66 protein-coding genes, 1 pseudogene and 1 riboswitch are annotated in these 49148 nt (G+C 52.5%); of the genes and pseudogenes, 26 read left to right on the top strand and 41 right to left on the bottom strand.

The window, feature by feature from the left end; all coding sequences use genetic code 11:
* Positions 1 to 10 precede the first annotated feature (10 nt).
* A riboswitch (cobalamin riboswitch) is annotated at positions 11 to 153 on the top strand.
* A gap of 106 nt (positions 154 to 259) precedes the next feature.
* The 21 genes from VMX96_08230 to VMX96_08130 all read left to right on the top strand — a co-directional run bounded on the left by VMX96_08230 (position 260) and on the right by VMX96_08130 (position 20280).
* Positions 260 to 1216 carry an ABC transporter substrate-binding protein gene (locus tag VMX96_08230; protein HUU63884.1) on the top strand — a complete coding sequence of 319 codons (957 nt, stop codon included), beginning with the start codon at positions 260 to 262 and terminating at the stop codon, positions 1214 to 1216.
* A gap of 83 nt (positions 1217 to 1299) precedes the next feature.
* Positions 1300 to 2352 carry an iron chelate uptake ABC transporter family permease subunit gene (locus VMX96_08225; GenBank protein HUU63883.1) on the top strand — a complete coding sequence of 351 codons (1053 nt, stop codon included), beginning with the start codon at positions 1300 to 1302 and terminating at the stop codon, positions 2350 to 2352.
* Entirely contained in the window at positions 2352 to 3140 is a 789-nt protein-coding gene (locus tag VMX96_08220; protein ID HUU63882.1) for a heme ABC transporter ATP-binding protein, read from the top strand. The genes VMX96_08225 and VMX96_08220 overlap by 1 nt, the downstream gene beginning before the upstream one ends.
* 452 nt (positions 3141 to 3592) lie before the next feature.
* On the top strand, positions 3593 to 3988 hold the full coding sequence (locus tag VMX96_08215; protein ID HUU63881.1) for a CoA-transferase: 396 nt from the start codon (positions 3593 to 3595) through the stop codon (positions 3986 to 3988).
* Complete coding sequence (hpt, locus tag VMX96_08210; GenBank protein HUU63880.1) at positions 3973 to 4500, top strand: hypoxanthine phosphoribosyltransferase; 528 nt, start codon at positions 3973 to 3975, stop codon at positions 4498 to 4500. The genes VMX96_08215 and hpt overlap by 16 nt, the downstream gene beginning before the upstream one ends.
* Complete coding sequence (gene ade / locus VMX96_08205) at positions 4501 to 6201, top strand: adenine deaminase (protein HUU63879.1); 1701 nt, start codon at positions 4501 to 4503, stop codon at positions 6199 to 6201. It begins immediately after the preceding gene.
* 137 nt (positions 6202 to 6338) lie between these two features.
* Positions 6339 to 6761, top strand: a complete 423-nt coding sequence (locus tag VMX96_08200) for a hypothetical protein (protein ID HUU63878.1) — start codon at positions 6339 to 6341, stop codon at positions 6759 to 6761.
* A 53-nt stretch (positions 6762 to 6814) separates the two neighbouring features.
* Positions 6815 to 7858 (top strand): S-methyl-5-thioribose-1-phosphate isomerase, encoded by a 1044-nt coding sequence (mtnA, locus tag VMX96_08195; GenBank protein ID HUU63877.1) that lies wholly within the window; start codon positions 6815 to 6817, stop codon positions 7856 to 7858.
* Complete coding sequence (locus tag VMX96_08190) at positions 7848 to 8693, top strand: hypothetical protein (GenBank protein ID HUU63876.1); 846 nt, start codon at positions 7848 to 7850, stop codon at positions 8691 to 8693. Before mtnA ends, VMX96_08190 begins: the two co-directional genes overlap by 11 nt.
* A 40-nt stretch (positions 8694 to 8733) precedes the next feature.
* A complete protein-coding gene (gene mtnP, locus VMX96_08185) occupies positions 8734 to 9597 on the top strand; it encodes an S-methyl-5'-thioadenosine phosphorylase (protein HUU63875.1) in 864 nt (287 codons plus the stop codon).
* Positions 9598 to 9719: 122 nt separating this feature from the next.
* Positions 9720 to 10709, top strand: a complete 990-nt coding sequence (locus tag VMX96_08180) for a methionine synthase (GenBank protein HUU63874.1) — start codon at positions 9720 to 9722, stop codon at positions 10707 to 10709.
* A 4-nt stretch (positions 10710 to 10713) separates the two neighbouring features.
* Positions 10714 to 10914 carry a DUF6485 family protein gene (locus tag VMX96_08175; protein HUU63873.1) on the top strand — a complete coding sequence of 67 codons (201 nt, stop codon included), beginning with the start codon at positions 10714 to 10716 and terminating at the stop codon, positions 10912 to 10914.
* Positions 10915 to 11126: 212 nt separating this feature from the next.
* The gene (locus VMX96_08170) at positions 11127 to 11675 is read left to right on the top strand and encodes an NTPase (GenBank protein ID HUU63872.1); all 549 of its coding nucleotides are present in this window, start codon (positions 11127 to 11129) and stop codon (positions 11673 to 11675) included.
* A gap of 62 nt (positions 11676 to 11737) precedes the next feature.
* On the top strand, positions 11738 to 12652 hold the full coding sequence (locus VMX96_08165; protein HUU63871.1) for a PfkB family carbohydrate kinase: 915 nt from the start codon (positions 11738 to 11740) through the stop codon (positions 12650 to 12652).
* Positions 12649 to 13902 (top strand): adenosylhomocysteinase, encoded by a 1254-nt coding sequence (ahcY, locus tag VMX96_08160; protein ID HUU63870.1) that lies wholly within the window; start codon positions 12649 to 12651, stop codon positions 13900 to 13902. The genes VMX96_08165 and ahcY overlap by 4 nt, the downstream gene beginning before the upstream one ends.
* Before the next feature lie 30 nt (positions 13903 to 13932).
* Positions 13933 to 15129, top strand: a complete 1197-nt coding sequence (metK, locus tag VMX96_08155; protein HUU63869.1) for a methionine adenosyltransferase — start codon at positions 13933 to 13935, stop codon at positions 15127 to 15129.
* 90 nt (positions 15130 to 15219) lie between these two features.
* On the top strand, positions 15220 to 16335 hold the full coding sequence (locus tag VMX96_08150) for an NDP-sugar synthase (protein ID HUU63868.1): 1116 nt from the start codon (positions 15220 to 15222) through the stop codon (positions 16333 to 16335).
* Positions 16311 to 16535 carry a GDP-mannose 4,6-dehydratase gene (locus VMX96_08145; GenBank protein HUU63867.1) on the top strand — a complete coding sequence of 75 codons (225 nt, stop codon included), beginning with the start codon at positions 16311 to 16313 and terminating at the stop codon, positions 16533 to 16535. The genes VMX96_08150 and VMX96_08145 overlap by 25 nt, the downstream gene beginning before the upstream one ends.
* Before the next feature lies 1 nt (position 16536).
* Entirely contained in the window at positions 16537 to 17961 is a 1425-nt protein-coding gene (locus VMX96_08140) for a phosphoglucomutase/phosphomannomutase family protein (protein HUU63866.1), read from the top strand.
* 3 nt (positions 17962 to 17964) lie between these two features.
* Complete coding sequence (locus VMX96_08135) at positions 17965 to 19035, top strand: bifunctional phosphoglucose/phosphomannose isomerase (protein ID HUU63865.1); 1071 nt, start codon at positions 17965 to 17967, stop codon at positions 19033 to 19035.
* Positions 19036 to 19080: 45 nt separating this feature from the next.
* Positions 19081 to 20280 (top strand): acyl-CoA dehydrogenase family protein, encoded by a 1200-nt coding sequence (locus VMX96_08130; protein HUU63864.1) that lies wholly within the window; start codon positions 19081 to 19083, stop codon positions 20278 to 20280.
* A gap of 4 nt (positions 20281 to 20284) precedes the next feature.
* Here VMX96_08130 and rpsI read toward each other — a convergent pair whose 3' ends face one another.
* From rpsI to VMX96_07925, 41 genes and pseudogenes are all read right to left on the bottom strand, one after another.
* Positions 20285 to 20680 (bottom strand): 30S ribosomal protein S9, encoded by a 396-nt coding sequence (rpsI, locus tag VMX96_08125; GenBank protein HUU63863.1) that lies wholly within the window; start codon positions 20678 to 20680, stop codon positions 20285 to 20287.
* Positions 20681 to 21142: a 50S ribosomal protein L13 gene (gene rplM, locus VMX96_08120; protein ID HUU63862.1), complete on the bottom strand. Its 462-nt coding sequence runs from the start codon at positions 21140 to 21142 to the stop codon at positions 20681 to 20683. It abuts the gene before it with no gap.
* Complete coding sequence (truA, locus tag VMX96_08115) at positions 21139 to 21885, bottom strand: tRNA pseudouridine(38-40) synthase TruA (protein HUU63861.1); 747 nt, start codon at positions 21883 to 21885, stop codon at positions 21139 to 21141. The genes rplM and truA overlap by 4 nt, the downstream gene beginning before the upstream one ends.
* A 2-nt stretch (positions 21886 to 21887) precedes the next feature.
* Positions 21888 to 22241 carry a 50S ribosomal protein L17 gene (gene rplQ, locus VMX96_08110; GenBank protein HUU63860.1) on the bottom strand — a complete coding sequence of 118 codons (354 nt, stop codon included), beginning with the start codon at positions 22239 to 22241 and terminating at the stop codon, positions 21888 to 21890.
* 3 nt (positions 22242 to 22244) lie between these two features.
* Positions 22245 to 23270: a DNA-directed RNA polymerase subunit alpha gene (locus VMX96_08105; protein ID HUU63859.1), complete on the bottom strand. Its 1026-nt coding sequence runs from the start codon at positions 23268 to 23270 to the stop codon at positions 22245 to 22247.
* A gap of 17 nt (positions 23271 to 23287) precedes the next feature.
* Positions 23288 to 23914: a 30S ribosomal protein S4 gene (gene rpsD / locus VMX96_08100; protein HUU63858.1), complete on the bottom strand. Its 627-nt coding sequence runs from the start codon at positions 23912 to 23914 to the stop codon at positions 23288 to 23290.
* A 73-nt stretch (positions 23915 to 23987) separates the two neighbouring features.
* Positions 23988 to 24383, bottom strand: a complete 396-nt coding sequence (gene rpsK, locus VMX96_08095) for a 30S ribosomal protein S11 (protein ID HUU63857.1) — start codon at positions 24381 to 24383, stop codon at positions 23988 to 23990.
* Between the two features lie 9 nt (positions 24384 to 24392).
* Positions 24393 to 24776, bottom strand: coding sequence for a 30S ribosomal protein S13 (gene rpsM, locus VMX96_08090; GenBank protein HUU63856.1), 384 nt, complete (start codon positions 24774 to 24776; stop codon positions 24393 to 24395).
* A 61-nt stretch (positions 24777 to 24837) separates the two neighbouring features.
* On the bottom strand, positions 24838 to 24951 hold the full coding sequence (gene rpmJ / locus VMX96_08085; GenBank protein ID HUU63855.1) for a 50S ribosomal protein L36: 114 nt from the start codon (positions 24949 to 24951) through the stop codon (positions 24838 to 24840).
* Positions 24952 to 24978: 27 nt separating this feature from the next.
* Positions 24979 to 25197, bottom strand: coding sequence for a translation initiation factor IF-1 (infA, locus tag VMX96_08080; GenBank protein ID HUU63854.1), 219 nt, complete (start codon positions 25195 to 25197; stop codon positions 24979 to 24981).
* A 10-nt stretch (positions 25198 to 25207) separates the two neighbouring features.
* Positions 25208 to 25960 (bottom strand): type I methionyl aminopeptidase, encoded by a 753-nt coding sequence (gene map / locus VMX96_08075; protein HUU63853.1) that lies wholly within the window; start codon positions 25958 to 25960, stop codon positions 25208 to 25210.
* 1 nt (position 25961) lies between these two features.
* On the bottom strand, positions 25962 to 26609 hold the full coding sequence (locus VMX96_08070) for an adenylate kinase (GenBank protein HUU63852.1): 648 nt from the start codon (positions 26607 to 26609) through the stop codon (positions 25962 to 25964).
* Positions 26610 to 26621: 12 nt separating this feature from the next.
* The gene (gene secY, locus VMX96_08065; GenBank protein HUU63851.1) at positions 26622 to 27956 is read right to left on the bottom strand and encodes a preprotein translocase subunit SecY; all 1335 of its coding nucleotides are present in this window, start codon (positions 27954 to 27956) and stop codon (positions 26622 to 26624) included.
* Positions 27931 to 28398, bottom strand: coding sequence for a 50S ribosomal protein L15 (gene rplO, locus VMX96_08060; GenBank protein HUU63850.1), 468 nt, complete (start codon positions 28396 to 28398; stop codon positions 27931 to 27933). Before rplO ends, secY begins: the two co-directional genes overlap by 26 nt.
* Positions 28388 to 28579 (bottom strand): 50S ribosomal protein L30, encoded by a 192-nt coding sequence (rpmD, locus tag VMX96_08055; GenBank protein HUU63849.1) that lies wholly within the window; start codon positions 28577 to 28579, stop codon positions 28388 to 28390. The genes rplO and rpmD overlap by 11 nt, the downstream gene beginning before the upstream one ends.
* Entirely contained in the window at positions 28572 to 29078 is a 507-nt protein-coding gene (gene rpsE / locus VMX96_08050) for a 30S ribosomal protein S5 (GenBank protein ID HUU63848.1), read from the bottom strand. Before rpsE ends, rpmD begins: the two co-directional genes overlap by 8 nt.
* Positions 29079 to 29161: 83 nt before the next feature.
* On the bottom strand, positions 29162 to 29527 hold the full coding sequence (rplR, locus tag VMX96_08045; GenBank protein ID HUU63847.1) for a 50S ribosomal protein L18: 366 nt from the start codon (positions 29525 to 29527) through the stop codon (positions 29162 to 29164).
* Complete coding sequence (rplF, locus tag VMX96_08040; protein HUU63846.1) at positions 29527 to 30078, bottom strand: 50S ribosomal protein L6; 552 nt, start codon at positions 30076 to 30078, stop codon at positions 29527 to 29529. The genes rplR and rplF overlap by 1 nt, the downstream gene beginning before the upstream one ends.
* Before the next feature lie 12 nt (positions 30079 to 30090).
* Positions 30091 to 30486 carry a 30S ribosomal protein S8 gene (gene rpsH / locus VMX96_08035; GenBank protein ID HUU63845.1) on the bottom strand — a complete coding sequence of 132 codons (396 nt, stop codon included), beginning with the start codon at positions 30484 to 30486 and terminating at the stop codon, positions 30091 to 30093.
* Positions 30487 to 30497: 11 nt separating this feature from the next.
* Positions 30498 to 30683: a type Z 30S ribosomal protein S14 gene (locus VMX96_08030; GenBank protein ID HUU63844.1), complete on the bottom strand. Its 186-nt coding sequence runs from the start codon at positions 30681 to 30683 to the stop codon at positions 30498 to 30500.
* An 87-nt stretch (positions 30684 to 30770) separates the two neighbouring features.
* Positions 30771 to 31316 (bottom strand): 50S ribosomal protein L5, encoded by a 546-nt coding sequence (rplE, locus tag VMX96_08025; protein HUU63843.1) that lies wholly within the window; start codon positions 31314 to 31316, stop codon positions 30771 to 30773.
* Positions 31313 to 31624, bottom strand: coding sequence for a 50S ribosomal protein L24 (rplX, locus tag VMX96_08020; protein HUU63842.1), 312 nt, complete (start codon positions 31622 to 31624; stop codon positions 31313 to 31315). The genes rplE and rplX overlap by 4 nt, the downstream gene beginning before the upstream one ends.
* Position 31625: 1 nt before the next feature.
* The gene (gene rplN, locus VMX96_08015; protein ID HUU63841.1) at positions 31626 to 31994 is read right to left on the bottom strand and encodes a 50S ribosomal protein L14; all 369 of its coding nucleotides are present in this window, start codon (positions 31992 to 31994) and stop codon (positions 31626 to 31628) included.
* Complete coding sequence (rpsQ, locus tag VMX96_08010; GenBank protein ID HUU63840.1) at positions 31991 to 32254, bottom strand: 30S ribosomal protein S17; 264 nt, start codon at positions 32252 to 32254, stop codon at positions 31991 to 31993. The genes rplN and rpsQ overlap by 4 nt, the downstream gene beginning before the upstream one ends.
* A gap of 13 nt (positions 32255 to 32267) precedes the next feature.
* Positions 32268 to 32468 carry a 50S ribosomal protein L29 gene (rpmC, locus tag VMX96_08005; protein HUU63839.1) on the bottom strand — a complete coding sequence of 67 codons (201 nt, stop codon included), beginning with the start codon at positions 32466 to 32468 and terminating at the stop codon, positions 32268 to 32270.
* Between the two features lies 1 nt (position 32469).
* Positions 32470 to 32904, bottom strand: coding sequence for a 50S ribosomal protein L16 (rplP, locus tag VMX96_08000; GenBank protein HUU63838.1), 435 nt, complete (start codon positions 32902 to 32904; stop codon positions 32470 to 32472).
* Positions 32905 to 32927: 23 nt separating this feature from the next.
* Positions 32928 to 33323, bottom strand: coding sequence for a hypothetical protein (locus tag VMX96_07995; GenBank protein HUU63837.1), 396 nt, complete (start codon positions 33321 to 33323; stop codon positions 32928 to 32930).
* A 1-nt stretch (position 33324) separates the two neighbouring features.
* Positions 33325 to 34046, bottom strand: a pseudogene (gene rpsC, locus VMX96_07990) (30S ribosomal protein S3).
* Positions 34047 to 34382 carry a 50S ribosomal protein L22 gene (gene rplV, locus VMX96_07985; protein ID HUU63836.1) on the bottom strand — a complete coding sequence of 112 codons (336 nt, stop codon included), beginning with the start codon at positions 34380 to 34382 and terminating at the stop codon, positions 34047 to 34049.
* Positions 34383 to 34395: 13 nt separating this feature from the next.
* Positions 34396 to 34695 (bottom strand): 30S ribosomal protein S19, encoded by a 300-nt coding sequence (rpsS, locus tag VMX96_07980; protein ID HUU63835.1) that lies wholly within the window; start codon positions 34693 to 34695, stop codon positions 34396 to 34398.
* A gap of 73 nt (positions 34696 to 34768) precedes the next feature.
* A complete protein-coding gene (rplB, locus tag VMX96_07975) occupies positions 34769 to 35593 on the bottom strand; it encodes a 50S ribosomal protein L2 (protein ID HUU63834.1) in 825 nt (274 codons plus the stop codon).
* Positions 35594 to 35790: 197 nt separating this feature from the next.
* A complete protein-coding gene (rplW, locus tag VMX96_07970; protein ID HUU63833.1) occupies positions 35791 to 36075 on the bottom strand; it encodes a 50S ribosomal protein L23 in 285 nt (94 codons plus the stop codon).
* Between the two features lie 73 nt (positions 36076 to 36148).
* Positions 36149 to 36817 (bottom strand): 50S ribosomal protein L4, encoded by a 669-nt coding sequence (rplD, locus tag VMX96_07965; protein HUU63832.1) that lies wholly within the window; start codon positions 36815 to 36817, stop codon positions 36149 to 36151.
* A gap of 1 nt (position 36818) precedes the next feature.
* Positions 36819 to 37568 (bottom strand): ABC transporter ATP-binding protein, encoded by a 750-nt coding sequence (locus tag VMX96_07960; GenBank protein ID HUU63831.1) that lies wholly within the window; start codon positions 37566 to 37568, stop codon positions 36819 to 36821.
* A gap of 9 nt (positions 37569 to 37577) precedes the next feature.
* Positions 37578 to 38792 carry an ABC transporter permease gene (locus VMX96_07955; GenBank protein ID HUU63830.1) on the bottom strand — a complete coding sequence of 405 codons (1215 nt, stop codon included), beginning with the start codon at positions 38790 to 38792 and terminating at the stop codon, positions 37578 to 37580.
* Positions 38785 to 39420, bottom strand: coding sequence for a 50S ribosomal protein L3 (gene rplC, locus VMX96_07950; protein ID HUU63829.1), 636 nt, complete (start codon positions 39418 to 39420; stop codon positions 38785 to 38787). Before rplC ends, VMX96_07955 begins: the two co-directional genes overlap by 8 nt.
* 92 nt (positions 39421 to 39512) lie before the next feature.
* On the bottom strand, positions 39513 to 39821 hold the full coding sequence (gene rpsJ / locus VMX96_07945) for a 30S ribosomal protein S10 (protein HUU63828.1): 309 nt from the start codon (positions 39819 to 39821) through the stop codon (positions 39513 to 39515).
* Positions 39821 to 41902 (bottom strand): elongation factor G, encoded by a 2082-nt coding sequence (fusA, locus tag VMX96_07940; GenBank protein ID HUU63827.1) that lies wholly within the window; start codon positions 41900 to 41902, stop codon positions 39821 to 39823. The genes rpsJ and fusA overlap by 1 nt, the downstream gene beginning before the upstream one ends.
* 5 nt (positions 41903 to 41907) lie before the next feature.
* Positions 41908 to 42378, bottom strand: a complete 471-nt coding sequence (gene rpsG, locus VMX96_07935) for a 30S ribosomal protein S7 (GenBank protein ID HUU63826.1) — start codon at positions 42376 to 42378, stop codon at positions 41908 to 41910.
* Between the two features lies 1 nt (position 42379).
* A complete protein-coding gene (gene rpsL / locus VMX96_07930) occupies positions 42380 to 42808 on the bottom strand; it encodes a 30S ribosomal protein S12 (protein ID HUU63825.1) in 429 nt (142 codons plus the stop codon).
* 166 nt (positions 42809 to 42974) lie between these two features.
* The gene (locus VMX96_07925; GenBank protein HUU63824.1) at positions 42975 to 44015 is read right to left on the bottom strand and encodes an integrase core domain-containing protein; all 1041 of its coding nucleotides are present in this window, start codon (positions 44013 to 44015) and stop codon (positions 42975 to 42977) included.
* Between the two features lie 336 nt (positions 44016 to 44351).
* On the opposite strand from VMX96_07925, the gene VMX96_07920 reads away from it, so the two are divergent.
* The 5 genes from VMX96_07920 to purH all read left to right on the top strand — a co-directional run.
* Positions 44352 to 45161, top strand: coding sequence for a TlyA family RNA methyltransferase (locus VMX96_07920; GenBank protein HUU63823.1), 810 nt, complete (start codon positions 44352 to 44354; stop codon positions 45159 to 45161).
* Positions 45162 to 45163: 2 nt separating this feature from the next.
* Entirely contained in the window at positions 45164 to 45937 is a 774-nt protein-coding gene (locus VMX96_07915) for an alpha/beta fold hydrolase (GenBank protein HUU63822.1), read from the top strand.
* Positions 45938 to 45989: 52 nt separating this feature from the next.
* Positions 45990 to 47384 (top strand): amidophosphoribosyltransferase, encoded by a 1395-nt coding sequence (purF, locus tag VMX96_07910; GenBank protein ID HUU63821.1) that lies wholly within the window; start codon positions 45990 to 45992, stop codon positions 47382 to 47384.
* 3 nt (positions 47385 to 47387) lie between these two features.
* Entirely contained in the window at positions 47388 to 48407 is a 1020-nt protein-coding gene (purM, locus tag VMX96_07905) for a phosphoribosylformylglycinamidine cyclo-ligase (GenBank protein ID HUU63820.1), read from the top strand.
* Positions 48408 to 48515: 108 nt separating this feature from the next.
* Positions 48516 to 49148 (top strand): bifunctional phosphoribosylaminoimidazolecarboxamide formyltransferase/IMP cyclohydrolase (gene purH / locus VMX96_07900; GenBank protein HUU63819.1); only part of this gene is annotated, 633 nt, incomplete at its 3' end.

The following is a 49148-nucleotide window of genomic DNA, read 5'->3' as shown; positions in this document are numbered from 1 at the left end:
CTGAGCAAAGTTGAATAGAGAGCCTAGAGGTGCCCGAGCGTGAGCGAGGGCTTAACGGGAATGCAAGACCGGTGAGAATCCGGCACAGTCCCGCCTACTGTGACCCCGAAATTCGGGGGAGTCAGAACACCCGCCTCTGGTTTTCCTAAAGCCTCCGCGGAGTAAAGGGGGGTGGGAAGCATGGCCAGTTAGCCTGAATGTTCCCCTCGTTCTGCAGAGCGAGGGGATTTTTTTGTTCTGTCATAAAAAGGAGGGTTTAGTGAAAAGGTTAGCTTTGATTTTGATTGCTCTAGGCTCTGCGCTGATTTTGGCCGGCGCGCTCCTACCGGTTACTGCTTCTTCTACATCATCACCTTCAAATACCAAACAATCGCTGGAGATAACCGATGACCATGGGAGAACGGTCACTATAGCAGATATCCCAGAGCGCGTCATTTCCCTTGCTCCCAGTGCTACGGAGATCTTATTTGCCCTCGGTGTGGGAGACAAGGTGGTCGGAGTTACCGATTACTGCGACTATCCGGAAGAGCTAGTGGAGAAAATAGATACCGGCGAAATACAAAAAGTTGGCGCGCCCTTTCCCGGATTCAACTTGGAGACCATCGTGGATTTAAAGCCTGATGTGGTTTTCGCTATCGGTGCGACGGTTCCCGATTATGTCTATGATCTAGATGAATTAGGAATTCCGGCGATCGTCCTCAATGCAAAGGACATCGATGGTATTTTTCATGATATTGAGCTGGTTGGAGAAGTAAGCGGTAAGGAAGAGGAAGCGGAGGTGTTAGTTGCTGATTTAGGAGACGACATCGATGAGATTGTAGCTAAGGTTTCCGGTGTCTCGATACGAGCCGTTTTTTATGGAGTCGATGTTAGCAATCCAGCTTTACTGTGGACCGCAGGTAATGGCACTTTCATAGATGCTCTTATTGCTCTGGCCGGCGGCGTAAATATCGCTGGAGATCTTGAGGGGTGGCCCACCTATAACCTGGAGGATCTGGTTGATACCAATCCTGACATTATAGTGCTTGGTGGCGCTCTTTGGGGTGTCTCCACCGCGGATGTAGTGAGCAAACCAGTATGGGAAGACCTGGATGCGATTAAGAATGAAAGGATCTTTGCTATTGATGATACTACGCTTGTGCGCCCCGGACCGCGTATCGCCGAGGGGTTGGAGCTACTGGCAACGTTGATTCACCCTGAGCTCTTTGAGGACTAGCTTGAGGACTGCTGCATTCCAGCGGCGCTGGTGTCTAGCGTGAATAACGCTGGATTACCATATATGTGCTTAAAGGATTAGATTTGTTCGCCAGATTAAGGCAAAATCGCCGGCTGCTGATCTTACTGGCGCTGGGAGCGCTCCTGCTTCTGTGCATGCTTATCGCCGTTTCTCTCGGGGCAGTTTCCATCTCTCCGCTAAATATAATAAAGATGGTACTGGACAAGACGGGGCTGTTCCATTTCACCGCCACCTGGCAGCCAAGCGATGAGACCATCCTTTTTCTAATCAGGCTACCCCGGGTCGTTGCCGGGGCATTAGTGGGGGCAGCTCTGGCATCGGCGGGGGTGCTGTTCCAGGGGATGCTGCGAAACCCGATGGCTGACCCCTACATTATAGGCACTTCGGCCGGCGCTGCCTTTGGAGCTACCATTGCCATGATGCTCCCGGTAAGTGTTGCCTTCCTCAGCTTTGGACTGGTGCCCATCGCCGCCTTTTTTGGGGCGCTGGGTGCTGTACTCCTGGTGTATAACCTGGCCAAAGTAGGAGGTAAAACACCCATTGTGAGCATGCTCCTCGCCGGGTTTGCCGTAAGCGCGATGTTGACCGCTGTCGTTTTCCTCATGGTGACCCTGAGCGGCAGGCAAGGGTTTCTGCAGAACGTCTATTCTTTCCTCATGGGAAGTATCTCGGTAACCGGCTGGACACAGATTGCCCTCATTGCCCCGCTGATCATAGGAGGGATTATCGCTGCCCGCTTCCTTGCCTTTCGTCTCAATGCCCTCTCATTGGGGGAGGAGGGTGCTGCATACCTGGGGATCGATGTGGAGCGGGAAAAAATTCTTATCCTTGCCCTGGGCTCCTTATTAACGGCAGCGGCAGTCTCCATAAGCGGGTTGGTGGGCTTTGTCGGGCTGGTGGTTCCCCATGCAGTTAGGCTGGTGCTGGGCCCCGACCACCGCCTCCTCCTGCCAGCGGCAGCGCTTTCTGGCGGTGCCTTCCTTGTCCTCGCCGACCTCTTTGCCCGCACCGTGCTTGCCCCTAGTGAGATACCAATAGGGATCCTGACTGCTATCATCGGGGCACCGTTCTTCATTTACCTGTTGAGGCACACCAGAAGGGAGTATGCTTTTTGATGATTAGCATTAAGCAGGTCTCTTTTTCCTATGGTGACAACCCGGTTTTACGTCAAATCAACCTATCAGTCGGGGAAGGAGAGGTGGTGGCTCTTCTGGGGCCAAATGGCTCGGGGAAGACCACTCTTATAAAGCTCGTGAGCGGTGTACTGAGACCAGCAACTGGAGATATACATCTTAACGGTTCAATATTGGGCAGGATGAAACGGAGGCAGGTGGCACAGCGTGTAGCTGTAGTGCCGCAGCAGTTCAGTATGCCCTTCGCCTTCACCCTGAGGGAGGTAGTGCTTCTGGGCAGGACCCCCTTTCACAGCATCTTCTCCGATGAGGGGGAGCGGGACCATAGCGTGGTGCAGCAAGCTATGGAGCATGTCGGCATCGCATCCCTGAAGGAGCGTTTCTTCAATGAACTAAGCGGCGGGGAGCGGCAAAAGGCGATCCTTGCCATGGCCCTGGCTCAAGAACCTAGAATATTACTTCTGGACGAGCCTACAGCGCACCTGGACATCAACCATCAGGTGGAGATCCTTGACCTGGTGCGGCGCCTCAACCGCGAACAGGGGGTCACCGTTATAGGAGTGATGCATGACCTCAACATGGCTGCCCTCTACTTCGAAAGGCTCATCCTGCTTAAAGAGGGTAGCATCTTCGCTGATGGCACCCCTGAAGAAGTGCTCACCGCCGAAACTATAGAAGAGGTCTTTTCTGCCTCGGTTCAGGTAACACGGCACCCCTTTACCAATACGCCCCATGTAGTGGTTGTCCCCGGGCAGACTCTGCCAAGATAAAGGCTGTCACTGTCTCAATTATCTGTCCTTTGCTCAGCACACCGAGCCTCCTGAGAGTAGGGACTCCTGTCGCGACGCTGAATTTCCGTCATCCAATCGCACTATTTATACTCTCCATTCTCTCGTACTAACGCTTTCCTGACTGGATTATTTAAAATGTGCTCGGGTATATCTAACGCATTTCAATACTTACCCTGAATGTGCTCGTAAAAACCTCTCTACCATATTTTTATAAAATTTAGCGAGGATATCCATGAGCTTGCTGGCGGGGTGAATCGCAGGGTGGGGGTGGCAAGCAGCGTCTTTAGGCACCGCAAAGCGAATTAGAGCGATGAAGGTGGAAGAATTCGCACCACGGATGCCCCTCAGCTTGCTGAAAGGTGATTCACTGTAACTGCTGGACAAAGGAGTGGCACGGAAATATAATGGCGCAGTAGTGTGCTGTCGAGCCCGTGAGTAGCGGTCGTCTGACCACAATTCTCGGGGCACTCGAGGTTTCAGAGAAGGGTGATCTGGCCAATTGGAACACTGGCACTGATACCCTTGGTGGCACCATAGGTGGTGGAATGGATTTGGCCATGGGGGCGAAAAGGATTTTCACTGCCATGGAGCACACTACCAAGGATGGAAAGCCCAAGGTTGTAAAGGAATATATATATCCTCTCACCGCCAAGGCGTGTGTAGACCTGATCGTTACCGATCTGGCTGTGATCGAGGTCACGCCGAAAGGTCTTTTACTAAGGGAGATAGCCCCCGGCTGGACAGTTGAGGAGATCCAGGCTTTAACTGAGCCTACGTTGGCAGTAGCCGGGGACATCAAGGAGGTGGAGCTATGGCAATTCCATTGAAACCGTTAATACTGATTACTAAAGAGGAGATACATAGGGAAGTCTTTAGGCTGGCCCAAGAGATAAGCATAGACTATCATGGCAAAAATCCCCTTCTCCTGGGTATTCTCAAGGGCTCTTTCGTTTTCATGGCCGACCTTGTCCGACTTCTAGAAATCCCGGTGGAGATAGAGTTTGCCAGCCTCTCAAGCTATGGCTCGGCAAAGGTAAGCTCGGGAAAAATCAGGGTGGTGAAAGGGCTGCGCTCCCCGCTTGAGGGGAGGGATGTCCTGGTTGTGGAGGACATCGTAGATACTGGCCTCTCCATAAGCCATTTATTGGGTTACTTGCACAAGAGGAAGCCTGCCTCGGTTAAGCTCTGTGCCCTGCTTGACAAACCCGATAGGCGAAAGACCATAGTTCCCATCGATTACCTGGGCATCACCATCCCCGATAGGTTCGTGGTGGGCTACGGACTAGACTTCGATGAGAAATTCCGTAATTTACCCGATATCTGCACCGTTGAGGATTGAATGAGTATAGAAAAGCTTATTCAGGTAGCTAAAGGAGAGGCCTCTGCCGACCTGATTCTAGCCAATGCCAGGGTGGTGAACACCCTGAGTGGCGAGATCGAGGAGGGAAATGTTGCCATTTACGGTGAGAGGATTGCCGGCATTGGCGATTATCAGCTCGGTGGAGAGGTGATCGACCTGGCGGGTAAATACCTCTCCCCCAGTCTGATAGATGGTCACATACATCCCGAAAGCTCCATGCTGCACATCGCCCGATATGCTGAGGTAGTGGTTCCACGCGGCGTTTCAGCCATAGTGACTGACCTCCATGAGATCACCAATGTTAAGGGGCTCGAGGGTGCGAAATACATGCTCGACTCGGCAAGGCACATACCCCTGGACCTTTACTTCATGGTACCCTCCTGTGTCCCCGCAACCCCACTTGAGACCTCTGGTACCAGGCTTACGGCAGAGGATATTGCCTCCGCCCTATCATGGGAGAACACCATTGGGCTGGGGGAGGTAATGAACTTCCCCGGCGTGCTGGCTGCCGATGGGGAGGTTTTGGCAAAGATAGCTGCATCGCAGGGCAGGGTGGTCGATGGGCATGCCCCAGGGCTTAGGGGGAAGGGCCTCAACGCCTACATCGCCTGTGGCATCCTTTCCGACCATGAATCCATCTCCCTTGAGGAGGCAAGGGAGAAGCTTAGGCGGGGCATGTATGTGATGATCCGGGAAGGTTCCTCGGAGAAGAATCTAGAGGAACTCCTTCCGCTGGTGACCGATAAGACATACAAAAGATGTTTGTTCGTTGTCGATGACCGCAGCTGTGCCGACCTGTTGCGAGATGGCGATATAGATGCAGTGGTAAGGAAGGCAATTAAACTGGGGCTGGATCCAGTGCGCGCCATACAACTGGCCACGATAAATACCGCTGATTACTTCAGAATCCCTGGCCGGGGAGCGATTGCACCGGGCTATATTGCAAATCTCGTGGTAACCGGTGACCTTGCTAAATATCAGGCAGAGATGGTGTTTTATCGTGGAAAATTGGTAGCCAGAGACGGCAAGCCGCTTTTTTCGCCCGTGTTGCGGGGGGACAAGTCGATGACCCATACAATGAGGGTTAAACCATTCGATATAGAGGCGTTGAGGATACCTGCGGAGAAACGGAATTATCCCATTATCGAGATTGTCTCTAACCAGATAATCACTAAAAAGCTGGCGGAGAGGTCTAAGGTTGCGGGTGGATTTGTTGTGCCCGATCCCGAGCGTGACATCCTCAAGCTGGTGGTGGTGGAAAGGCATAAGGCTACCGGGAACATAGGTCTGGGGCTGGTGAAAGGTGTTGGGCTCAAGCGTGGGGCGTTGGCCTCATCCATCGCCCATGATTCCCACAACATCATCGCTGTGGGTGTGGAGGATAACGATATATTTATAGCAGTAAAGGAGATAGAGCGACTGGAGGGTGGGCTGGTCATCGCCGCAGATGGCAAGATTTTAGATGCGCTTCCTTTACCTATCGCCGGTTTATTATCAGAAGAGCCGCTCGAGACCGTGGTCAATAAGCTGGAAAAGCTTGAAAAAACCGCCGCAGACCTGGGAGCGAAGCTTGCCTCTCCCTTTGCCACCATCTCCTTTCTCGCCCTCCCCGTGATACCTGAGCTGAGGCTCACTGATAAAGGCTTGGTGGATGTGGTAGAATTCAAGCTACTCAAATGATAGGTTAGTACAAATCGTTATTATTCAATGTAACAGGAAAACCTATTGTCACACGAGAGAAGTTTTAAAGGAAATGAAAGTTTGTGTAGATGTATGCTCCTTACCATCTAGCTGCTGGTGCCCTCACCGAGAAGGGCATGAAAACACGGGTACCTACGGCAGGGATCGCTCTTCTAAGCGCCGCTCTCCTTGACAACTTGCTCCTTCGTAACTCGATAATTGAGCCTATACAGCATTTACACAGTCCTTGGCCACCGGGTACACCAGCTATCCTACAAATCGTTCCCTATCCTGGCGATTTGCTAAGCACCTTCGTTCTTGCTGGCCTAGTTGTGTTGACTCCCGCCTTGGCTTACCTTATGCGCCACTACTGGTGGGGAATGCTGTGGGCCTTATCTCCAGATATCGTTGACTGGATTATCCTGCGTCCTACTATAGGGCGAAGCCCTATCCATGACTTGTTCGATCAGCTTTCGATGCCCTGGGGACTTGCAGTTGAGGTAACTTTCATCGCGGTCATTGTTGTAGCTTTGATATGGAGAAGGAGGGTTAAGGTATAGAGTGGGCAGGCGCAAATTTGAAAATATATGGAGGAGTAGATGAGAGGGTTAAAATGAGTGAGTTTAAAGCCATAAAGTGGGTATCAAAGAAGGTTATAATGATCGACCAGACTAAGCTTCCATGGGAGGAGGTTTTCCTGGAGATTTCGGACTACCGCGAGGTGGCATCATCAATCAAGGGGATGAGAATCCGTGGCGCGCCAGCTATAGGCATCGCCGCTGCCTACGGGATAGCACTGGGGGCACAGGGGATCGAGGCAAAATCGAAGAATGAATTTATGGAAAAACTTCGTCCCATCTCAGAGACGCTTTCTGCCACCAGACCCACTGCGGTTAACCTGTTCTGGGCACTGGAGAGGATGAACCGCGTGGCAGAAGCCGGCGAGAGCGTTGCCCGGATAAAAGTGGCACTTATCTCTGAGGCCCAAAGGCTGGATGCCGAGGGTGAGGCGGCAGAGCGAAAGCTGAGCTCCTACGGTGACGAGCTTATAGAGGATGGCTTTACTATACTGACTCACTGCAACACCGGGGCGTTGGCAGCGGGCTATGGTACCGCACTGGGGGTAATCAGGACGGCATGGGAGAGAGGTAAAAAAATACACGTCTTCGCTAGCGAAACTCGTCCCCTGCTACAGGGAGCGCGTCTTACCGCATGGGAGCTAATTAAGTATAACATCCCTTTCACCCTAATAACCGACACCATGACGGGTCATTTCCTTTCCAGAGGAGGCATCGATTGCGTAATCGTAGGTGCTGATAGGATTGCCTCAAATGGCGATGTCGCGAATAAAATCGGCACCTATAACTTGGCGGTGCCGGCGATGGAGAATGGTATCCCTTTCTATGTCGCCGCCCCCACAAGCACCATCGATATATCATTGGAATCGGGTGATGATATACCCATTGAGGAGAGAAGCGCTACAGAGGTTACCCACATTAGAGGGGTTCCTATCGCCCCGGAGGGAGTTAAGGTAGCAAACCCCGCTTTCGATGTTACCCCCCATCGCTACATATCTGCTATAATTACCGAGCGTGGTATAGTGCGCGAGCCCTATGTGGAGAGGTTGAGGAAGCTTGGGGTAAACGATGGTCATTAAGGATTCACATGGGTTCTGGGACGCTTTGTCGCCATTAGAAGTAGCTGAAAGCCCGAAGATAGCGAAAATGCTGAAACCTTTTTCGCGACCCATTACAGATTGCTATGAATGTGGAATGGAAGTGCCAACTTTGAGTTGCAAGTGCCAAAAAACTAAGGATATTGCTATCGCTGCTCTATTCTTAAAACGCTTGCTAAACGACCTAAGGGCCACTTGGAACTTACTCCTGCTCGGTTATACATCTCAAGCTGGCTCAGTAGCAGCTGCAGCATTTGAAAATGCTCTTATTACCAATTGTTTAGCAGGCAATGTTCAAAGGGCAGAAAAAATGTGGAATCATGCATCTGGCGGCTCTCCTTGGTCTGTAGCCAATCTGTGCAAAATGTATGCTTACCAATCAAAACAAGAAGACGAAAAATCTGGAAAGGTTTTATCTGATCAGGAATACGATGCTCAAGCTGAAATGATATACGCGCAGTACCAGTGGTTATGCAAAGTAAAACATCCAACGCTCCCTTGTGCACTTCATGATGCATTGTCAGTATCTTTAACAGGGGATGAGTACATGATAATGGCTGCGCCAGATACGAGAATAGAGGATTTGCCAAATAAAGCTTTCATATTAACTGTAACAATACTTCGTGTCGTAGAAGCGATTGAGAGTTTCGCCCTTGCTAGAGAGCTAGATTATGACAAACCAAACGTAATCTCATGGCAAAAGAGATTCGACTCAATAGTAACTAATCTCGACAAAGCCGTAGACCCCATAATGAAAATGCCCTTACCATTCGATTATACAGGGCGTATGTTTGAAAAAGATAACAAAGCATCATAAACTGACCGGTGGAAGTGCATAGAAACGTGGAGGTTTCTTAATGCCTGAGGCCAAGATAGGGGTTATCGGGGGAAGTGGACTATACCAAATAGAGGGGATGACTGTTGTCAAAGAGGTGAAGCCTAAGACCCCCTTCGGCGAGCCCAGCGATGCTATCATTATCGGCGAACTGGAAGGGAAGAGCATCGCATTCCTCCCCCGCCACGGCAGGGGGCACTATGTAAGCCCCTCGGATATACCGTCCCGCGCCAATATCTACGCCTTGAAGTCACTGGGCGTGGAGTGGATCATCTCCGTCAATGCGGTAGGAAGCCTGAAAGAGGGTATCCATCCCCTGGACATTGTCATACCCGACCAGCTTATCGATCGCACCAGAAGCCGGGTGAACAGCTTCTTCGGTGGGGGGCTGGTTGCCCATGCCAGCTTTGCCGAACCCTTCTGCCCGGTTCTCAGCAATATACTGTATCAGGCATCCATCGATGTGGGGGCCAATGTTCACCAGGAGGGTACCTATATCGTGATGGAGGGGCCACTCTTCTCCACAAAGGCGGAATCGAACCTCTATCGCTCCTGGGGAGCAAGCATCATAGGTATGACGGCATTACCGGAAGCAAAGCTGGCAAGGGAGGCGGAGATATGCTATGCTACACTTGCCTGCATTACCGACTACGATACCTGGCATGAAACCGAGGAGTCGGTAACTATCGAAATGGCGCTTGCCAACCTGGCGCGTAGTGCTGATATAGCCAAGAAGATCATTAATATAGCGGCGGCACGCATCCCAGAGGGACGCGAATGTGGCTGTGCCGAGGCGCTTAAAAACGCCATTATCACCGACTCGGAGAAGATTCCCGAGCGGATGAAAAAGGAACTCGACCTTTTAATTGGTAAGTATATTAGGTGATCTCAGGAATAGCCCACTCAATGCTGCTATAGTGAAGAGTAGAGCTGCTGGGATACCTCTTAGGGAGGAGCGGAAAACTGCCCCGATTTGAGTTAAGCGGACTAGCTACTGCAGTGGGAAGCATGCCTCATACCGACCCGCGAGAGGCCTGCTCACTGGTGGCTAAGTTCCTACCCGAAATCCCCGCCTGGCCACAACTACCCAAGCGTTCCTTCTCGGAGAACATGTATGCCCAGTTCAGCGATGGTTTCCCCGGCGTGGTCATCGAAGGGGATCGAGTTTATGTCGATCGTTCAAAAGATCTGGATGAGCCACTGGAGCAGCTCTACAATACCTATCTAGAGAACAGGGTCGAGAGATATGCTATAAGCCCGGACTATGCCGCTGGTCTTCACACACTACTTGAAGTGGAGCTAAGGTCGCCATTTGGCGTCAAGGGACAGGTGACCGGCCCTGTTACCTGGGGGCTAACGGTCACCGATGAGAACCGTCGCCCCATCCTCTATGACGATACGCTTGCTGATGCCCTGGCCAAACACCTACGCATGAAGGCTGCCTGGCAGGAGCGGGAGCTTAAGGCCATCTCACCCAATACCATCATCTTCGTCGATGAGCCCTATATGGCATCGGTGGGTTCCGCCTTTGTCTCACTCGCTGAGGAGCAGGTAAAAGGGCTTTTAGAGGAGGTTTTCGCTGGTATCAGCGGGCTCAAGGGAGTACACTGCTGTGGCAATACGGATTGGTCAATACTGCTTGCCACGAACCTCGACATTCTTAGCTTTGATGCCTATAATTATGGTTACACCATTGCTCTTTATCCCCAGGAGGTGAAATCATTTCTGGAGCGTGGCGGTGTGATCGCCTGGGGCATCGTAGCAAACGATGAACAAGCCCTGAAGGGAGAAACGGTAAAGAGCCTTATCGACCGCCTGGAGGATGGAATGGGAGCACTGGATCGAAAAGGGGTCAGCTTTCGCCTGCTAACAGAGCGATGTCTGGTTACCCCTTCATGCGGCCTGGACTCGCTCTCGGAGGAGGCGGCAGCGTGGGCTTTGGAGTGCCTTGCCGGGGTATCAAAAGAACTGAGAAAAAGATATATCAGAGAGGGATGAGAGGTTGGAGTGCAGTATCGATGCCAACAGAGAGGGGTGCACCTGCACCTACGAGCCCTGCGAGCGCAAGGGGAAGTGTTGCGATTGCATCCGCTATCATAGAAATCTTGGCGAGCTACCGGGCTGCCTCTTCCCTCCGGATGTCGAAAGAACCTGCGACCGCTCCATCGCCAAATTTGTGGAGATTTTCGGTCAAAGGACATAGCAAAGGCAGAGACCGTTTACCGCTTTAGCCACGGGACACCGCCGGCAATGTTTGATGAGTGAGATTCCTGCATGGAGTATTCTATTAGCCAGCGTGATAACCCGTCCGAGATCGAGGAAGTGGAGATTTTAGATTCAAAACGTTAATCCCAGTTTCTAGGAGCCGCTATGATTAAGAGGAGGAGGGTCGCACAGTAAAAGCCCCGCGAGAAAATGAAGAAGAGTAATATCGAGAGGACAGCCTGTCTCCTAACCGGCGGCCCCGGGGTGGGCAAGACCACAATTATTAAGCAAGCTCTGGATAGGACTCACATAAAAGCGGGGGGATTTTTCACCGAGGAGATAAGGGAGAGCAGGGCGAGGCAGGGCTTCAGGCTCGTTACCCTAGATGGGGAGAGCGCCATCCTGGCCCATACAGGTATCAAGAGTCCCTATCGGGTTAGCAAGTACGGGGTGGATATAGATGGACTGGATAGGGTGGGAGTCGCTGCACTAAGGGAGGCAGCTCGTGAGTGCGATGTGGTAGTGATCGACGAGATCGGGAAGATGGAGCTTTTCTCACCCGATTTCAAGGAAGCTGTGCTGGAGTCGGTAAATAGCGATAAGAGGGTGCTGGGTACCATCATGCTTTCTTCCCATCCCTGGGCCAACCAGATTAGGCAAAACCCCAACGTGGTTATCATAACGGTGACCAGGACGAATCATCGGAAGGTTCTGGAGCAGGTGATCCAATGGCTGGATTCGACGATAAATGATAGTTGATATAAATACCGAGAATACAAAAGCGGAGGCGAAGGCGGAGTGAGGGAGATAACCGGTTGAGCGTGCTGGTTGTGGGCTCGGTGGCTCTTGACTCGGTAGAGACGCCCCTGGGCAGCGTCAACGGGGTTCTCGGCGGCTCTGCTGTCTACTTCGCCACTGCCGCCAGCCTTTATACCAAGGTAAACCTAGTCGCGGTCGCCGGCACCGACTTTCCCACCGAGCATATCCAGTTCCTCGCCGGGCGTGGCGTCGATACTGCGGGACTTGAGGTAATCGAGGGTAAGACCTTCCGCTGGGCTGGCCACTATGATTTCGAGCGAAATATCACCGAAACACTGAAGACCGAGCTCAATGTCTTTGCCGATTTCCATCCAACCCTTCCCCCAGGTTACCGGGACAGCGATCTGGTATTTCTCGCCAATATCGACCCTGAACTCCAGTGCGAGGTGCTGGAACAGGTTAGCGGGGCCAGTCTGAAGGTGGTCGATACCATGAACTTCTGGATCAGGGGCAAGGGTGAACTCCTGAGCCGAGCGATAAGCGCCGTGGACATCGCCATAATGGACGAGTCAGAGGCCCGCCTGCTTGCCCAAAGCCAGAACACCTTTGCTGCTGCCAGAAGCATACTCAATATGGGTCCCAAAACGGTGATCATAAAGAGAGGGCAATACGGAGCGGTCATGCTTAGCGGCGATGACCACTTCATCGCCCCAGCCTATCCCGTTTACGATTTCAAGGACCCCACCGGCGCTGGGGATAGCTTTGCCGGAGGCTTCCTCGGCTACCTAGATCAGGTAAACGAGTTCACCCCACAAATGTTGAGGCAGGCTGTTATCCACGGCACTGCAGTGGCCAGCTTTACCATCTCCGAGTTCAGCATCGATGGCCTCCGCTCCCTGACCAGAGCTGATATTGATAAAAGATACTACGAGCTACAGAGGTGTACCCATTTTGAAGATAAGGAGTGTAATTTATGAAGGCTGACATAAGGGATCCTTCCCTGTCCGCAGCGGGGATGCTGCGTATTGAGTGGGCGTCGCGTGAGATGCCAGTACTGAGGCTAATTAAGGAGCGCTTTGCCAGGGAGAAGCCACTCGAAGGGGTGTGCCTTGCCGCCTGCCTCCATGTTACCACCGAGACAGCGAACCTGGCGATGGTTTTAAAGGAGGGGGGTGCCACGCTAGTACTCTGCGCCTCAAATCCCCTCTCTACCCAAGACGATGTCGCCGCTGCCCTGGTAAAAGAGTACGACATCCCGGTTTATGCCATAAAGGGGGAGGATAACCAAACCTACTATGGGCACATTAGTGCTGCCCTAGAATATGGTCCTCATATCACCCTGGATGACGGCGCTGATCTGGTGAGCACAATTCATAAAGATCGCCGGGAACTGGTCAGTGGCATTATAGGGGGCACCGAAGAGACCACCACAGGCTGTATCCGGCTACGGAGTTTGGCACAGCAGGGTAAGCTTCTCTACCCCATCATCGCAGTGAACGACGCAGACTCCAAGCACTTATTTGACAATCGCTATGGCACTGGTCAGAGCACTATTGATGGCATCACACGTGCCACTAATATCCTATGGGCGGGAAAGAAGGTGGTGATCTGCGGTTATGGCTGGTGTGGTAGGGGGGTGGCGATGAGGGCTCGGGGCATGGGGGCACATATAATCGTGACCGAGGTCGAGCCCATCCGTGCCCTGGAGGCGGTCATGGATGGCTACTCGGTGATGCCCATCGCTGAGGCATCGAAGGTAGGCGACATATTTATCACCCTCTCTGGTGACATGAACGTCCTCGACAGCGCACACTTCTCCGCGATGAAGGATGGGGCAATAGTGGCCAACAGCGGGCATTTCAATGTGGAGATTAACATCCCCGCCCTGGAGAAGATGGCAAAGGCCAAGCGCCGCATACGCCTCTATATTGACGAATACACCCTTCCCAGTGGTCGGCGAATCTTCCTGCTTGGTGAAGGCAGGTTGATAAACCTGGCCGCCGCCGAGGGGCATCCGGCAAGCGTTATGGACATGAGCTTTGCCAATCAGGCGCTATGCGTGGAGTACATGGTTAAGGGAGAAAAGTCTAAGCCAGGTATTTACCCCGTGCCTCGGGATATCGACAGGGAGGTTGGCCGGCTGAAGCTAGCTTCCATGGGGATGACAATTGATGTGCTTACTGAGGAACAAAGGAAGTATCTTGAGAGCTGGGAATCAGGGACATAGAAAGGGAAGGAGAAAAAGATGACAACTTTTATGAGCGCACCCTCGCTATTTCTTACCTCCGAGTCGGTTACCGAAGGCCACCCTGATAAGCTCTGCGACATAATCTCCGATGCCGTCCTCGATACCATTCTGGCACGTGACCCTATGGCTAGGGTTGCCTGCGAGACCGCAGCAACAACCGGGCTTGTATTTGTTATGGGGGAGATTACCACCGATTGCTATGTAGAAATACCGGACATCGTGCGCAAGGTATTGCGAGACGTGGGCTACACCCGTGCCAAGTACGGATTTGACTGCGAGACCTGCGGGGTTATGGTCTCCATCAAGGAGCAGTCGAAGGACATCGCTATGGGGGTGGATAAATCGCTTGAGGTAAGGAGCGGTGAGGATAATAACGAGAGAGAGACCCTGGGTGCTGGTGACCAGGGGATGATGGTGGGCTTTGCCTGCAACGAGACCCCTGAGCTCATGCCCCTTACCATTTCCCTAGCCCATAAGTTATGCAAGAGACTGGCCCAGGTAAGAAAGGATGGCACACTGCGTTATCTGCGCCCCGATGGCAAGTCGCAGGTGACGGTGGAGTACTCCAGGGGTGTTCCCCAGCGAGTCGATAGCGTGGTTATCGGCGCCCAGCATGACCCTGCCATCAGCCACGATGTCATTGAGCACGATGTTATTGAGCAGGTGATCAAGGCCGTGATCCCCGCTTCTCTACTAAATGAAAGAACCAAATATTATGTCAATGCAACGGGGCGCTTTGTCACTGGAGGACCAATGGGAGATACCGGCCTCACTGGGCGCAAGATACTGGTTGATACATATGGCGGCATCGCCAGACATGGAGGCGGAAGCTTCTCGGGAAAGGACCCTACCAAGGTGGACCGCTCCGCGGCATATGCGGCCAGGTATGTGGCTAAGAACCTGGTAGCAGCGGGGCTAGCGGATCGCCTCGAACTCCAGGTCTCATATGCCATCGGAGTGGCTCGTCCCCTTTCCATCTCTATAGAGACATTCTGTAGCGGCAGGGTCCCCGATGATGTTATCGTTGAGCTGATCCACAAGCACTTCGACCTTCGCCCTGGTGCGATTATCGAGACTATGAAGTTACGACGTCCAATCTACAGGCAAACCGCCAGCTATGGTCATTTTGGTCGCACCGATATAGATGTCCCATGGGAGAAGACCGATAAGGCGGCCATACTCAAAGCTGAGGCCGGCCTTAATTAAGAAAAGCATAGCGTTGACGCAGGCGCTACAAATGGCTAAAGTATGAATAATGCTAAACCCTGGTAGTATGTGGCGAAAAAGGGTGAAAATGTGAAGGCGGTGATCTTGGTCGGTGGTGAGGGGACAAGGCTTCGTCCCCTTACCTTAAATACCCCTAAGTCTATGGTGCCTATTGCGAACAGGCCATTCCTGGAGCACATGATCGAGTACCTGAAGCGGCATGGCATCGATGACATTATACTGACACTATGTTACCTTCACAATCGTACCCGGCGCCACTTTGGCGATGGCAGCAACTTTGGCATAAAGCTAAGCTATGCATTGGAGGATTCCCCACTGGGCACAGCGGGAGCAGTTAAGAATGTCGATGAGCATATCGATGAAACCTTCTTTGTTTTTAACGGCGATATATTCACCGACATCGACCTCACCGCGATGATGGAGTTTCACCGAAAGCGGGGATCAAAGGCTACAATCGCCCTAACGCCCGTAGAGGACCCTACCATCTATGGAGTAGTGGAGACCAATGATGAGGGCAGGGTGCGGCGTTTCCTGGAAAAACCGCGCCGGAATGAGGTGACCACCAATATGATAAACGCCGGTGCTTACATTCTTGAGCCTGAAGTGCTAAGCGACATCCCGGAAGGATCGATCTTCAGCTTCGAGCAAGGTCTCTTTCCCCTGCTCTTGGAGCACGGCGATCCATTGTACGGCTACCACTCCAGTGATTATTGGATCGACATCGGCACCCCCGAGAAATATCTGAAGCTTCACCATGACCTGCTCAAGGGACAGGTTATCCGGAGATTCCCTGGGGAGCAATCTGGCAATGGGATATGGGTTGAGGAAGGCTGTGACATACAGCCTCGAGCTGAGCTTGAAGGGCCGGTGGTAATTGGTAGAAACTGCGTTATTGGTTCCGGGGCGCGGGTAAAGGGACCCTCAGTCATCGGGCAAGATTGCAGAATTGGGGAAAACAGCCTTATTGAGGGGTCAGTAGTTTGGCAGAACGCTCAACTTGGACAGAGGGTATCGCTCAAGAATTGTGTGATAGCGGAAAGTGTAGCTATTGGAGAACGAACCGAGGTTATGGAGGGTTGTGTTTTGGGTAGTAATGTGATCGTGGGTAGCGATAAGAGATTGCTTCCGGGGACCAAGGTTTGGCCTGAGGAAAAGCATTCTTGCCAAGAGCTGACAGGGAGGTGAGGGAGATGCTCGGTATGCTCCTTGGCATGACTGATGCCGGCATCGAGGTCAGGATACATACAGCTCGGCTTCGACCCTACGATGCGAAGGTACTTGTCTGCGATGCCACCAAGTTCCGTAACTTAACCGGGTGGCAGCCTCAAATCCCCTTCGAAAAGACACTAAAGGATCTCTTGGACTACTGGCGAGAAAGGGTTTAAGTTGGCCACACCCATTATATTTGGAACCGATGGTTGGCGGGGGATCATCGCCGATGATTTCACATTTGAAAACGTGAGAGTATGTGCACAGGGCGTTGCCGATTACCTTAATGGTGCGGGGCTCGCCCGTTATGGCCTGGTCGTGGGCTATGATACCAGGTTTGCCTCCGAGGACTTCGCTGCTGCTGCCTCAGAGGTCGTTGCCGCCAATGGTATCAGGGTTTACCTTTGCCAAGACGCTGCCCCCACCCCGGTAATTAGCTACTCCATCCTGGTGAAAAAAGCTGGCGGTGCCATCGTAATCACTGCCAGTCACAACGGAGCATCCTGGAACGGCTTTAAGTACAAGGTGGATAGCGCCTGCAGTGCCTCTCCGGAGGTTATCGCCGAGTTAGAGAGGCATATATCCCGGATCCAGGCTGGCGATGTGGTTAAGCGGATGCCGTTGGAGCAGGCAATTAGTAATGAAATGGTGACCAGGATCGACCCCACCACTCCCTATTTTAATCATATCGGGGAGTTGGTTGACCTGGAGAGACTGCGCAACAGCGGACTGAGGGTGATGGTGGATTCGATGTATGGGGCGGGGATTGGATACTTCCGTCGCATTCTGAGCGGAGGCATTACGGAGGTTATCGAGATACACGGCGAGCGAAATCCGTTATTCCCTGGCCTCCAGCCCGAGCCCATAGCATCAAACCTGGGGGAGCTTTCCGCCAGGGTGAAGGGAGAAGGGGCCAGCGCGGGCCTGGCCACCGATGGCGATGCCGATCGCATCGGCATCATAGATGAGCGAGGGGTATTTCTCACCCCCCTTCAGGTATTTGCCCTGCTTGCTCTCTATCTTCTCGAGGTTTGCGACAGGCGTGGCGCAATCATCAAGACGATAACATCGACCAGCATGCTCTATAGACTGGGGGATCTTTATAGGGTGCCAGTCTATGAAACCCCCGTGGGTTTTAAGTACGTGGCCCCAAAGATGCTTGCCGAGGATGCGCTGATCGGTGGTGAGGAAAGCGGCGGTTTTGCCTTTCGTGGCAATATGCCAGAGCGCGATGGCATACTCTCTGGCCTGCTCTTTCTGGACCTGATGGTCAGGGAGAAAAAGAGCCCCTCTCAACTGGTAGAATACCTCTTTAGCAAGGTTGGCCCCCACTACTTCGAGCGTACTGACATCGAATTCCCTGCTGGTGAACGGGAGTCAATCACCCGTCGCCTCTTAAGGAGCAGGCCTAGCCATATCGATAACATCGCGGTCACCGGAATCGAGACCGACGACGGCTTTCGTTTCCTGCTGGCAGATTGCACCTGGCTGCTTATCCGCTTTTCAGGAACCGAGCCTATTCTGCGAATCTATGCCGAGAGCGATAGCACAGCACGGGTCAAGGGCCTCATCGCTTTGGGAAAAAAGATGGCTGGGGTTTAGGTTATGGCAAACCTGGATGCGCCTGAAATCTATCAGAGATTCGACCCCTCTAATATGATAGGGCGAATCGGCAAACTGCCGCAGCAGTGTCTCAAGGCATGGCAGGGCGCTATCGACCTCCCGCTGCCCCCCGATTACGCCGATGTGGACAAGGTGATCATTATCGGAGTGGGGGGCTCCGCTATTGGCGGTGACTTGGTACGCACCCTGACTATGACTCAGCAGGGTAAAGCTACCGTTCTGGTGCATCGGGACTACAATCTACCACAATTAGTAGATGAGCGGACCCTAGTCATAGCCTCCAGCTATTCCGGTGACACCGAGGAGACGCTATCTGCCTTTTCCCAAGCTCTGCAGACAAACGCCAAGAAGTTGGCGATCACAACCGGAGGCAGATTAAAGACCCTCTCTTTAGAAAAGGGCATTCCTGTATTTACCTTCCACTATAAAGCTGAGCCCCGCGTTGCCTTCGGCTACAGCTTCTTTTCGCTCCTGGCCTTTTTTAAGAAGCTGGGGCTTATCACTATCGAGCCGCACGATGTAGATGAAACTGTAAGGGTTCTAGAGGAGCTGGCACTAAATCTTGATAGGAGCATCCCGCTCGAGGCGAACCGTGCCAAGCAGCTAGCTGTCAGGCTCTCGGGGCGTTTGGTGACTATCTATGGGGCAGGTATCCTCTCTAAGGTAGCCTTTCGCTGGAAGACCCAGTTAAACGAATGCAGCAAGGTATGGGCTTTCGCTGAATACTTTCCTGAGCTGAACCACAATGCTATAGTCGGCTATAGATATCCCGCATGGATTAATCAGAAGGCCTTCGTGATAATGCTGCGCTCTGCCCTATTTCACCCCCGCATCCTAATCCGCTATGAGGTCACCGCTGATCTCCTCAACGATGCCGGGGTCGACCATGAAGTGGTGGAGACTAAAGGGGAGAGCCCACTGAGCCAGATGATGAGCGCGGTGCTGCTTGGCGACTACGTAAGCTACTACTTGGCACTACTTAATGGGGTTGATCCCTCCCCAGTGGCTGCCATCGATTACATTAAGGGACGACTTGCGAGGGCCGAGATATAGTCATTAATTCGATTAGAAAGCGTTTCTGCAGGAAGGTGTGCCGCTGTGGATTTTAGATTTACCCCAGAGGAAGAAGCATTTCGCCGTGAGGTGCAACATTTTATCAAGCAGGAACTTCCATTGCCATCAGGATATTGGGGAGATCTGGAGACCGAGTTTGATCCCCAGAACTTTGAATTAACCAGGCAGGTAGCAAGGAGGCTGGGGGAAAAGAAATGGCTTGCCATGAACTGGCCCAAAGAATACGGCGGACTGGAGGTCTCTCCAATTAAGCACATGATATTTAAAGAGGAGGCAGCCTATCACCTATTGCCCGGCATAGATATGGGCGTCGGCGGGATAACCTGGGTTGGCCCCACCCTGCTTCTTATGGGAACCGAGGAACAGAAGAATGAACACCTGCCGCCACTGGCCGCCGGGGAGAAATGGTGGTGCACCATGTATAGTGAGCCCGGCGCTGGCTCGGACATGGCCAATGTGATGTGCCGTGCTGTACTGCAGGGGGATGAGTACGTCATCAATGGGCAGAAGGTATGGACCAGCGCTGCTCACATTGCCGATTGGGGCTGGCTGCTGGTTAAGACAGATCCCGATGCCTCTAAAAAGCACCACGGCATCAGCCTCCTCCTTGTCGATATGAAGACCCGGGGCATCACAGTGCGCCCCCTTTTAAACATGGCCGGGCATAGCTTTTTTAACGAGGTCTTTTTTGATGATGTACATGTCCCCAAAAGTAATTTGATAGGTGAGGAGAATCGCGGCTGGTATCATACTATGATTGCCATGGCTTTCGAGAGGACCATGGGCGTTATGTTCGCTGGTGTCGCCCGGCGGCTCATCGAGGAACTGGTGAGCTTTGCCAGGGAAATCAAGGTTAACGGGCAGCCCCTGGGGAAAGACCCCTTAATAAGGCAGGAACTCGCGGAGCTGGCCATTGAGGTCGAGATTGCCCGCGTGATTAGCTATAGCATCGTTTGCCAACAAATAAAAGGGGAGTTACCCGGTTATGAAGCTCCTGTGATTAAGGTGTTCGCCTCTGAAACACTTCAGCGGATTACCAATGTGGGAACTCAGATAATGGGACTCTATGGGCAGCTGTGGATAGGCTCAAAATGGGCTCCCCTTGGAGGCATGATGCCAGATATGTATATGAACTCAACTGGCATGCTTATTGCTGCGGGTACCTCGGAGATCCTGCGTAACATCATTGCAGAGAGGGGACTGGGGCTTCCCAGGAGCGTCTGAGATATTATCGCTTGGTGTATTGCTTTGCTTTGCGGGCACGGACCAGTCCAGGTTTCTTTCGTTCCTTGACGCGAGCATCACGTGTAAGCAGTCCGTAACTGCGAAGTAGTGGACGCAGGCTCTCATCAGCCACCACCAGGGCACGAGCAATACCGTGCCGGATAGCTCCAGCCTGCCCGGCATAGCCACCACCGGTCACCTTAACGCTAACGCTGAACCTTTCCAGGCTGTCGGTCACCAAAAGCGGCTCCAGGATCGCTTTCCTAAACCTCTCCGAAAGCAATATCTTCTCATACGGCTGGCCATTTACCACGATGGCACCCGCTCCGAAAAACAGCCTCACCCGAGCCACTGCATTTTTCCTTCTTCCCGTAGCGTAAAAGTAGCCTTTATCGTTCAACTACGTCCCCTTTTTAGTAATTTCCTCTTGAATGTCCTTTACCTTCGATCCCTCCACCTGAGCTTGATGGGGGTGTGCATCTCCCGGATAGACCTTTAGCCTCTTCATCATATCACGTCCCAGTCGATTGTGGGGAATCATCCCCTTCACGGCCGATTCGATTACCCGGGTGGGGTGCGTCTCTATCATATGGGCAAAGGTGGTGCTTCTAAGCCCGCCTGGATAATTGGAATGACGGTAATAGAGCTTCTGCTGTGCTTTTTTACCGGTCACCCTGACCTTGGCCGCATTTACCACGATGACGAAGTCGCCGGTATTGAGGTGAGGGGCATATATTGGTTTATGTTTGCCCTGGAGCAGAGTGGCCACCTCTGATGCCAGTCGCCCCAGGGTCTTTCCTGTGGCATCGAAAACATGCCACTGGTGCGTGATATCTGATAATTTTGTGCTATAGGTCTTCACTTTATCCCTCCAGGGTAATTAACCTTCAAAAGACACAACCCATGTGGTGGTAGAGTAGGCCCCGCTGTAGCTGGCTTTTTTGACTTAAGAATCTCATAAAAGGTTGCCACATCGCTCTTTCCCAGCCCCACCTTCACCAGGGCACCCGTTGTATTACGCACCTGATGGGGTAAGAAGGAGTTAGCCACCAAGTGGAAGCTAACCAGATCGCCCTCACTCGTTACCATCGCCTTATGAACGGTACGCACCGTATTTCTATTACCGTTGAGGTAGCTGGCAAAAGGGGCGAAATCATGTGTCCCCAGAATAGCCTGACAAGCCTCGTTCATCGCCGCAATCTCGAGGGGCTTGGGAACAAAATGGGCACTCCGCCTCAAGAGAGGGGAAGGGTTCCGGCTATTCCAGATGTAGTAGCAGTACTCCCGGCTCAAGGCATCTCTCCGCGGGTCGAAATCATCGTTTACCATATAAGAATTTCTAATGGCAATATCATCTGGCAGATAATGGTTCAGCGCGCGGGCGATGGTGTTTGGGGGGAGTGGGGAATCTGTGTGAAAGGCAACTACCTGCCCTTTGGCGTGAACCCCCTGGTCGGTACGGCCAGCATATGAAGTGCGAATCTCCTCTCCGGTAACCACCATTAGGGCGCGCTCAAGCTCACCCTGGATGGTGGGCACAATTGGCTGAATCTGGGAGCCATGGTATCTGGTGCCTTCATATTCCACGACAAGGGCGATATTCATGATTACTCCACCAATTCCAGTTGCACCATTGGTGCTCCATCTCCTAGACGGGGTCCAAGTTTAGTTATCCGGGCATAGCCACCCGGACGCTGGGCATATCTAGGGGCAAGTTCATTGAACACCTTTGCTACCACATCCTTATCGGTTACAAAGGCCAGAGCCTGACGGCGGTTATGCAGGCTGCCTCCCTTTCCCAAGGTGATTATCCTGTCTGACATACCCTGAACCTCTTTCGCCTTGGCCTCGGTGGTCACTATCCTTCCATATTTCAAAAGGTCGGTTACCAGGTTTCGATACATTGTAACCCGGTGGCCTGTTGGCCTGGATAGCCTTCTGCCGGCAACGTGGTGCCTCATTTGCTAAAAACCCTCCGCTGGTTCGTCTTGCATCGCCGCATCCTCCGCTGCCTCATCCTCTGCCTTGTCCCACTTCTCTTCCTCACTATCCTCCGAAACTAGACCCTTCGCCCTGAGTTGCTCCATCAACTCCTCCAGCGTCTTCTTTCCGAAATTATTTATGTTAAGCAATTCTTGCTCGCTCTTATCAAACACCTCCCCTACCTTTGTGATACCAGCCCGCTTCAGGCAGTTAGAAGTACGCACGGAAAGGCCAAGCTCCTCAATAGGCATATTATATTGCTCCAGAGGGATTGGGAGACGAGGCTGTTTTTCTCCGACCCGTAACGGGAGTTTATCGAGTTCATAGAATAGCTGGAACTGTCCGATTAATAACTGAGCGCTACGGCTTAACGCTTCAACTGGTGATATAGTGCCATCGGTCCATACATCGAGGACCAATCTCTCGTAGCTGAATTGCCCCATATTAATGGTCTCGATATTGTAATTAACCTTGCGCACGGGGGTGAAGATTGCATCCAGGGGAAGTACCCCGATGGGAAGACCATCGCCATAGCCTCCAGGCTGGTAGCCCTGGCTTGCCGGCCGATATCCTTTGCCCTGTTCCACATTGAATTCCACGATCAGCTTAGCCTCGGGGAAATCCAGGGTGGCCAGGTGAAGATCGGGATTCACCACCTCGAACTCGGCCGAGGGCTCGATATCACCGGCTAAAACGTTACCCTCGCCCTCGGCTCTCAGGTTCAGTTTTCCCCCAGCAGATGAGAGGGGACGGAGCCTGATCTTCTTAACATTCAACATGAATTCTATAGTGTCCTCCTTCACGTGTGGTACGGTGGAGAACTCATGCTGAACCCCCTCGATACTGACCTGCGTTATCGCGGCACCAGGTAGTGAGCTTAGCAGTGCCCTGCGCATGGCATTTCCGATGGTAATACCAGAACCTCTCTCAAGAGGCTCGGTAATAAAGCGGCCATATTTATCAGAGATCTCGGCACATTCTATTTGGGGATTCACGATTTCGGACAAGCGTTTACCTCCAATAACTATCGGGAATAATACTCAACGATAACCTTCTCGTTGATGCTAAGGTCGATATTGCTACGGTTGGGCGGGGCCAGGACTTGGCCGCAGAGCTTTTCTCGGTCTAGGCTCAGCCACTCGGGTATTATCTTATCTCCAATCTGCTGGGCCATCCGCTTATAGTACTCCGTTGATATGCCACTTTCCCTCCATGCGATCATATCCGCCGACTTGACCATGTAAGAAGGGATATCCACCCTACGTCCATTAACGCTAATATGCCTGTGACGAACTATCTGGCGAGCCTGCCTTCGCGAGTCAGCGAAACCCAGGCGGTATACCACATTGTCAAGCCTCATCTCCAGAATCTGGAGCAGGTTTTCGCCGGTGACCCCTGGTCGCTTCTCAGCCTCAGCAAAATGCTTGCGAAACTGCCTTTCTAAAATTCCATATATATGCTTTGCCTTCTGCTTCTCCCTCAGTTGGAGGCCGCGGTCAGATATTTTTCGACGTTGCGGTCGTTGCCGCCCTGGGGGCAGGCTACGACGCTCTAAAGCACACTTTCTGCTGGTGCAACGCTCCCCTTTTAGCATCAGCTTCTCACCCTGCCTTCTGCAGAGCCGACAAGCTGGTCCGGTATAGCGAGCCATATCTTTAACTCCACTCCTTTTTCAGTATAGTATTAGAGGACATAGGCACCCTGCATTCTGTTAATTGTTTTACTCATACCCTCCTCCTATTTCTGGGGCGGCAGCCATTGTGAGGGATGGGGGTTACATCCCTGATCCCGGTAATAGTGAGGCCTGCCGACTGCAGGGAGCGGATGGCCGCTTCACGCCCACTCCCCGGTCCCTTCACATAGACCTCAACCTGTTTTATTCCATGCTCCATCCCTTTCCTCGCCGTCTGTTCGGCAGCAAGCTGCGCGGCATAGGGAGTTCCCTTGCGCGATCCTTTAAAACCAGCGGTGCCCGAACTCCCCCATGCGATGACATTGCCCGAAGGGTCGGTAAGTGTAATGATGGTATTGTTGAAGGTAGATTGGATATAGGCAAGACCCTTGGGGACGGCCTTTCTCTCCCTTCTTTTAACCCGGGTTGGTTTCTTCTTATCTGCCATAGTGCTCCTTTACTTCCTTGTCACGGTGCGGCGACGTCCGGCAACCGTCTTGCGTGCACCCTTTTTGGTTCGGGCATTGGTCCGAGTACGCTGACCATGAACCGGCAACCCACGGCGATGCCTAATGCCACGGTAGCTACCGATCTCGATAAGCCGCTTAATGTTGAGATTGACCTTCCGCCTCAGTTCCCCTTCTACTTCGTAATCACGATCGATGGCCTCCCTGATCCGGCTTGCGTCCCCTTCGCTAAGATCCTTGGCTTTGGTATCAGGGTCGACCTCAGCTTGCGCCAGGATTCTCTGGCTAGTGGAGAGCCCAATACCGTATATAGAGCACAATCCAATCTCGATTCGTTTGTCCTTGGGAAGGTCTATCCCTGCTATCCTTGCCATCTTTTCATCCCTCTCGTTTCGCCCCTATTTTCCCCAGCGGTTACCTTGCGCGAAAAGACAACTACCCCTGCCTCTGCTTATGCCTTGGGTTCTCGCAGATAACCCGCACCACTCCCTTTCGCTTGATGACCTTGCACTTCTCACATCGCCGCTTAACTGAAGCCTGCACCTTCATGCTTCTCTCCTTGCACCAAACAACAATCTATTTAAAACGATAGGTAATTCTCCCCCTGGTCAGGTCGTAGGGAGAAAGCTCCACCAGCACCTTATCACCGGGAAGTATCTTGATGTAGTGTATTCTCATTTTTCCCGATATATGGGCCAGCACCTTATGCCCATTAGCGAGCTCAACACGGAACATGGTGTTGGGCAGAGGCTCAACCACTTTCCCCTCGACCTCGATAGCTTCCTTCTTACCCATATCCTGATGCCTAATTAAGACTGGTGAGTATCTCTGCCTCATCGTCGGCTATGGCAATAGTATTCTCGAAATGCGCGCAGAGGCTACCATCGGCGGTGATAACGGTCCACCCATCACCAGCCACACTGGTACGCCATCCGCCAGCATTCACCATCGGTTCCAGAGCCAGTGTCATCCCTTTACTGAGGAGCGGTCCCTGTCCCGGCGAACCGTAATTTGGTATCTGAGGGTCTTCGTGCATACTTCGGCCGATACCATGCCCCACATATTCACGCACTACCGAGAACCCTCGTGACTCTGCAAATGACTGGATGGCCGCCGATATATCCCCTAAACGGGCTCCACTTCGGGCATTGGCGATACCTGCACTCAGCGCTCCATCGGTTACCTCTATTAGCTTCTGTGCCTGTGGGCTGATCTGACCTACCCCCACGGTGATCGCAGCATCGCCTTGAAAGCCCTGAAACATCGCGCCAAAGTCCAGAGATACGATGTCCCCATCCTTAAGAACGCGCTTTCCCGGGATGCCATGGACAAGCTCATCATTAACTGAGACGCATAAGCTGGCAGGGAAGCCACGATACCCCTTGAAGGATGCTGTGGCGCCATGCCGGCTCAGTTCGTGTACAGTTATGGCATCCAATTCCTCAGTGATAATACCAGGTTCAATCTTCCTCTTCAATACATCAAGTATGTTTGCCACTATCCTCCCCGCCCTTCTCATGGTGTCGATTTCGTGTGACGACTTAATGATTATTCCCATTTCAACCATGGGGGAGGGCGTCAATGAGCCTCTCGCCGATCTCCTCGATCTCTCCCTCTCCCTCGATCTCAACCAGTTTAGCCGCTTTCCTATAATAGTCAATGAGCGGTGCCGTCTCAGTAAAATAGACCTCAATTCGCTTTCTCACCGTCTGGGGCAAGTCGTCGGGGCGCTGATAGAGTTCGCCCCCGCAAAGGTCACATATCCCCGCTACCTTGGGCTGCGATGACACCTCGTGATAAGGCGTCTGACAGCCTCTACAGATAGACCGGCCGCTCAAGCGCCTCACCAACTCATCCGTAGCAACCCTGATATATAACACCTTGTCGATAGCCTCCCCCCTTTCTCTCAGTGCCATATCCAGAGCCTTTGCCTGGTCCAGGGTTCTAGGGAAGCCATCGAGGATAAAGCCTTCGGCGCAATCAGCGGCTGAAATACGTTCCAGGATCATCCTGATCGTTATCTCGTCAGGGACTAGGAGCCCTCTTTCCATGTAGTGTTTTGCCTGTCTCCCTATCTCATCACCCCTGCTCGCTGCCTCACGAAACAAATCGCCAGAGGCAATATGGACTATACCCAGCCTATCAGAAATAATTCCCGCCTGTGTTCCTTTACCCGATCCCGGTGCACCCAGAAGAACAGAACGCATGCCGTGCACTACCTACTTGAGGAAACCCTCATAGCGACGCATCATGAGTTGGGCCTCCAGTTGCCTCATGGTATCCAGGGCCACGCCCACTACGATTAGCATACCGATGCTTGGCAATACCAGGACCTGAACGCCAGTTATGTTTTGAAGAATAAATGGCGAGATCGCTACAAAGGCTAGAAACAGTGCGCCAGCCCAGGTGATCCTGGTGATAATCCGGTTAAGGTATTGCTGGGTGGTTTTACCGGGGCGAATTCCTGGCACGAAAGCCCCCTGCCGCTGCAGTGTCTCCCCCAGGTTTTGCTGTTGAAATACTATCATGGCATAGAAGAAGGTGAAGCTCATAACCAGGAAAAAGTACATTGCCCAATAAAATCCGCTATCCTGCGAGAAGAGATTTACAATAGTATTGGCGAAGCCACCCCCAGTGGGGTCTGCGAAGAAGCTGGCGACCACCCCGGGGAAGATAAGTAGCGCCATGGCGAAGATCACAGGGATCATCCCTGCTGAGTTTACCCTGATCGGGATATGGGTACCGCCGGACTGCCTATACATCCGTCCCCCGCGATACAGGCTCCTGGCATACTGCACCGGAATGCGGCGGTGTGCCTCGTTAAAAATAACGATGGTGACCAGAATGGCCAGAGCTAAACCGAGGAAAATGAATAACCCCCACAGCTCTCCACCAGCCAGGTAGCCTCGCCCAAGCATCTCAGGCAGGGTGCAAACGATACCAGCAAAGATTATCATGGAAACGCCATTACCGATTCCATATTCGGTGATCAATTCCCCGAGCCAGACGAGGAACATGGTTCCTGCGGTAAATGCCAGCACCATAGTAATAGTGGGCAAAAGCGCATCCCCGGAGAGGCCAACACTACCGGGAGGGAATATACCTTGTCCCTGTAGCATTATTAGCTGACCGTAGCCTTGGAGTATTGCTAACGGCACGGTTAGCCAGTGGGTGTACTGATTGATCTTGGCCCTCCCCGCGTCCCCCTCTCTAGCAATTGCCTGAAGGCGAGGGATCACCGGGACCATGAGCTGCATTATAATAACCGCGGTTATATAGGGATAAACCCCCAGAGCCGCTATGCTCATGTTCCTCATCGCCCCCCCGCTAAACAGGTCCATCATCCCCACCAGTCCCGCGATACCGCCTCCCCCTTCCAGGAAGCTGCGCATGGCTTCGACATCAGCTCCGGGTACGGGGACATGGGCTATAAAGCGGAATATTACCAGCAGGCCAATGGTGAGCAGGATCTTCTTCCTCAGGTCTGCCTGACCAAAGGCATCGATCATTGCCTGAAGCAGCTTAGGTCTACCTTCTCTTCGCTCTTGCGTCACTATCTATTTCCTCTGCCTTTCCTCCAGCAGACTCTATCTTTCTCCTGGCCTGTCGGGTAAACCTATTTGCCCGGATGGTAAGGGGCTTTTTAATTTCACCATCGCCGAGAATCTTTACAGGCTGCTTCAATGACTTAATTAATCCTTCAGCCACGAGTCGCTGTGGCGTTACCTCGCTCTCTGCCTCAAAGCGGTTAAGGTGAGACACGTTGATGGTGGAATACTCTATCCTGAAGATATTGTTAAACCCCCGCAGCTCGGGCAGGCGCTTTGTTAATGGATTTTGTCCTCCCTCAAAGCCTGGGCGAACTTTATACCCTGACCGCGCCTTCTGCCCTTTGGAGCCCTTCCCAGCGGTCCTGCCATGCCCGCTGCTGAGGCCCCGTCCGATTCTCTTTATCTTATGTTTCGCCCCCGGGTGCGGTGCCAGTTTATTCTGCATCACCGCTCTCCTCCACGGTTACCAGATGTCTTAACTTCATAAGCATGCCGCGAATCGATGGCGAATCATCGTGCTCAACGGTCTGTTTGAGACGATGAAACCCCAAAGCCTGGAGTGTCCGTCTCTGATCCCCAGGGTACCCAATGTCGCTTTTTACCCAGGTGACTCTCAGCTTAGCCACTGGATTTCTCCTCGGTGGCCTTCGACTTCCGCTTCGCTAATTCCTGTTGAGGATCCTTTAACTGACTGAGACCCAGTATAGTGGCTCTCACTACGTTTATCTTATTGGCGCTCCTTTGTGACTTGGTAAGGATGTCAGTGATCCCGACTAGCTCCAGCACTGCGCGTACTCCACCCCCAGCTATCAACCCTGTTCCCGGAGCCGCTGGCTTGAGCAGTACCCTCGCTGCCCCATACCTGGCCACTATCTGATAGGGAATGGTTCCATCCTTCATCGGTACACTGATCATTTGCTTCCGGGCAATAGCACCCCCCTTTCGGATTGCTTCCGGTATCTCCTTGGCTTTACCCAATCCAGAACCCACCTGCCCATTGCCATCGCCTACGACTACCAGTGCGGTAAAGCTGAATCGCCTACCCCCCTTGACTACCTTAGCTACGCGCTTTATATTAACCAGTTTCTCATTGATCGTTGACTCGCTGCGATCTATCCCTTCCATTACCTAAACTCCGTTCCTACCTGATCTATTAGGATCCGCTACTTGAGGCCTCGAAACCGACACTCCATCAAGATCCGTCGGCTTCAAAATTCTAGGCCTCCTTCTCTAGCCGCCTCTGCCAAGGCCTTTACCCTACCATGATACTTGTATCCGCCACGGTCAAACACCACACCGGTGATTTTCCGCTCCACTGCCCGCCTGGCTACCAGTCTACCTACAAGAGCTGCGACTGCCACTTTCTGCTTCCCCTCTAACTCAGACCTTATCCCTGGGTCCAGGGTGGATGCCGAAACAATGGTATTACCTAGCTTATCATCTATTAACTGGGCATAAATATGGCTCAGGCTACGGAAAACACATAGGCGAGGGTGCTCGGCGGTACCCGAAACCTTTCTCCGTACCCTGCTATGTTTTCGTTGGCGCGCCGCTCGGGGATCCTTTTTACTCATTACCGTTTTGCACCAACCTTGCCCGATTTTCCTGGCTTGAGGCGAACCCGCTCACCGGCATATCTTATTCCCTTACCCTTATATCGATCTGGAGGTCTTACGGCGCGAATCTTTGCCGCAACATCTCCCACCAGTTGCTTATCAATACCCTGAACACTGATGCGCTGTGGCTCCGGGACATTCACCGATACCCCAGAGATAGGGACAATCTCTACCTTGTGAGAGTAACCTACCTGAAGCACCACCTTCTCCCCTACCTTTTGGGCACGATAGCCGATACCCACGATCTCCAGTTCCTTCTTAAACCCCTTACTAACCCCCTCTACCATATTGGCCAAAAGGCTCCTGGTTAGACCATGAAGCGAGCGGTGAATTCGATTGTCACTGGATCGAGAGACTGTTAGCGTGTCCTGGTTCAAGGAAATAGCGATCGCGGAGTCAAAAGAGCGGCAAAGCTCCCCATTGGGACCCTTTACCCGCACTTCGTTTCCTTTAATATCGGCCTCAACCCCTTGAGGCAATGGAATAGGCATCCTTCCGATGCGAGACATCAATTTCCTCCATTACCATATATAACAGAGCAGCTCACCACCCACCCCCTCTCGCCATGCCTTCTGCCCTACCATCACCCCCCTGTGTGTAGAGAGAATGGCTATGCCAAGACCACCATAAACCCGGGGGATCTCCTTCCGCTGAACATATATCCTGAGCCCCGGCTTGGAGACCCTCTTGAGACCGGTGAGCACAGGCTCCTTCTTCTCCGTATATTTAAGGTGCACCTTAATTACCCGCTGCGGCTTGCCCTTCAATACCTCATAATCATGGATAAAACCCTCCTCCCTCAGGATCTTGGCAATGGCGAGCTTCATCCTCGAGGAAGGCACTAGAGTAAAATCGTGCCTGGCAAGAAGGGCATTCCTTATCCTGGTTAACATATCGGCGATCGGGTCTGTAACCATCGCTTCACCTCTTACCAGCTAGATTTTCTCACCCCAGGGATCTGTCCCTTGAGAGCCAGCTCCCTGAAGCAGATGCGGCACAGCCCAAACTGCCGTATATATGCTCTCGGTCTGCCACAACGGCTGCAGCGATTCCTTTTTTGCACTTTATACTTTGGTTCTCGTTGTGCCTTTATAACCTTCGATAACTTTGCCATTTTCTCGCTCTTCTCATCCTCAGTGCCAGCCAGTAATGCGAACTCTGGCAACTAGATTGATCTCGTCCCTAACTTCTTTTTACCCTTTTAATCCCTCGAGAACGGCATTCCCAGGAGCTCAAGTAGTCTCTGGCCTTCCTCATTAGTGCAGGCTGTGTTTACTATCGAGATCTCCAGCCCCCGAACCTTGTCTACCTTATCGTATTCGATCTCAGGGAAGATAGTCTGGTCCACCAATCCCAGGGTGTAATTACCCCGGCCATCGAAGGAGTTTCGAGGCATCCCCTGAAAGTCGCGAATGCGTGGCAGTGTGATATTTACCAGTTTATCAAGGAAATCATTCATCCGAGCTCCTCGCAATGTTACCATCATCCCAACCGGCATTCCCTGACGCACCTTAAAACCGGCAATAGAGCGCTTTGCCCTGGTAATTACGGCATGCTGACCGGTGATGGCAGCGAGGTCCTTCTCCGCCGCCTCTAGTGCGTGGGTTTGTTGCGTCGCCTCACCCAGTCCAATATTTATTACTACTTTCTCCAGGCGAGGTACCTGCATAACGCTCTTATAGCCATACTCGCTCATCAAGGCGGGAATGACCTCTTTTTGATATTTCTCTTTCAATCGGGTTGTCAATCTATCACCTCTTGGCAGCGGCGGCACACTCTCACCCTGTTGCCATCCTCCAGGATGTGAGAACCGAGGCGTACGGGATGATTACACTTGGGGCATAGTAGCATTACATTAGAAACATGGAGCTTGGCCTCGTGCTCGATTATGCCTGCTTGCCTAACTGTACCTCGCGGCTTGGTGTGACGCTTCACTATGTTGATACCCTCCACCACCAAACGACCCTCCTTGTGAAATGACTGGCGAACCTTACCCTTTTTACCTTTGTCCTTACCGGCAATAACGATCACGGTGTCGTCTTTTTTTATCTTCATCCTATAATACCTCGGGGGCCAGTGAGATTATCTTCATGAAGTTCTTATTCCTTAGTTCATGAGCCACCGGGCCGAATATGCGAGTTCCTTTAGGATTGTTCTTGTCGCTGAGGATCACGGCAGCGTTTTCATCAAACCTGATATAAGAACCGTCGTTGCGCCGGTAGGGCTTGGCGGTACGCACGATAACTGCCCGCACCACTTCACCCCTTTTTACTGCCCCCCCTGGCGTTGCCTCCTTTACTGAGGCTACGATGATATCCCCCACTCGAGCATACCTCTTTCGAGTACCACCGGGAACGTTAATACACATAATGCTCTTGGCCCCGGTGTTATCGGCGACCCTCACTCTGGTCATGTGCTGAATCATGCCGACTCACCCTTTTGTAATATCTCCACCACCCGCCAGCATTTATCCTTTGATAGAGGGCGCGTTTCCTCGATCCGCACCACATCACCGATATGACAGGTATTCTGCTCATCGTGAGCCTTGAACCTATTGATTCGCCTTACTCGTTTCTTATATAGCGGATGCACACTATGGGATTCGACTGTCACCACGACGGTCTTGTCCATCTTGTTACTGACCACGCGTCCTATCCTGATTTTTCTTTTCCTGTTAGCTTCCACTACCAAAGCGCTTTCACTCCTCTATTGAGAGATCCTTTTCCCTCATAATGGTCTTGATCCGGGCGATCCTCTTCCTTACATTGTGGATCTCATGATAATTAAGCAGTTGCCTGGTGGCAAGGCGAAACCTAAAATTAAACAGCTCTCGATAAGACTCATTGAGCCTCTTTTTAAGATCCTCTAAACTAAGGGCGCGTATCTCCTGTATCTTCAACCTACGAACCCTCCTGGTACGGGACATCGGTATCCCTGCGCAAGAACCTGGTGGGTATGGGTAGCTTATGAGAGGCCAATCGCATAGCTTCACGGGCCTCTTCTTCCTTAACGCCAGCGATCTCGAAGAGGATCCTCCCCCGTTTAGTTACACAAACCCAATGATCCACCGCGCCCTTGCCACTACCCATACGGGTCTCGGCAGGCTTTGAGGTTACCGGTTTATCGGGAAAAACTCTGATCCAAACCTTGCCACCACGCTTTACATGGTGAATAATGGCGCGCCTTGCCGCCTCAATCTGCCGTGAAGTGAGCCAGCAAGCCCCCTGGGCTTGAAGTCCATACTCGCCAAATGATAGAGTATTGCCAGCGTGTGCCATTCCCCGGCGACGACCGCGATGCTGTTTTCGATACTTTACCCGGCTCGGTTGTAACATTACCCTATCCTCTAATCAGCCTGCTATCCCTCTTTTTTCTCATGTTCCTCTAAATCGTCCTGCTCCTCTGCCTTGGACTTCTGCTTTGCCGTGGTCTTCTTCTTTGCTTTCGTCTCCGCCTCGGGCGTCTCTTTTACACCGGCCTCTTTCTCTACCTTAGCCTCTTCCCCCATCTTGGGCTTCTGCTTTGCTACGGTCTTCTTCTTTGCCTCGATCTCCGCCTCGGTAGTCTCTTTTACACCGGCCTCTTTCTCTACCTTAGCCTCTTCCCCCACCTTGGGCTTCTGCTTTGCTATGGTCTTCTTCTTTGCCCTAGCTTTACCATCTGCTGCGGGCTTCTTCTCCACCTTAGCCTCTTCCACAATGTCTTCCTTAACCTCCACCCTAGCCTCTTCCACAATATCTTCCTTAACCTCCACCTTAGCCTCTTCCCCCTCCTCGAGCTTAGACTCCTCAATCCCTTCTTTGTCAGCTAGGGGTGCCACTATCGGGGCTTCAATGGGGAGCTTTTCACGCTCGGGAATGATATCGCCCTTATAAATCCATACCTTGACTCCGGTACAACCCAGAGCTGTATGCGCAACAGCTATGGCAAAATCGATATCGGCCCGTATGGTATGAAGGGGCACCCTCCCCCGATACAGTGTCTCCTTCCTGGAATACTCAGAACCAGTAAGCCTACCTGAGCATTTGACCTTTATCCCTTGTGCACCACCGTCCATAGCCCGGGAGATCGCCTGCTTCATGGCACGCCTGTGTGAAATGCGCCGCAGAATCTGCTGTACGATGCCCCTTGCTACCAGATAAGCATCCTGCTCGGGACGCGCAATCTCTAGAATATTCAGTCGCACTCTTTTTCCAGAGACCCGCTCCAAGATAAGCCTCATCTCATCGACCCGCTGTCCTCCTCTGCCGATAACGATCCCTGGTCTTGCCGTATAGATGGTTACCGTCACCTGATTGGCAGCACGCTCGATCTCAACGCGCGAGATATCATCCGCAGCATAATTCGACTCGATGGCTTTTCGTATCTTGATATCCTCCTGTAATAGCTCGGTATAGTGCTTATCGGCATACCACTTTGCCTGCCAATCCTTGCTTATACCGAGTCTAAACCCTATCGGGTGAACCTTTTGCCCCAATTATTCCTCCTCTTTGACTACCACGGTTATATGGCTGGAGCGTTTAAGGATCGGTTTTGCTCGTCCCCGCGGTCCCGCGCGAAAGCGCTTCATAGTACGCCCCCCATCGATAAAGATTTTAACAATCCTGAGGTCCGACGGCGTCATCTCAAAGTTGTTCTCGGCATTGTCAGCGGCCGCCTTCACCACCTTGGCTACAGTACGCGCTGATGGTGAAGGCAGAAATCTCAGAATATTCAACGCATCCTCCACCTTCCTACCCCGTATCGCATCCGCCATAGGACGCAGTTTACGAGGCGACTTCCTGATATATCTTGCGGTAGCTTTTACCTCCATAATGCCTAAATACCTACTTCTTGGTCCGCTTTTTAAATGTGGCTACCCGCTCCGATTTAGCCGAATGTCCTCTGAAGGTTCTGGTGAGGGCAAACTCGCCCAGCTTATGCCCCACCATATTCTCGGTAATAAATATAGGTACGTGACGCCTGCCATCGTGAACACCAATAGTATGTCCTATCATATCAGGGAGGATGGTCGAGGCACGCGACCATGTCTTTAATACTGCCTTCTGTCCCGACGCATTTAGCGCCTCCACCCTTTTTACCAGTTTGGAGTCTACATAGGGTCCCTTCTTAATAGATCTAGACATCTCTAATACCTCTCACCTGCACCTCAAGCTGTTAAATATCGATAATAGCACAGGGTAGCCTGAACTGCCTACCTCATTTCCTCCGCTTAACTATCATGCGATTGCTGAGCTTGTTTCTGCGGGTTACATAGCCCAGCGCCGGCTTTCCCCAAGGGGTCTTGGGACCGGGCAAACCAATGGGGGATCTCCCCTCTCCCCCGCCATGGGGATGAGCATTGGGGGACATCGCCGAGCCTCGCACTCCGGGGCGAATCCCCAGGTGCCGCTTTCGACCCGCCTTACCCAGATTAATATGCTGATGGTCAACATTGCCCACCTGACCGATTGTGGCAAAGCACTCAATATGGATTCGCCTTATCTCACCGGAGGTCATTCTTACCAATGCATGGCTATCCTCTTTAGCCATGAGCTGGGCACTACCACCGGCGCCCCTTACCAACTGCCCTCCTTTACCTCGGTGAAGCTCGATATTATGGATCGCTGTGCCTGTGGGGATGGCTTTTAGGGGCAGCGCATTGCCTATCTTTATCTCGGCATCGCTACCTGCCATAACGGCTTTGCCCACCTCAAGGCCGAGAGGTGCGATTATGTATCGCTTCTCCCCATCAGCGTAGTGAATGAGGGCGATTCGCGCTGAGCGGTTGGGATCGTATTCGATAGAGGCCACCTCGCCGCGGATACCCACCTTATCCCGCTTGAAGTCGATAATGCGATACATCCTCTTTGCACCACCGCCGCGATGGCGTACCGTGATCCGTCCCTGGTTGCTTCTCCCACCCTTCTTTCTTAAGGGTTTAAGTAGCGATTTCTCCGGCTTGGTTTTGGTAATTTCCTCAAAGGTGGCACCGGTCATCCCCCTGCGCCCCGGCGATGTGGGTTTATATACCTTAAGCGGCACCCTTTTCCCCCTGTTTGAATTTCGCTTCTGAATCGCATTTATTAACTTGTAGTAATCCTGGCGGTTTTATTTTATTAATTGGGCATACAAGTGAAAAGATCTTTCTGTCACCTGTTATCTCCGAGTATGACTGACTGTTATCGCTTCTCTTCATTTCACATCTGTCGCCCGACATGGGCAGTCTATAAAATAGATCCTTATCCCCCCTCGAAGAACTCGATCTTCTGCCCCGGCTTGAGGGTGACCACAGCCTTCTTCCAGGGAGATGTCTGGCTACGTCTTCTGCCTGGCCCACGCCACTTGGGGGGCATTGTTATCACATTCACCTGTATTACCTTGACCTGAAACGAAAGCTCCACCGCCTGCTTGATCTGCTGCTTACTGGCATTTGGAGCCACCTCAAATGTGTATTTATCTCGCTGCTGAAGCGCGGTGCTCTTCTCGGAGACTATGGGGCGTCGCAATATTTCCAGGACCTGCATTTTTCTTTTTACTCCCCTTTAGCTAGTCTTCAAAGATAACCGCGCTATCCATATTCATCTCCCGGCGGACTATCTATACACTATTTTGTGCTGAGGTCTTGACCGGCTTCCTTAGCTTTGATGTCCCCATCTCTTCCACATGCTGTACTGCCGCCAGGGTGAGCACCAGTGTGTGGTAGGAAAGTAGATCGCCGACATTTAGCATATCGGCGGGCAGTGTCTTCGTCCGTTCAAGATTCCGCGCCGATTTATAAACATTTAGATCGGGCTCGGCGGTGACAATAAGTGCCGAGGGGCCTACTCCTAATGCCGCTAGGATACTGGCCATTTCCCTTGTCTTGGGCTCGCTCAAGGCGAGATCGTCCACTACGATCATTTCACCACTGACCACCTTTGCCGATAGTGCGCACCTAAGGGCGAGGCGGCGCATCTTTTTAGGCATCGCCTGACGATAGCTCCTGGGATGGGGACCGAAGATTATGCCCCCACCACGAAGTAGCGGTGATGTTTCACTACCACGCCTCGCTCTTCCGGTTCCTTTCTGGCGGAAGGGCTTCCGCCCGCCGCCGGCAACCTGTGCTCGAGTCTTGGTACTTGCTGTGCCCTGACGGGCATTGGCTAACTGCATCACTAGAGCCTGGTGCAATACCGCATCGTTCTGGGACACCCCAAAGATGGCATCATCAAGTTCGATGTGGTCGACAACCTCGCCTTTTACATTATGAACGGGAACCTGCACCATTTCAATACTCCTCAGGGAGGATATCGGATAGCCTGCCATCCTCCAAGTACAGTGCCCTTTCGGCGTTATCGGCTAAGCGGCGGTCATGGGTCACAATAATAAAGGTTTTATCACGCTCCCTGTTTAGCCGTTGCATAAGCTCGATAATGTCTGCACCCGTCTTGGAATCCAGATTACCGGTGGGTTCATCGGCAAGGATAACGGAGGGATTCAGGATCAGGGCACGGGCTATTGCCACCCGTTGCTGCTCGCCTCCAGATAGCTCGCCCGGCTTGTGATGCATGCGGCCTTTAAGTCCAACCATATCCAAGAGCCTCTCAGCCCTTTTCTCATACCGCTTGTTCCTCCTTATGGGTAACACCGGCATGAGCACGTTTTGCAGGGCGTTCATGGTCGGCACCAGATAATAGGTCTGGAAAATGAAGCCCAGTTTCTCGCGGCGGATTTTATAAAGCCTCCGCTCCGGCACCATGCTGGTCACCATCCGATCGATAATCACCCTGCCCTCGGTGGGGCGATCCAGAGCACCCAGCATATTGAGGAGGGTAGTCTTGCCGCTTCCCGATGGTCCCAGTATAGCGATAAATTCCCCTCTCCTCACCCTGAGGTTCACCCCCTTGAGCGCCGTCACCCTGGTAGCCCCCCTGCCATATATTTTAGTCAGCTTTTGGGTAACCACAATGCTCGCCCGCTGCTCCTCAACCGGCCCCACTTCAAAGTGGTTCTCCTGCCCAGTTCGATGCTCACTCAATTCTCTCACCTACAAAGCCCTCAGGCTTTCTATGGGGCTTACCCGCGCCGCCCGCACTGCCGGGTAGAGCCCGCCTACTACACCCACAAGTATACCGAAGGCGCATATCTCAACCACCAACTCCCACGTAATAACAGCGATGTCCATTCCAACGTAGGAATCGATGCCCTGCCCACTTCCATATCCGATGGCGAGCCCCACCAGAGCGCCCAGCAGGCCAATGGTGACTGATTGAACCACCACCGAGGTGATGATGTTCCTATTGGACCAGCCCGATGCCTTGAGGATGCCGAACTCCTTTGTCCTCTCGATAACAGAGATAAGCATGACAATAAATATGGAGATACCGCCGGCTATCGCCGCAACCAGGGATATAATCCACAGGAAGCTCTCCATGGTGCCCATCATTTCTGCAAAGTTATCCAGTATATCCAAGGCTCCTGTTGTACTGACTTGAACGGGTTCATTCTTAAACAGTTCAACTATGATACCGGCGACATCATTTACATAAAATACATCAACAGCATCTACCGCTATGAAATTTACTCCATCTTGATAAAACTTAACAACCTCTGGCATCAAACTTCTGGCGGTATTAATATCGGTGAAAAGACTGAAATCGTAGAAGTTATTACCGGTTTCGAATATACCAACTACAATTACAGAAATGCTCTCATCCCTGCCCCGTACGGCTAACTCCATCGTTCCACCTACTTGGGCATAGTCTCCCGTTGCAGCGTTCTGGGCATCTTTACCTATTATTACCTCATTTCTACTCAAAGGAGTAAGGGGTTGACCACCGGGTAAAATATTGTCTGGATTATATGGATCGTCTGGTTCCATATATTCTTCTAAGTCCACACCATATAAAATCGTACCCATGGGATCACCAAAGTCATAATCCGTAGTAGCAACAAAGTAATTCACTCGGGGGATTACTCTACTTACCGCCTGCTCGTTCTCGACTTCTATATTACGTATTTCGTCTGCATATGAAATGGGCATACCTATACTGCTGGGCAACATGAAACCGAGGGGGTCGACTGCTGGGTATACGGCGATGCCCGTTGCCATATCCTCCTTCATGTCATCTATCATCGTATTCATGCCCGCTGAAATGCTGAGTAACACCGTCATCAGGGCAATGCCCAGGGCAGTACCCAGGATGGCGAAAATGGCGATACCCTTTCTCCTGAAGGCGTTGGAAATGCCAAATCTAAACAAGGGTTTCCCTTTGGCCTGTCGATTTCCTGACGGTAACCAGCCCGTTTCTGGCACCGGGCACTCCACCGCGAACCAGGAGCAGGTTGCGGTCAGCATCCGCCTCGATCACCTTGAGGTGACGCACTGTCACCCGCTCACTTCCCATATGACCCGGCATCTTTTTCCCCTTGAACACCCTGCCCGGGCTGGTGGTTGCCCCTATGGAGCCCGGGGCGCGATGACGGTCTGATTGACCGTGGGTCTTGGGGCCACCAGCGAAATGGTAACGCTTCACCACTCCGGCGAAGCCTTTCCCCTTGGAGATACCGGTGACATCGACAAGGTCGCCGGGCTTGAAGATGCTCACATCCACAACCTGTCCTAGCTGTATAGCAGCGATATCTTCAGCCTCAAACTCCCTGAGGTGCTTAAACATACCTAACTTCTTGAGATGCCCCTTCTCTGGAGAGTTGAGACGTTTCGCCTCGCCAAAGCCAAGCTGAATGGCATCGTAGCCCTCTTTCCCCACCCGTTTAATCTGTGTAACCAGGCACGGGCCGGCGGCGATGGCGGTAACCTGCGCTACCGTTCTATCCTCCATAAAAACCTGGGTCATCCCCAGCTTTCGCCCGATAATTCCTTGCATCATCTTTTCGAGCTATCCGTGCCCTTACTTTCTATTCACTCGCTTTTTACACACTTTTATGGCCTTGTTCTCTATTGAGTCGCTCTATCGAACTCCTAAAGCTTGATCTCTATATCGACCCCTGCCGGTAGATCCAGCCGTGTCAGCACATCGACTGTCCTGGAGGAGGGCTCAAGGATATCGATCAGACGCTTGTGGGTGCGAATCTCAAACTGCTCCCTGGAGTCCTTGTCAACATGGGGAGAGCGTATTACACAGAATTTTTTAATACGTGTAGGCAGTGGTACTGGGCCCACCACCTTAGCCCCGGTCTGCTCCGCGCACTCCACGATCTGCCTTGCCGATTGATCCAATATGCGATGGTCGTATGCCTTAAGTTTTATGCGGATTTTCTGCTTGGGCATCAGGCAACTCCTCCCACTTTGACCGCAAGCTGATCAGCCAGTGATTGGGACAACTCCTCATAGCGATGTAACTCCATGGCGAAGGTTGCTCTCCCCTGGCTCATCGACCTGAGGTCGGTAGCATAGCCGAAGGTCTCTGCTAGTGGGACAAAGCAGCGGATTATCTTGGTGTCACCACGGCTGTCGATACTGGTAACCCGCCCCCTCCTCGAGTTAAGGTCTCCAAGGATATCGCCCATGAACGCTTCCGGAGTGACCACTTCCACCTTCATAACAGGCTCAAGAATCATTGGCTTGGCCTTCTTTACCCCTTCCTTTAGCGCCATAGCACCGGCTATCTTGAAGGCTATCTCAGAGGAATCAACCTCATGAAAGCTCCCATCATATAGTGTAGCTCTGATATCTACCAGGGGGTAGCCAGCCAGAACGCCACCCTCCATAGCCCCACTGATCCCTCTCTCAACAGCCGGTATGTATTGCTTGGGAATAATACCACCTCTAATTCCGTTCACAAACTCAAAGCCGCTCCCACGTTCTCTTGGGTGAAGCTCTATCCATACATGACCGTATTGCCCCCGTCCCCCAGACTGTTTGATGAATCTGCCCTCCACCTTTACCGGCACCGTAATAGTCTCCCTATAGGAAACCCGGGGCTTGCCAACATTTGCTCCTACCTGGTACTCACGTAGCAGCCGTTCTACGATGACCTCGAGGTGAAGCTCACCCATGCCTGAAATAATCGTCTGCCCTGTTTCTTCGTCATATCGTGTAATGAAAGTGGGATCCTCCTGGGCCAATTTAGTCAGGGCATCGTCTAGGCGATCCTGATCTACCCTTGATTTGGGCTCGATTGTTACGGATAGCACCGGCTGTGGAAAGCGAATCGTCTCCAGTACGATGGGTGCACTACTGTGACACAGCGTGTCACCGGTGAAGGTGCCTTTCAAACCCGAGGTGGCGGCGATATCACCTGCCTCGACCAGCTTGATCTCCTCACGACGATTGGCATGCATCTGCAGCAATCTTCCGATCCTCTCCCGACGCTCCCTTATGGAGTTATAGATCTGATCCCCAGGCTCTATCTTCCCTGAATAAACCCTGAAATAGACCAGCCTGCCGATAAATGGGTCGGAGACTACCTTAAATGCTAGGGCAGCTAAGGGAAGGCCATCGGTAGGGGAGCGCTTAAGCTCTTTTCCATTCCTGGGGTCAGTGCCTACCACCGGTGGCACATCAATAGGTGAGGGAAGATATGAAACAACGGCATCCAGCATGGGCTGGACGCCATTGTTCCTCAGGGCACTGCCACAAAGAACAGGTACCACGCTATTTGCTATGGTAGCACGCCTGAGGGCTTCTTCAATAGCTGAGTTATTTATTGCTCTCCCGTCTAAATAGAGAGTCATCAACTGATCGTCGCTTTCGGCGAGCCTCTCTATCATCTCATCCCTATACCTAATTGAGATTTCCTCATAATCATGAGGAATATCTTCTGCCACGGGGCTTCTACTCGGATCATCTGAGAAAACCCAGACCCTTTGCGCCACTAGATCGATAACACCCTTAAAGGAGTCCTCAGTTCCCAGTGGCAATTGTATTGGTAGGGCACTTGCACAAAGCCGCTCCCTAATCATATCTACGGTACGGTGGAAATCGGCACCTACGCGGTCCATCTTGTTAACGAAGCAAATCCGGGGAACACCGTAGCGATCCGCTTGCCTCCAGACCGTCTCCGACTGGGGCTCAACGCCAGCTACTGCATCGAAGACGACAATACCCCCATCGAGCACCCGAAGACTTCGTTCCACCTCCGCGGTAAAGTCAACATGCCCAGGGGTGTCGATAATGTTGATGCGATGGTCCAGCCACTGGCAGGTGGTAGCGGCAGCGGTAATTGTTATCCCCCGCTCTCTCTCCTGTGCCATCCAGTCCATCACTGTGGTGCCATCGTCCACATCGCCCAGCTTATAGGTGCGGCCGGTATAGTAAAGTATCCTCTCGGTAAGTGTCGTTTTGCCCGCATCGATATGGGCAATGATACCGATATTCCTGATACGCTCCAGATTAAATACTCTTGACATCTTTCTCACCATCGATAATGAACAAAGGCCCGATTTGCCTCAGCCATCCTATGGGTGTCATCGCGCTTTTTAATAGTGGCCCCCTGCCGCTGGGCAGCATCCAAGACCTCCGCTGCCAGCTTCTCTGCCATGGACTTACCCCCACGACCCCGAGCTGCTTCGATGAGCCAGCGTAATGCCAGAGACAGGCCACGATCAGCCCTCACCTCTACGGGCACCTGATAAGTAGCACCACCAACTCGACGCGGCTTAACCTTAAGAAGTGGGGTGGCATTTTTAACCGCTCGCTCAAGGGTATCCATAGGTTGCTCTTTCACCTGCTCTGCAATAATATTGAGGGCATCATATACGATGCGCTCCGCGGTATTCTTCTTTCCCCCGGTCATCACCCTATTAATAAGTCTGGACACCATTACATTCTGGTACCGCGGGTCAGGGGGTATATCCCTTTTTGTAGTCCTTGCTCTTCTAGGCATTTTACTCTCCGCCGGAGCGCTTGGGCCGCTTCGTCCCATACTTGCTGCGTCCCCGCTGCCTATTCTCCACACCACCTGTATCCAGAGCACCCCTAATAATGTGATACCTCACCCCAGGCAGATCCCTTACACGACCACCCCGAAGTAGGACTACCGAGTGCTCTTGAAGGGTATGACCCTCACCAGGTATATAGGCAGTCACCTCCATCCCATTAGTTAGCCGAACGCGTGCCACCTTGCGCAATGCTGAGTTGGGTTTCTTTGGTGTTGCCGTCTTGACCTGGGTGCAAACACCTCGCCTCTGTGGACATCCATCCACTTGCAGCATCCGCCCCTTTAGCGCATTGTAAGTATAATGCAGTGCCGGCGTCTTGGTCTTAGTTCCTGCCTTCTTACGCCCCTTACGAACCAGTTGGTTAACGGTAGGCACATGCACCTCCAAATCATAGTTAAAGGCCGAAAGCCTTAGAGCTGAGCTGCCTTACTGACCCGGCCCTCATGACCTTTCGACCTCTGTCAGGCTAGCGTCTGAGCACTAGCTTATTAATTTACCACTATTTGATGGATGTGTCAAGTATTTGTACTCGTCCAGTACATTAGTGACACATGACCTCCTTTCCTTGAGATTCTTTCCAGCGTTCTATAAACTTAAGCGGAGTGAGGTAGCCCAGGGATTGATGTGGCCTTATAGTATTATATATACTCTCCCATTCTAGGAGTTTAGCCCTCAGTTCGGCAATATCGAAGGAACTATCGGTCACCTCGTAGAACTCCTCTACATGTGTACGGTGAGCCCGCTCCACATGGCCGTTGAGCTTAGGTGAGTGTGGCGGCAATACGAAGAGCTTGATATTTCTCCTTTGACACTCCTGCTCAAAGACAGCCTCAAACTCAGAACCTCCATCCACTTGTATGGCCTTCAGCGGGAAGGGAGCTCTACTTTCCAGTTTGTCCAAGAAGTGGGCGGCAGTAGAGGCGGTGGCCCTTCTATAGACGTCCACTACATCCCAGCGAGAGGTTATATCCCGAGCAGTAAGGTGTTTGAGCACTACCCCAGGCAGAGGCCGAATATCCAGGGTATCCAGCTGGATCAGACCCCCCGGTTGAGTAACCTCATAGTCTTTGGGCTTCCTCACCGCATATGGTCGCTTAAGCCCTCGCCTATGGGCAGAAACATGGTTCCTAACAGGTTCTCTGAGCACTCCACGCTCTTTGAGTTGGTGAATGATCCTTCCCACCATGGAGGTTGATACCTGACAGCCCTGCTCCCGCAGGAGTATCACCAGCTTATCCTTGCCCCAGCGGGGGTACTCCTCCCTTAACCTTAGCACTGCCTGGGCTAGCTCTATCGACCAGGTAGGCTGGCGCAGGTGCTTAGGCCGGCGTGAGCGATCCCCTAAGCTTTGCAGGTAAAGGGGATCGTAGCGGTTCTTCCAGCGGTAGAAGGTCTGGGGGCTGATCCCGAAATACCGGCAGGTGAGGCGAGCATTGTGACCATGTGAGTTATAGTAGTCAAACCATTTGAGTCTCTGCCTGGCTGGTTTAGATAGCTCTACCCCAAGACCCGCCAGGCGTCTGGCCCCGGGGATCACGCTGCTATATACGCTCATAGTGCAGCCATTATACAACCCTTTCATAATCCATGTGGTGTCACCTATCTATCTGAACGAGATCAGTATTCGAATTTGGGATAAAGAGTATGATGCAAGGGAGGTGAGGTGGGGGGGTGGAGACATCGTAGTTGAGGTAGAGGGGCGACCCAAAAGAGTGCCCTGCCCTTGTTGTGGACGCATATACGTTTTTAGCCATTGTAAGGGCAAAATAAGGAAGTTGCTCAATAGCTAGAGCAATGGTAAAAGGATCTATCTTGGGCAACAGCGCAAGCGCTGGCGGTGCCTTAAGTATGGACATTTTTACAGCGATGGCGAAGACCTAATTATGACCCTATTCCAGCGTTGCCAGGGCACAAATCCTTGACTGTTACCCCAGTGAGGCTTATGCTAAACCTGATGAAGCGTCGTCTCGATCTGCTTCTGGTAGAACGCGGACTGACAGAGAGCATGGTCAAGGCAAACGCCCTGATTATGGCAGGCGATGTTCTGGTCAATGAGAGGGTAATCGACAGACCAGCCACCCAGGTGAGCGAGGATGTCCTCATCCGCCTGCGCCATAAGCCTCCCTTCGTGAGCAGAGGGGGCATTAAGCTAGCCCATGCCCTGGATTTGTTTCACATAGATGTCAGTTCACTGGTGGCTCTCGATGTCGGCGCATCAACCGGGGGATTCACCGACTGTCTGCTGAAACGTGGGGCGAGCAGGGTATATGCCCTCGATGTTGGCTATGGACAGCTAGACTACCGATTGAGGGTAGAACCCCGGGTGGTTATCATGGAACGGTTGAACGCTCGCTATCCCTTCGCACTGCCCGAACCGGTCGATCTGGCGACCGTAGACCTATCCTTCATCTCCCTGGAGAAGGTAGTGCCCAATGTTACTAAATTGGTAAAGCCAGAGGGTAATTTAATCTGCCTGGTGAAGCCCCAGTTTGAGTTAGGACGGGCTCAAGTGGGCAGGGGAGGACTGGTCAAGGATCCCTTGCTTCACGCCCGCGCCCTGGGGAGATTTATCTCCTGGGCTATCGAATGGTGTGGGGTGGAAGTGGGTGAGAGCGAACAAAGTATGAGCAGGGAATGCGAAAAAGGGTTTAGGCTCATCGGGCTTACCCCATCTCCCATCACGGGGGCGTCGGGAAACCGCGAGTTTTTCGTTCTATTGAAGGTGTAGCGATGCAGCACCAGTTTATATCTTTCCAATCGGATGGCATTGAACTTAGGGGCCAGGTCTATATTCCATATCCGCAGTATTCGAAACCTGTACCCGCTCTATGCCTGTGCCACGGCATTCCTAGGGGTGGTCCCCCTGACCTTGGCGATCCAGGCTATCCAGCTCTTGCCCAAAGGTTCTCTCGGAACGGGTTTTTAACTGCCATATTTAACTTCAGGGGGACAGGCGATAGCGAGGGCAACTTCGATATTGCCGGGTGGACCCGGGACCTGGTGGCTGCGCTTGATTATCTTTGCCACAGGAGTGAGGTGGATATAGGCAGAATTTCCGTCATGGGCTTTAGCGCTGGCGCTGCTGTATCCGTATATGTTGCCTCCCAGGACTTTAGGGTTTGCTCCGTCATAATCTGTGCCTGCCCCACCTATTTTCATTTCGCTGACGACAGCCAGAGCGCAGATTCCGCCATCGCGCAATTTCGCCATGCCGGTATCATCAAGGACAGTGGTTTTCCGCCATCGGTAGCTGATTGGATGGCTGGCTTTAACAAGGTGAAACCCATTGAGTGGATCGAAAATATTTCACCGAGACCGCTACTTATTATCCATGGTACACAGGACGACGTAGTGTACCCCTCGAGCGCCCGGGAACTCTATGAGCGGGCGGGTGAACCCAAGCAGATCATGATGATAGATGGGGCCGGGCACCGGCTTCGCCTTGAGGAGCGGGCAATGGATTGCGCGCTAAACTGGCTCACCGCCCGAAACTTTATAGATTGACCCTGTCTAAGAGAAGGGGCTATAATAAGTATAGGGGTCAATAAAAAGACGCATGAAAGAGTGCTGCGCCCTTTTCGGGGTCTATGCACCGGGCGATGATGTAGCCAGGCTCACCTTCTTTGGTCTATACTCCCTCCAACACCGTGGCCAGGAGAGCTCTGGCATCGCCACCGCCGATGGGAAGCAGATTCATGTGCACACCAAGATGGGTTTGGTAGCTCAGGCTTTCGATGAGAGGGTACTGAGCCAACTCGGTGGCGACATAGCCATCGGACATAATCGGTATTCTACCACTGGCTCCAGCCGTGCCGGTAACGCCCAGCCCATTGTGGTCGAGGGCCCAGCAGGCAGGCTCGCCCTGGGGCACAACGGCAACATCGTAAATGTCAGAGAGTTGCGCCAGCAGCTTGAGGAGCAGGGCTATACCTTCACCACCACCACAGACTCTGAGATTATCGCCTACCTGATTCTCTCCTCTACCAGAAAGACATGGGCCGAGCGGATCCGACATGCTATGAAGAGGCTGGTAGGTGCCTATTCCCTTGTTCTCCTGACCGAGGATGCTCTATACGGGGTTCGCGACCCGCTCGGGGTTCGCCCCCTTTGCCTAGGTAAACTCAATGGTGGTTGGGTGCTCTCCTCGGAAAGCTGTGCCCTGGACCATATCGGGGCTCAATTCATACGTGATATCGAGCCAGGTGAGATAGTGGTCATTAATACCAAAGGGCTACGAAGTTACAAGGACAGGAGAAACACCACAAAGCGGGCCTTATGCATTTTCGAATACATCTACTTCGCCCGACCCGATAGCCTGATCGCCGGGCGCCGTGTCTATTCGGCGAGGGAGGCAATGGGGGCAAAGCTTGCCCAAGAGTACCCGGTAGCTGCCGACATGGTGATCGGAGTCCCAGACTCGGCCACCACCGCCGGTATTGGCTACTCCCAGGCGTCGGGCATCCCCTTTACGGAGGGGCTGTTAAAAAATCGCTACGTCGGACGCACCTTCATCGAGCCCGATCAGCGAATCAGGGAGCTTGGCGTTAAACTCAAGTTCAATCCAATGCCGGAGAGGCTGGAGGGAAAGAGTGTGGTGCTGGTTGATGATAGCATCGTCAGGGGCACCACTACACCGCGGGTGATCTCTCTACTCAGGCGAGGTGGCGTTAAGGAGGTACATATGCGCATCTGCGCACCACCAATTCGGCACCCCTGCTTCCTTGGGGTGGATATGGCTAGCAGTTGGGAACTAATTGCCGCCTACAAAGAGGTCCCCGAGATCGCCCAGTTTATCGGCGCTGACACTCTTGGCTACCTGAGCATGGAAGGGCTCATCGAATCGATTGCTCTTCCCAGGGAGCTATTCTGTCTCGCCTGTTTCACCGGCGATTATCCGGTGCCGGTGCAGCTAGGTATGGATAAGCTGGCTCTGGAGCCTCTCAAGGAGTGATTCTTGGGTGCCAAGAGAGGAACCTATCGAGACGCAGGTGTGGACATCGATGCTGCAGACACAATAGTAAAGATTGCACGCAAACAGGCACATGCCACAATTACTCCCGAGGTCATAGGTGACCTCGGTTTTTTTGGTGGGCTCTTTGAGCTCAAGGGATATAAGGAGCCGGTTATTGTCTCCAGCACCGACGGGGTGGGCACAAAGCTGAAGATTGCCTGTGCCCTGGATAAGCATGATACTATAGGCATGGACTTGGTAAACCACTGCGTAAACGATATCCTGACCTGCGGCGCTACTCCCCTCTTCTTCCAGGACTATGTCGCCATGGCCAAGCTGATCCCTAAGACCCTGAAAAGCATTATCGAAGGGATGGCTCATGCATTGGCCGAGGTGAGTTGCGCTCTGATAGGCGGCGAGACCGCCGAGATGCCGGGGCTCTACCCCGAAGGGGAATACGACCTTGTTGGGTTCATCGTTGGTGTGGTAGAAAAAAGAAACATCATCGATGGGAGTTCGATAAATACTGGTGATACCATTATCGGCCTACCCTCGAGCGGCCTCCACACCAATGGTTATTCCCTGGTGCGGAAGATATTCCAGATTAATGAAAACCCCTCATGTCTGAACCAGTTCTTTCCCGAACTCAATCGTACTCTGGGAGAGGAATTACTGGAGCCCCATCGATGCTATTATCTATCGCTCAACCCGTTGCTTCCTCAAATCAAGGGGCTTGCCCATATCACCGGAGGTGGCATGCCGGGAAACCTGCCCCGTATCCTTCCAAAGGGCCTAGCGGCTATAATCGAGCGGGGGGCTTGGGAAGCCCCGCCTATCTTCTCTTTGATTCAAAAAAAGGGCGACATCGATGACCAAGAGATGTACCGCGTGTTCAACATGGGTATAGGCATGGCCGTAGTTACTGCCCCCGGAGACGCGGCCATGCTAATCAGAGAGATACCGGGCGCCAGGCTCATCGGCGAGGTGATAAAGCAAAAGGAGGGGAAGCGGGTAGTCATATAGTGCATCTTATACCCTTGGATAACTCGGATCGAAGCGAAGAATCTAAAAACATTTCACTAACATCGCAGGATGACAATTGAAATTTTATATCATAATTAGGGGGTAACAGTGCGCGCTATTTTAAGTGTCTGGGATAAAGCAGGGCTGGTAGATTTTGCCCGCGGGCTAAATGATTTGGGTGTGGAGATATTCAGCACCGGCGGCACCAAGAGAGCACTGGAGGAAGCAGGAGTGCCTGTGCGTGGCGTGGGTGAAATGACCGGATTTCCTGAGATCCTCGACGGCCGGGTGAAGACTCTTCACCCCGTGGTACACGGTGGCATCCTCGCTCGAAGAGACCTGGAGAGCCATATGACACAACTATCGGAAAAAGGAATCACCCCCATCGACATGGTAGTGGTCAACCTATACCCATTCGTACAGACTGTGTCCAAAGATGGAGTGACCCTATCCGAAGCCCTGGAGAATATCGATATAGGCGGACCAACCATGATCCGTGCCGCTGCCAAAAATTTCCCCCACGTCCTTGTGGTGGTCGACCCTGCAGACTACGCCCCAATACTGCAGAAAATGAGTTCCGGTGAAATAGTCATATCGGAGCGAAGGAAATTAGCTGAGAAGGCCTTCCAGCACGTTGCCACTTACGATACTGCGATTTCTCGCTATCTCAGGCCACAGGACGAGGTATTTCCTCAGGAGATGACCTTCGCCGTAAAGAAGATATTAGATTTATCCTACGGT

It is taken from the genome of Dehalococcoidia bacterium, from assembly GCA_035528575.1.
Classification (GTDB): domain Bacteria; phylum Chloroflexota; class Dehalococcoidia; order E44-bin15; family E44-bin15; genus DATKYK01.
The sequence above is the reverse complement of the archived record's forward strand: the minus strand, read 5'-3'. Positions and strand labels throughout refer to the sequence as shown.

Coding starts and splice junctions, on each gene's coding strand:
- rpsK (HUU63857.1), bottom strand. CDS start 24,383: ATGGCAGATAAGAAGAAACCAACCCGGGTTAAAAGAAGGGAGAGAAAG.
- rplV (HUU63836.1), bottom strand. CDS start 34,382: ATGGAGGTAAAAGCTACCGCAAGATATATCAGGAAGTCGCCTCGTAAA.
- purF (HUU63821.1), top strand. CDS start 45,990: ATGAAAGAGTGCTGCGCCCTTTTCGGGGTCTATGCACCGGGCGATGAT.
- rplC (HUU63829.1), bottom strand. CDS start 39,420: ATGATGCAAGGAATTATCGGGCGAAAGCTGGGGATGACCCAGGTTTTT.
- VMX96_07915 (HUU63822.1), top strand. CDS start 45,164: ATGCAGCACCAGTTTATATCTTTCCAATCGGATGGCATTGAACTTAGG.
- VMX96_08200 (HUU63878.1), top strand. CDS start 6,339: ATGAAAACACGGGTACCTACGGCAGGGATCGCTCTTCTAAGCGCCGCT.
- rpsG (HUU63826.1), bottom strand. CDS start 42,378: ATGCCTAGAAGAGCAAGGACTACAAAAAGGGATATACCCCCTGACCCG.
- rplO (HUU63850.1), bottom strand. CDS start 28,398: ATGCAGAATAAACTGGCACCGCACCCGGGGGCGAAACATAAGATAAAG.
- rpsD (HUU63858.1), bottom strand. CDS start 23,914: ATGGCTCGCTATACCGGACCAGCTTGTCGGCTCTGCAGAAGGCAGGGT.
- rpsH (HUU63845.1), bottom strand. CDS start 30,486: ATGGTTACAGACCCGATCGCCGATATGTTAACCAGGATAAGGAATGCC.
- rplQ (HUU63860.1), bottom strand. CDS start 22,241: ATGAGGCACCACGTTGCCGGCAGAAGGCTATCCAGGCCAACAGGCCAC.
- VMX96_08220 (HUU63882.1), top strand. CDS start 2,352: ATGATTAGCATTAAGCAGGTCTCTTTTTCCTATGGTGACAACCCGGTT.
- rplR (HUU63847.1), bottom strand. CDS start 29,527: ATGAGTAAAAAGGATCCCCGAGCGGCGCGCCAACGAAAACATAGCAGG.
- VMX96_08190 (HUU63876.1), top strand. CDS start 7,848: ATGGTCATTAAGGATTCACATGGGTTCTGGGACGCTTTGTCGCCATTA.
- VMX96_08170 (HUU63872.1), top strand. CDS start 11,127: ATGAAGAAGAGTAATATCGAGAGGACAGCCTGTCTCCTAACCGGCGGC.
- rplN (HUU63841.1), bottom strand. CDS start 31,994: ATGATTCAGCACATGACCAGAGTGAGGGTCGCCGATAACACCGGGGCC.
- fusA (HUU63827.1), bottom strand. CDS start 41,902: ATGTCAAGAGTATTTAATCTGGAGCGTATCAGGAATATCGGTATCATT.
- VMX96_08180 (HUU63874.1), top strand. CDS start 9,720: ATGCCTCATACCGACCCGCGAGAGGCCTGCTCACTGGTGGCTAAGTTC.
- rpmJ (HUU63855.1), bottom strand. CDS start 24,951: ATGAAGGTGCAGGCTTCAGTTAAGCGGCGATGTGAGAAGTGCAAGGTC.
- map (HUU63853.1), bottom strand. CDS start 25,960: ATGGGAATAATCATTAAGTCGTCACACGAAATCGACACCATGAGAAGG.
- VMX96_08070 (HUU63852.1), bottom strand. CDS start 26,609: ATGCGTTCTGTTCTTCTGGGTGCACCGGGATCGGGTAAAGGAACACAG.
- truA (HUU63861.1), bottom strand. CDS start 21,885: ATGAATATCGCCCTTGTCGTGGAATATGAAGGCACCAGATACCATGGC.
- VMX96_08030 (HUU63844.1), bottom strand. CDS start 30,683: ATGGCAAAGTTATCGAAGGTTATAAAGGCACAACGAGAACCAAAGTAT.
- VMX96_08135 (HUU63865.1), top strand. CDS start 17,965: ATGGCAAACCTGGATGCGCCTGAAATCTATCAGAGATTCGACCCCTCT.
- ade (HUU63879.1), top strand. CDS start 4,501: ATGAGTATAGAAAAGCTTATTCAGGTAGCTAAAGGAGAGGCCTCTGCC.
- rplP (HUU63838.1), bottom strand. CDS start 32,904: ATGTTACAACCGAGCCGGGTAAAGTATCGAAAACAGCATCGCGGTCGT.
- rpsE (HUU63848.1), bottom strand. CDS start 29,078: ATGGAAGGGATAGATCGCAGCGAGTCAACGATCAATGAGAAACTGGTT.
- ahcY (HUU63870.1), top strand. CDS start 12,649: ATGAAGGCTGACATAAGGGATCCTTCCCTGTCCGCAGCGGGGATGCTG.
- mtnA (HUU63877.1), top strand. CDS start 6,815: ATGAGTGAGTTTAAAGCCATAAAGTGGGTATCAAAGAAGGTTATAATG.
- rpsM (HUU63856.1), bottom strand. CDS start 24,776: ATGGCAAGGATAGCAGGGATAGACCTTCCCAAGGACAAACGAATCGAG.
- mtnP (HUU63875.1), top strand. CDS start 8,734: ATGCCTGAGGCCAAGATAGGGGTTATCGGGGGAAGTGGACTATACCAA.
- rplX (HUU63842.1), bottom strand. CDS start 31,624: ATGAAGATAAAAAAAGACGACACCGTGATCGTTATTGCCGGTAAGGAC.
- VMX96_07925 (HUU63824.1), bottom strand. CDS start 44,015: ATGAAAGGGTTGTATAATGGCTGCACTATGAGCGTATATAGCAGCGTG.
- hpt (HUU63880.1), top strand. CDS start 3,973: ATGGCAATTCCATTGAAACCGTTAATACTGATTACTAAAGAGGAGATA.
- rplF (HUU63846.1), bottom strand. CDS start 30,078: ATGTCTCGCATCGGAAGGATGCCTATTCCATTGCCTCAAGGGGTTGAG.
- rpsS (HUU63835.1), bottom strand. CDS start 34,695: ATGTCTAGATCTATTAAGAAGGGACCCTATGTAGACTCCAAACTGGTA.
- rpsJ (HUU63828.1), bottom strand. CDS start 39,821: ATGCCCAAGCAGAAAATCCGCATAAAACTTAAGGCATACGACCATCGC.
- metK (HUU63869.1), top strand. CDS start 13,933: ATGAGCGCACCCTCGCTATTTCTTACCTCCGAGTCGGTTACCGAAGGC.
- rplD (HUU63832.1), bottom strand. CDS start 36,817: ATGGTGCAGGTTCCCGTTCATAATGTAAAAGGCGAGGTTGTCGACCAC.
- infA (HUU63854.1), bottom strand. CDS start 25,197: ATGGGTAAGAAGGAAGCTATCGAGGTCGAGGGGAAAGTGGTTGAGCCT.
- rplW (HUU63833.1), bottom strand. CDS start 36,075: ATGCAGGTCCTGGAAATATTGCGACGCCCCATAGTCTCCGAGAAGAGC.